The 56,681-nt window shown below is 59.5% G+C and carries 54 protein-coding genes and 1 pseudogene (2 of these 55 only partly in view); 30 read left to right on the plus strand and 25 right to left on the minus strand.

The window, feature by feature from the left end; translation table 11 throughout:
* Both ACA053_RS22810 and ACA053_RS22815 read right to left on the minus strand, forming a co-directional pair.
* On the minus strand, positions 1–695 hold the 5' end (the start) of the coding sequence (locus ACA053_RS22810) for an aldehyde dehydrogenase family protein (protein ID WP_497393764.1). Its footprint begins 754 nt before the window's first position; 695 of the gene's 1,449 nt are visible here — the first part of the coding sequence; the start codon lies at positions 693–695; its stop codon lies beyond the left edge, outside the window.
* An 8-nt stretch (positions 696–703) separates the two neighbouring features.
* The gene (locus ACA053_RS22815; RefSeq protein ID WP_497393765.1) at positions 704–2,341 is read right to left on the minus strand and encodes a 5-guanidino-2-oxopentanoate decarboxylase; all 1,638 of its coding nucleotides are present in this window, start codon (positions 2,339–2,341) and stop codon (positions 704–706) included.
* A 159-nt stretch (positions 2,342–2,500) separates the two neighbouring features.
* Here ACA053_RS22815 and ACA053_RS22820 point away from each other — a divergent pair, with 159 nt between their 5' ends.
* Complete coding sequence (locus tag ACA053_RS22820) at positions 2,501–3,382, plus strand: LysR substrate-binding domain-containing protein (RefSeq protein WP_497393766.1); 882 nt, start codon at positions 2,501–2,503, stop codon at positions 3,380–3,382.
* A 94-nt stretch (positions 3,383–3,476) separates the two neighbouring features.
* Here ACA053_RS22820 and ACA053_RS22825 read toward each other — a convergent pair whose 3' ends face one another.
* Positions 3,477–4,091 carry an NAD(P)-dependent oxidoreductase gene (locus tag ACA053_RS22825; RefSeq protein WP_497393767.1) on the minus strand — a complete coding sequence of 205 codons (615 nt, stop codon included), beginning with the start codon at positions 4,089–4,091 and terminating at the stop codon, positions 3,477–3,479.
* Positions 4,092–4,312: 221 nt separating this feature from the next.
* Positions 4,313–5,200, minus strand: coding sequence for an MBL fold metallo-hydrolase (locus ACA053_RS22830; RefSeq protein WP_497393768.1), 888 nt, complete (start codon positions 5,198–5,200; stop codon positions 4,313–4,315).
* A 115-nt stretch (positions 5,201–5,315) separates the two neighbouring features.
* Between ACA053_RS22830 and ACA053_RS22835 the strand changes: the two genes are divergently transcribed.
* Together ACA053_RS22835 and ACA053_RS22840 are read left to right on the plus strand one after the other, a co-directional pair.
* Entirely contained in the window at positions 5,316–6,221 is a 906-nt protein-coding gene (locus ACA053_RS22835; protein ID WP_497393769.1) for a LysR family transcriptional regulator, read from the plus strand.
* A gap of 218 nt (positions 6,222–6,439) precedes the next feature.
* Entirely contained in the window at positions 6,440–6,616 is a 177-nt protein-coding gene (locus ACA053_RS22840; protein ID WP_176457761.1) for a hypothetical protein, read from the plus strand.
* Positions 6,617–6,625: 9 nt separating this feature from the next.
* Here ACA053_RS22840 and ACA053_RS22845 read toward each other — a convergent pair whose 3' ends face one another.
* Positions 6,626–7,522, minus strand: coding sequence for a helix-turn-helix domain-containing protein (locus ACA053_RS22845; RefSeq protein WP_109634384.1), 897 nt, complete (start codon positions 7,520–7,522; stop codon positions 6,626–6,628).
* Positions 7,523–7,710: 188 nt separating this feature from the next.
* Between ACA053_RS22845 and pobA the strand changes: the two genes are divergently transcribed.
* Positions 7,711–8,895, plus strand: coding sequence for a 4-hydroxybenzoate 3-monooxygenase (gene pobA, locus ACA053_RS22850; protein ID WP_497396228.1), 1,185 nt, complete (start codon positions 7,711–7,713; stop codon positions 8,893–8,895).
* Between the two features lie 80 nt (positions 8,896–8,975).
* A complete protein-coding gene (locus ACA053_RS22855; protein WP_497393770.1) occupies positions 8,976–10,493 on the plus strand; it encodes an MDR family MFS transporter in 1,518 nt (505 codons plus the stop codon).
* Between the two features lie 136 nt (positions 10,494–10,629).
* On the opposite strand, the gene ACA053_RS22860 is transcribed toward ACA053_RS22855, so the two are convergent.
* From ACA053_RS22860 to ACA053_RS22875, 4 genes are all read right to left on the minus strand, one after another.
* Positions 10,630–11,478, minus strand: a complete 849-nt coding sequence (locus ACA053_RS22860; RefSeq protein WP_497313317.1) for a cache domain-containing protein — start codon at positions 11,476–11,478, stop codon at positions 10,630–10,632.
* Positions 11,479–11,745: 267 nt separating this feature from the next.
* Positions 11,746–12,618 carry an ATPase gene (locus ACA053_RS22865; RefSeq protein WP_497393771.1) on the minus strand — a complete coding sequence of 291 codons (873 nt, stop codon included), beginning with the start codon at positions 12,616–12,618 and terminating at the stop codon, positions 11,746–11,748.
* 120 nt (positions 12,619–12,738) lie between these two features.
* On the minus strand, positions 12,739–13,731 hold the full coding sequence (locus ACA053_RS22870) for an NAD-dependent epimerase/dehydratase family protein (protein WP_497393772.1): 993 nt from the start codon (positions 13,729–13,731) through the stop codon (positions 12,739–12,741).
* A 54-nt stretch (positions 13,732–13,785) separates the two neighbouring features.
* Positions 13,786–14,679, minus strand: a complete 894-nt coding sequence (locus ACA053_RS22875) for a LysR family transcriptional regulator ArgP (protein WP_403100334.1) — start codon at positions 14,677–14,679, stop codon at positions 13,786–13,788.
* A 96-nt stretch (positions 14,680–14,775) separates the two neighbouring features.
* Here ACA053_RS22875 and ACA053_RS22880 point away from each other — a divergent pair, with 96 nt between their 5' ends.
* The 3 genes from ACA053_RS22880 (at position 14,776) to ACA053_RS22890 (ending at position 16,559) form a co-directional block, all read left to right on the plus strand.
* Complete coding sequence (locus ACA053_RS22880; protein WP_109634396.1) at positions 14,776–15,177, plus strand: ACT domain-containing protein; 402 nt, start codon at positions 14,776–14,778, stop codon at positions 15,175–15,177.
* Between the two features lie 6 nt (positions 15,178–15,183).
* Positions 15,184–15,786, plus strand: a complete 603-nt coding sequence (locus ACA053_RS22885) for a LysE/ArgO family amino acid transporter (RefSeq protein ID WP_109634398.1) — start codon at positions 15,184–15,186, stop codon at positions 15,784–15,786.
* A 176-nt stretch (positions 15,787–15,962) separates the two neighbouring features.
* Positions 15,963–16,559, plus strand: a complete 597-nt coding sequence (locus ACA053_RS22890; protein ID WP_010457614.1) for a superoxide dismutase — start codon at positions 15,963–15,965, stop codon at positions 16,557–16,559.
* A gap of 57 nt (positions 16,560–16,616) precedes the next feature.
* Here the strand turns inward: ACA053_RS22890 and ACA053_RS22895 are convergent, their stop codons facing one another.
* Positions 16,617–16,988 (minus strand): DUF6124 family protein, encoded by a 372-nt coding sequence (locus tag ACA053_RS22895; RefSeq protein WP_497393773.1) that lies wholly within the window; start codon positions 16,986–16,988, stop codon positions 16,617–16,619.
* Positions 16,989–17,922: 934 nt separating this feature from the next.
* On the opposite strand from ACA053_RS22895, the gene ACA053_RS22900 reads away from it, so the two are divergent.
* From ACA053_RS22900 to ACA053_RS22935, 8 genes are all read left to right on the plus strand, one after another.
* Positions 17,923–18,282: a hypothetical protein gene (locus ACA053_RS22900; protein WP_497393775.1), complete on the plus strand. Its 360-nt coding sequence runs from the start codon at positions 17,923–17,925 to the stop codon at positions 18,280–18,282.
* A gap of 4 nt (positions 18,283–18,286) precedes the next feature.
* A complete protein-coding gene (locus ACA053_RS22905) occupies positions 18,287–20,338 on the plus strand; it encodes a putative bifunctional diguanylate cyclase/phosphodiesterase (RefSeq protein WP_497393776.1) in 2,052 nt (683 codons plus the stop codon).
* A gap of 234 nt (positions 20,339–20,572) precedes the next feature.
* Entirely contained in the window at positions 20,573–21,922 is a 1,350-nt protein-coding gene (locus ACA053_RS22910; protein ID WP_497393777.1) for an imelysin family protein, read from the plus strand.
* Positions 21,923–22,203: 281 nt separating this feature from the next.
* Positions 22,204–23,631, plus strand: coding sequence for a di-heme oxidoreductase family protein (locus ACA053_RS22915; RefSeq protein ID WP_497313333.1), 1,428 nt, complete (start codon positions 22,204–22,206; stop codon positions 23,629–23,631).
* Between the two features lie 26 nt (positions 23,632–23,657).
* Positions 23,658–24,722, plus strand: coding sequence for an imelysin family protein (locus tag ACA053_RS22920; RefSeq protein ID WP_497393778.1), 1,065 nt, complete (start codon positions 23,658–23,660; stop codon positions 24,720–24,722).
* 14 nt (positions 24,723–24,736) lie between these two features.
* Positions 24,737–25,834: a DUF1513 domain-containing protein gene (locus ACA053_RS22925; RefSeq protein WP_497313337.1), complete on the plus strand. Its 1,098-nt coding sequence runs from the start codon at positions 24,737–24,739 to the stop codon at positions 25,832–25,834.
* A 242-nt stretch (positions 25,835–26,076) separates the two neighbouring features.
* The gene (locus tag ACA053_RS22930) at positions 26,077–27,225 is read left to right on the plus strand and encodes an efflux RND transporter periplasmic adaptor subunit (RefSeq protein ID WP_109634409.1); all 1,149 of its coding nucleotides are present in this window, start codon (positions 26,077–26,079) and stop codon (positions 27,223–27,225) included.
* A gap of 13 nt (positions 27,226–27,238) precedes the next feature.
* Complete coding sequence (locus ACA053_RS22935) at positions 27,239–30,274, plus strand: multidrug efflux RND transporter permease subunit (RefSeq protein WP_109634411.1); 3,036 nt, start codon at positions 27,239–27,241, stop codon at positions 30,272–30,274.
* Positions 30,275–30,449: 175 nt separating this feature from the next.
* Here the strand turns inward: ACA053_RS22935 and ACA053_RS22940 are convergent, their stop codons facing one another.
* From ACA053_RS22940 to colR, 5 genes are all read right to left on the minus strand, one after another.
* Positions 30,450–30,677, minus strand: a complete 228-nt coding sequence (locus ACA053_RS22940) for a hypothetical protein (protein ID WP_109634413.1) — start codon at positions 30,675–30,677, stop codon at positions 30,450–30,452.
* Between the two features lie 2 nt (positions 30,678–30,679).
* Positions 30,680–31,393 carry a lipopolysaccharide kinase InaA family protein gene (locus tag ACA053_RS22945; RefSeq protein WP_497313341.1) on the minus strand — a complete coding sequence of 238 codons (714 nt, stop codon included), beginning with the start codon at positions 31,391–31,393 and terminating at the stop codon, positions 30,680–30,682.
* 4 nt (positions 31,394–31,397) lie between these two features.
* Complete coding sequence (locus ACA053_RS22950) at positions 31,398–32,066, minus strand: class I SAM-dependent methyltransferase (RefSeq protein WP_109636200.1); 669 nt, start codon at positions 32,064–32,066, stop codon at positions 31,398–31,400.
* Positions 32,067–32,214: 148 nt separating this feature from the next.
* A complete protein-coding gene (locus ACA053_RS22955; RefSeq protein WP_497313343.1) occupies positions 32,215–33,489 on the minus strand; it encodes a sensor histidine kinase in 1,275 nt (424 codons plus the stop codon).
* Positions 33,479–34,162 carry a two-component system response regulator ColR gene (gene colR / locus ACA053_RS22960; protein WP_054045155.1) on the minus strand — a complete coding sequence of 228 codons (684 nt, stop codon included), beginning with the start codon at positions 34,160–34,162 and terminating at the stop codon, positions 33,479–33,481. Before colR ends, ACA053_RS22955 begins: the two co-directional genes overlap by 11 nt.
* Positions 34,163–34,380: 218 nt before the next feature.
* On the opposite strand from colR, the gene ACA053_RS22965 reads away from it, so the two are divergent.
* Positions 34,381–35,124: a phosphatase PAP2 family protein gene (locus ACA053_RS22965; RefSeq protein ID WP_497313345.1), complete on the plus strand. Its 744-nt coding sequence runs from the start codon at positions 34,381–34,383 to the stop codon at positions 35,122–35,124.
* A gap of 391 nt (positions 35,125–35,515) precedes the next feature.
* Here the strand turns inward: ACA053_RS22965 and ACA053_RS22970 are convergent, their stop codons facing one another.
* The 5 genes from ACA053_RS22970 to ACA053_RS22990 form a co-directional block, all read right to left on the minus strand.
* On the minus strand, positions 35,516–36,538 hold the full coding sequence (locus ACA053_RS22970; protein ID WP_497393779.1) for an IS110 family RNA-guided transposase: 1,023 nt from the start codon (positions 36,536–36,538) through the stop codon (positions 35,516–35,518).
* A 133-nt stretch (positions 36,539–36,671) separates the two neighbouring features.
* Positions 36,672–38,315, minus strand: coding sequence for a chaperonin GroEL (groL, locus tag ACA053_RS22975; RefSeq protein ID WP_008155543.1), 1,644 nt, complete (start codon positions 38,313–38,315; stop codon positions 36,672–36,674).
* Positions 38,316–38,364: 49 nt separating this feature from the next.
* Entirely contained in the window at positions 38,365–38,658 is a 294-nt protein-coding gene (locus tag ACA053_RS22980; RefSeq protein ID WP_017340553.1) for a co-chaperone GroES, read from the minus strand.
* A 247-nt stretch (positions 38,659–38,905) separates the two neighbouring features.
* Positions 38,906–39,382 (minus strand): FxsA family protein, encoded by a 477-nt coding sequence (locus tag ACA053_RS22985; protein WP_497313348.1) that lies wholly within the window; start codon positions 39,380–39,382, stop codon positions 38,906–38,908.
* Between the two features lie 66 nt (positions 39,383–39,448).
* A complete protein-coding gene (locus ACA053_RS22990) occupies positions 39,449–40,180 on the minus strand; it encodes a HugZ family pyridoxamine 5'-phosphate oxidase (protein ID WP_109634420.1) in 732 nt (243 codons plus the stop codon).
* Positions 40,181–40,347: 167 nt separating this feature from the next.
* Between ACA053_RS22990 and ACA053_RS22995 the strand changes: the two genes are divergently transcribed.
* Positions 40,348–41,106, plus strand: coding sequence for an SDR family oxidoreductase (locus ACA053_RS22995; RefSeq protein ID WP_077749886.1), 759 nt, complete (start codon positions 40,348–40,350; stop codon positions 41,104–41,106).
* Between the two features lie 127 nt (positions 41,107–41,233).
* On the opposite strand, the gene apbC is transcribed toward ACA053_RS22995, so the two are convergent.
* Positions 41,234–42,328 (minus strand): iron-sulfur cluster carrier protein ApbC, encoded by a 1,095-nt coding sequence (gene apbC / locus ACA053_RS23000; RefSeq protein WP_497313352.1) that lies wholly within the window; start codon positions 42,326–42,328, stop codon positions 41,234–41,236.
* A 331-nt stretch (positions 42,329–42,659) separates the two neighbouring features.
* Between apbC and metG the strand changes: the two genes are divergently transcribed.
* The 8 genes and pseudogenes from metG to ACA053_RS23040 all read left to right on the plus strand — a co-directional run bounded on the left by metG (position 42,660) and on the right by ACA053_RS23040 (position 49,462).
* Entirely contained in the window at positions 42,660–44,711 is a 2,052-nt protein-coding gene (gene metG / locus ACA053_RS23005) for a methionine--tRNA ligase (protein WP_109634423.1), read from the plus strand.
* A gap of 143 nt (positions 44,712–44,854) precedes the next feature.
* Positions 44,855–45,424 carry an electron transport complex protein RnfA gene (locus ACA053_RS23010; RefSeq protein WP_497393780.1) on the plus strand — a complete coding sequence of 190 codons (570 nt, stop codon included), beginning with the start codon at positions 44,855–44,857 and terminating at the stop codon, positions 45,422–45,424.
* Between the two features lie 17 nt (positions 45,425–45,441).
* Positions 45,442–45,816 (plus strand): annotated as a pseudogene (gene rsxB / locus ACA053_RS23015) (electron transport complex subunit RsxB); the annotation flags it as partial.
* A 601-nt stretch (positions 45,817–46,417) separates the two neighbouring features.
* Complete coding sequence (locus ACA053_RS23020) at positions 46,418–47,401, plus strand: RnfABCDGE type electron transport complex subunit D (RefSeq protein WP_497393781.1); 984 nt, start codon at positions 46,418–46,420, stop codon at positions 47,399–47,401.
* The gene (locus ACA053_RS23025; protein ID WP_497393782.1) at positions 47,398–48,009 is read left to right on the plus strand and encodes an RnfABCDGE type electron transport complex subunit G; all 612 of its coding nucleotides are present in this window, start codon (positions 47,398–47,400) and stop codon (positions 48,007–48,009) included. Before ACA053_RS23020 ends, ACA053_RS23025 begins: the two co-directional genes overlap by 4 nt.
* Positions 48,002–48,511, plus strand: coding sequence for an Rnf-Nqr domain containing protein (locus ACA053_RS23030; protein WP_497393783.1), 510 nt, complete (start codon positions 48,002–48,004; stop codon positions 48,509–48,511). The genes ACA053_RS23025 and ACA053_RS23030 overlap by 8 nt, the downstream gene beginning before the upstream one ends.
* 25 nt (positions 48,512–48,536) lie before the next feature.
* Positions 48,537–49,175, plus strand: a complete 639-nt coding sequence (nth, locus tag ACA053_RS23035) for an endonuclease III (RefSeq protein WP_109634432.1) — start codon at positions 48,537–48,539, stop codon at positions 49,173–49,175.
* A 107-nt stretch (positions 49,176–49,282) separates the two neighbouring features.
* Positions 49,283–49,462, plus strand: a complete 180-nt coding sequence (locus tag ACA053_RS23040) for a PA3496 family putative envelope integrity protein (protein WP_007898493.1) — start codon at positions 49,283–49,285, stop codon at positions 49,460–49,462.
* Between the two features lie 64 nt (positions 49,463–49,526).
* Here ACA053_RS23040 and ACA053_RS23045 read toward each other — a convergent pair whose 3' ends face one another.
* Positions 49,527–50,153 carry a response regulator transcription factor gene (locus ACA053_RS23045; RefSeq protein WP_007943575.1) on the minus strand — a complete coding sequence of 209 codons (627 nt, stop codon included), beginning with the start codon at positions 50,151–50,153 and terminating at the stop codon, positions 49,527–49,529.
* Between the two features lie 579 nt (positions 50,154–50,732).
* Between ACA053_RS23045 and ACA053_RS23050 the strand changes: the two genes are divergently transcribed.
* Complete coding sequence (locus tag ACA053_RS23050; protein ID WP_109634434.1) at positions 50,733–51,302, plus strand: hypothetical protein; 570 nt, start codon at positions 50,733–50,735, stop codon at positions 51,300–51,302.
* A gap of 184 nt (positions 51,303–51,486) precedes the next feature.
* On the opposite strand, the gene ACA053_RS23055 is transcribed toward ACA053_RS23050, so the two are convergent.
* Complete coding sequence (locus ACA053_RS23055; protein WP_007898502.1) at positions 51,487–52,704, minus strand: argininosuccinate synthase; 1,218 nt, start codon at positions 52,702–52,704, stop codon at positions 51,487–51,489.
* Positions 52,705–52,833: 129 nt separating this feature from the next.
* Positions 52,834–53,742, minus strand: coding sequence for a flagellar protein MotY (locus ACA053_RS23060; protein ID WP_109634436.1), 909 nt, complete (start codon positions 53,740–53,742; stop codon positions 52,834–52,836).
* A gap of 157 nt (positions 53,743–53,899) precedes the next feature.
* On the opposite strand from ACA053_RS23060, the gene pyrC reads away from it, so the two are divergent.
* Both pyrC and rnt read left to right on the plus strand, forming a co-directional pair.
* A complete protein-coding gene (gene pyrC, locus ACA053_RS23065) occupies positions 53,900–54,946 on the plus strand; it encodes a dihydroorotase (protein WP_109634437.1) in 1,047 nt (348 codons plus the stop codon).
* Positions 54,943–55,620 (plus strand): ribonuclease T, encoded by a 678-nt coding sequence (rnt, locus tag ACA053_RS23070; protein WP_064679478.1) that lies wholly within the window; start codon positions 54,943–54,945, stop codon positions 55,618–55,620. The genes pyrC and rnt overlap by 4 nt, the downstream gene beginning before the upstream one ends.
* 75 nt (positions 55,621–55,695) lie before the next feature.
* Here rnt and ACA053_RS23075 read toward each other — a convergent pair whose 3' ends face one another.
* A complete protein-coding gene (locus ACA053_RS23075) occupies positions 55,696–56,298 on the minus strand; it encodes a peroxiredoxin (RefSeq protein WP_010457682.1) in 603 nt (200 codons plus the stop codon).
* 314 nt (positions 56,299–56,612) lie between these two features.
* On the opposite strand from ACA053_RS23075, the gene ACA053_RS23080 reads away from it, so the two are divergent.
* Positions 56,613–56,681, plus strand: the 5' portion of a protein-coding gene (locus tag ACA053_RS23080) for a bacterioferritin-associated ferredoxin (protein ID WP_007943567.1). Its footprint extends 150 nt past the window's final position; only the first 69 of its 219 coding nucleotides appear in the window; it begins with the start codon at positions 56,613–56,615; its stop codon lies off the right edge, out of view.

Raw genomic sequence — 56,681 nt, forward strand, 5'->3', positions numbered from 1 at the left:
CTGCCGGTGAAGGAGATCTTGGCGATACGCGGATCGGCCGACAGCGGCGCGCCAACGGCCAGACCGGTGCCACAGACCAGGTTGAACACACCAGCAGGCAAGCCTGCTTCAGCGATGATCGCGGCCAGTTCCAGCTCCGACAGCGGCGTGACTTCGGACGGTTTGAGCACCACGCAGCAGCCGGCAGCCAGCGCCGGAGCAAGTTTCCAGGCGGTGGTGACCATCGGGAAATTCCACGGCACGATCAGGCCTACCACGCCGCACGGTTCACGGCGCACACGCGCGCTGAAATCGTCGGTGGGCAGCTCGACGTTGCTGTCTTGCTGGGCATCGAGGCGTTCGGCCAGACCGGCGTAATACTCGAACGTCGCGATCACGTCATCGACGTCGATGGCGGCTTCGAACAGCGGCTTGCCGTTGTTGCTCGATTGCAACTTCATCAAGTGGTCACGCCCGGCCTGAACACCTGCGGCGATTCTGCGCAGGATTGCGCCGCGCTCAGTGCCGGTGGTTTTCGACCATTCGCCGAACGCCTGGGTGGCGGCAGTGACGGCTTGATCGACGGCTTTTTCATCGCCGCCATTCACGGTGGTCAACAAGGCTTCGGTGGCCGGGTTGATCACACGCAGATGTTCGTTGCCGGCCGACCATTGGCCGTTGATGTAGAGGCCGTCGAGTGCCGTTGGGAAAGTCATGCGGAAGCTCATTTCGACACCGCCTTCATCCACGACGTCTGATCGATTTCAATCAGGGTCGGGCCCTGACGGTCGGCGGCGGTACGCAGTGCGCTGCGCAGCTGCTCGACACCGTTCACCGCTTCAGCCGCACAGCCCAGCGCCTTGGCCACACCGATGAAGTCCGGGGTGTAGATGTCCACGCCGACCGGTTCGATGGCGCGGTTGACCATGTATTTCTTGATCTCTTCGTAGCCCTGGTTATTCCACAGCAGGACGATCACCGGGGTGCGCGCTTCAACGGCGCTGGCCAGTTCCGGCAGGGTGAATTGCAGGCCGCCGTCACCGATCAGGCACACCACCGGAGGACGCGTGCCGTTTTCAACGCTGCCACCGAGCCAGGCGCCGATTGCCGCCGGCAAGGCGTAACCGAGGGTGCCGTAACCGGTGGACGAGTTGAACCAGCGACGCGGGCGTTCCGGGTTGAAGGTCAGATTGCCGGTGTACACCGGCTGGGTCGAATCGCCGACGAACACAGCGTCCGGCAGTTCATGCAAAACGGTTTCGAGGAAGCGGGTCTGGGCCAGGGTCGGGGCGTCCCAAGTGGCGGCGAGGTCTTCGCGCAAACGCGCGGCACGGACCTGGCCCCAATCGTTGCGGCGCTCGGCCAGCGAGTGTTTGGACAGTTCACTGAGCAAGGCTTGCGCGGCGTTGCGCGAGTCAGCCACCAGGGCGACTTTCGGCGGGTAATTGCGCACGGTCTGGTCGGGATCGATATCGACACGCAGCAGCACGCCGGGGATCTCGAAACCGCCGGCGAAGGTGACGTCGTAATCGGTCTCGGCCAGTTCGGTGCCGATGGCCAACACCACGTCGGCCTCGGCCACCAAGGCACGGGTCGCGACCAGGCTTTGGGTCGAACCGATCAACAACGGGTGATTGGATTGGAGCATGCCTTTGGCATTGATGGTCAGGGCCACTGGCGCGTCCAGCAGTTCGGCCAGTTCCGTCAACTCGGTGGCGGCATCGATGGCACCGCCACCGGCCAGAATCAGTGGACGCTTGGCGCCGGCCAGCAGCGCGGTCATGCGGCTGATCGCACTCGGAGAAGCGCCGGCGCGGTCGATGTTCACTGGCAGACTGGCGAGCAGGTCATCGGCCTCTTCGACCAGCACGTCCAGTGGAATTTCGATATGCACAGGACGTGGACGGCCAGCCTGGAACAGTGCAAATGCACGGGCCAGCACGCCCGGCAATTCCGCTGCCGACATCAGGGTGTGGGAGAACGCCGCCACGCCGCCGACCAGCGCACTCTGGTTTGGCAGCTCGTGGAGCTTGCCACGACCGCCGCCCAACTGGCTGCGCGATTGCACGCTGGAGATCACCAGCATCGGGATCGAATCGGCGTAAGCCTGGCCCATGGCGGTGGTGATGTTGGTCATGCCCGGGCCGGTGATGATGAAGCACACACCCGGTTTGCCGCTGGTGCGCGCATAACCATCGGCCATGAAGCCGGCGCCCTGTTCGTGACGCGGCGTGACGTGGTTGATGCTCGAACGGGCCAGCCCGCGATACAGCTCCACGGTATGAACCCCGGGAATGCCGAACACCTGCTCGACCCCGTAATCTTCGAGTAACTTGACCAATACTTCGCCGCACGTCGCCATGTCTTTGCCCTTTTTGTTCGTTTGAGACGCCGGGCCTGCGCAGTGTTTATGATGCGTGGGCAGGTCCAGGGATGGCCTCATTGGAACGGGCGACACATAGCCGCAACAATGGATAAAAAGTCATACTAGCCATGTCCTCACGTCATACCTTGGATCCCAATGAAACGATTGCCTCCCCTGCCGGCGCTGCACACTTTTCTGATCACCGCGCAGTGCTGCAACTTCACCCGGGCCGCCGAACAGCTGTACATCACCCAAGGCGCGGTGAGTCGGCAGATCGCCGGGCTGGAAGAACATCTGGGTTATGAACTGTTTATCCGCCAGGCCCGCGGCCTCGACTTGACCGCCGAAGGACGGGAGTGGCTGCCACGGGTGCAGCAGATTTTCGGCTTGATCGACGAGGCGGTGGAGCAGATCGGCGAGAAGCGCGAAACCCTGCAACTCAAGGCCCCGACCTGCGTGATGCGCTGGCTTTTGCCGCGCCTGGTGCAGTGGCAAAGGGAGCGGCCGGATGTGCCGGTGGAATTGACCACCACGGTGAAACACGGTGTGGATTTTCATCGCGAGCAGTTCGATGCGGCGGTGATTTATGGCGTACCGCCGGAGACGTCACTGGAGTCCCATCGGCTGTTCGATGAGCAACTGACGCCCGTCTGCTCGCGGCCGTATCTCGAAGGACCGGTGCCGTTGCAGGCGCCAGAGGATCTGGAACAACACATGCTGTTGCACCCGACCCGCGATGAGCGCGACTGGAAAGCCTGGCTGGCCAGCGCGGAAATTCGCTTGAGCAATGTCAGTAAGGGCCAGCACTTCGAAACCCTGGACCTGGCGATGTCGATGGCGTCCCAGGGGACCGGTGTGGCGATTGGGGATTGGTCGTTGATTGGCGATGACCTGAGCGCCGGGCGGCTGGTCATGCCGTTTGAACTGAAGGTGAAGACCGGGTTGGCGTATTACCTGGTGTTCCCGGAAAAACCCGGGCCTTCGCCGAAATTACGCGAGTTGATGGGGTGGTTGGTGGAGCAGGCTCAGAGCCGCTGAAAAGCTGAAAAGCTTCGCGAGCAAGCCCGCTCCCACAGGGGAATGCATTTCAATGTGGGAGCGGGCTTGCTCGCGAATGGTTTCAGCCGCGCTATCAATAGCCGACAGTAAACCGCTGCCGCGAATGCTTCGGCGCTTCGACTTCATCAATCAGCGCAATCGCATAATCAGCAAAGGTGATCCAACTGCGCCCTGCACTGCTCACCAGCAAATCATCCTTGCCCACCCGAAACGCACCCGTGCGCTCACCTTCGACGAACTCCGCCGACGGTGACAGGAACGTCCAGTCCAAATCCTGTTCCTGGCGCAGGTTCCCAAGGAACTCAGCCCCGGCGCTCGCCTCAGCCTTGTACGCCTCAGGGAAGCCCTCGCTGTCGATGACGCGAGTGCCATCCGGCAGCAACAACGAACCCGCACCGCCCACCACCAGCAGGCGTTTCACCCCGGCCTTTTTCACCGGCCCGACCACGGCGCTGGCCGGCAGGGTCGCGAAGTGCGCCGCGCTGATCACCACGTCATGGCCTTCGACGGCGGCGTGCAACGCTTCGGCATCCAGGGCATCGACGTTTCTGGTGACCACCCCGGCACGCGGGCCGATCTTAGAAGTGTCCCGAGCAATGGCGGTGACGCTGTGACCACGACGCAGGGCTTCTTCCAGCAATTGGCTGCCGGCACGGCCGGTGGCACCGATGATTGCGATTTTGCTCATGACGTTCTCCAGTTGGCTTGAGTGAATCTGCGCAAAGTTGCGTGGCGAAAGGGCTTTTGTGGTGAGGGGATTTATCCCCGTTGGACTGCGCAGCAGTCCCCTGCAATTACTCAGTCAGGCTGCGTTTGTAGGTTTTGAGACTGCTTTGCAGCCGAACGGGGATAAATCCCCTCGCCACAGACAACCCCAACAGCCACAGTTAATCCCGTCACCACATAAACTCATTCACCCCACTTCATCTCGCCCTTGGCGACTTTCGCGCTCAGCTCCAGCGAGCTGTCCTCGCCCAGGGTCGGGAAGCGTTTTTTCATCGCGCCGATCAGCGCGGCGGAATCCTTGGCCTTGGCGGTTTCTTCATCGAAGGCATTGATGTAATCGGCGGTGAACTGCACGGCGGCCAGCGAACGGGCGCTCTCACCCAGGTAATGCCCCGGCACGATGGTTTTCGGTTTCAGGGTTTCGATGGCATGCAGCGTAGTCAGCCAATCGGCGTGGGACTGTGCGGTTTGTGTATCAGCCATCCACACATGAATGTTTTCGGCGACGACCACGCCACCGACCACGGCCTTGATCGACGGGATCCACACAAAGGTGCGGTCCGGCTGCTTGCCGTCCAGGCCCACCACCTGCAACTTCTGCCCCTCAAGCATCAGGCTGTCGCCCTTGAGTACACTGGGCACGATGGTTTTGGCCGGCACGTCGGCGCCCATTTTCGGGCCCCAGAACGCCAGTTTGCCGTCGACGGTGTGCTTGATGTGATCCACGGTGGGCTGCGAGGCCAGCACCTTGGCGTTCGGGAATGCCGCGGTCAGGGTGTCGAGGCCGAAGTAGTAATCAGGGTCGCCATGGCTGATGTAGATAGTGGTCAGTTGCTTGCCGCTGGCGCGGATCTTCTCGACCACCTGTTCGGCCTGGGATTTGCCGAATTGCGCGTCCACCAGAATCGCTTCTTTCTCGCCGCTGACCAGGACCGAGGTCACCGGGAAGATTGCCTTGTCACCCGGGTTGTACACGTCCAGGGTCAGGGTCGATGCCGCCGCAGCGTGGGCCGCGAAGCCGAGGGTGGCGGTGGCCAGCAAAATGCGCTTGAGAGAGGTGAAGCCGATCATCTGTTGCTCCGTAATCCAAATGCCGTGTCTGGCGATGGGGACAGAGCTTAGTTGCCTGACTCAGTACAAAAAATGCGATGCTTGAACATAGTTTGTTTCTGAAAGCGGGCAAATCATGGATCGTCTACAAGCAATGCGGGTGTTTGTGTCAGTGGTCGACCTCGGCAGCCAGTCGGCCGCCGCCGATCATCTGGACCTGTCACGGCCGGTGGTTTCGCGTTATCTGGCGGAGCTGGAAGACTGGGTCGGCGCACGTCTGATGCACCGCACCACGCGCAAATTGAGCCTGACCGCCGCTGGCAGTGAAATCCTGCCCCGTTGTCGGCAGATGCTCGACCTGTCCACCGACATGCAAGCCGCCGTCAGCGAACCGGACGAGGCGCCACGCGGCCTGCTGCGCATCAGCGTCAGCACTTCGTTCGGCCAGGCGCAGCTGGCGGATGCCATGGCCGCGTACGTCAAACGCTATCCTGGCGTGAGCATCGACATGCAGATGCTCGACCGCACGGTGAACCTGGTGGATGAACGCATCGACCTGGCGATCCGCACCAGCAACGACCTGGACCCAAACCTGATCGCCCGGCGACTGACGGTCTGCCGCTCGGTGATCTGCGCCTCCCCGGCTTACCTGAGCGAACACCCGACACCGCAACGGGTCGAGGACTTGAGCCAGCACAACTGCCTGACTCACTCCTACTTCGGCAAAAGCCTGTGGCATTTCGAAGAGGACGTCGAGCCGGTGTCGGTGCCGGTGCAGGGCAACATCAGCGCCAACGAAGCCAGCACGCTGCTGCGCGCCACCCTCGCCGGGGCGGGTGTGGCGATGCTGCCCAGTTATCAGGCGGGCGTGCATCTCCACAGTGGCGAGCTAGTTCGCCTGCTGCCCCACGCCGAGCCCCGGCAGATGAGCGTGTACGCGGTGTATGCCTCACGCAAGCACATGCCGTCGGCGCTGCGCAGCATGCTGGATTTTCTGGTGCTCAGATTCCCCGAAGAACCGGCATGGGATATCGGCCTGTAACCCGATCAAACTGTGGGAGCGAGCCTGCTCGCGATAGCGCTGGGTCATTCAACAATGATGGCGACTGATCCACCGCTATCGCGAGCAGGCTCGCTCCCACAGGGGGCATCAGTGTTCTGAATACCGGGGTAGATGCAAAAACACCATCACTGGCATCTCACCCGCGCTGACCTATGCTGAAAGTAATACCGAAGGGTATTCGTTCAGAGGTCAACGCCATGAACACCAAAACAAGAAGATACCTCGCCATTTTCATCACCTGCGCGGCGACGCTGGCGCTGTATGGCACCGCCGCCTGGCGTGTCGAGCAGTTGCGGCAACTGCCCCGCGATTACGCGAGTTGCAACTTCGAGCGCTGCATTCCCCACAACGCGACCCTCAACGCCCTTCGGTAACGAAGGCGATCAGGCCTCGTTGTCCTGATCGGCCTTCAAGCGGTCGCGGAACGCCTTGGGCGATATCCCCACTCGACGCCGGAACAGGCGTGTGAAGTTGGTCGGATCGGAAAACCCCAACACGTCAGACATTTCGTAAATGGTCATGCTGGTGTAGGTCAGCAAGCGCTTGGCCTCCAGCAACTGACGTTCGTGCATGATCTGCAACGCCGGTTGCCCCGCCAGCTCACGGCAGGTGCCGTTGAGGTGCGACACGGAAATCCCCAGCCGATGCGCCAGGTCCTCGACCTTGACGTGCTGGCGGTAAGTCTCTTCCACCAACTGGATAAAACCGTTGAGGTATTCCCGGGCCCGTTGTGGACGCTGGCTGGCAGCACGACGCGTTATCACCTGACGACTCACCCACACCATGATCACGCTGACCAGCGAATGCATGAGCATCTCGCGCGCAGGCTGATGGCCGGTATATTCGTCTTGCAGCGCCGAAAACAGGCTGTTGAGATACTCGCTTTCCTTGCCCGCCGGGTAACTTTCGGCCTGGGCCAACGCGTTCACCGAGTTGCCCAGCTGCGCCTGAAGATGGGCAACCAGCGGCGCGGCGAGGGTCACGACGAACCCTTCGACGTCCTCGGAAAACCGGTAGCCGTGCACCGATAACGGCGGCAGGATCAGGATGGCCGGTTCTGTCAGTTGCGTGTGTTTGCCTTCGATTTCAAGCTCTGCCTGACCTTTGAATACGAAGAGCAACTGGCACAAATCGGCGTGACGGTGGGGTTTGATTTCCCATTGGTGTTCGCGGCTGCGTTTGGAAATGGTTTCACAGTGCAGCAAGTCGGGGGTCGGCCAGTCCAGGCTTTCACCGTAGAGCTTGAACACTGGAATCGAAGGCAGGTCAGGCTTGTTCATCACTTCAATCCAGGCCTCAAAGGGTTACGGGCGATAATCGCACCGATTGGCAGAATGTACAGGTATCGGCTCAGTTTTCACCTTCAATTGACAGACCCGCAAGGGAAAAATGCAAGCACTCGATCCATAAAAATCATTCACCGGCCTTGGTCGCGTGAAGCTTGCGAGTCATAAGAACAATGAAAATACTGAAAACCCAAATAGCCATCATTGGCGCCGGCCCCTCCGGTTTGCTGCTCGGCCAGTTGCTGCATAATGCCGGAATCGACACCTTGATCCTCGAACGCCAGACCCCGGACTATGTGCTCGGCCGAATCCGCGCCGGTGTCCTCGAACAAGGCATGGTAGAGCTGTTGCGACAGGCCGGGGTGGGTCATCGCATGGACACCGAAGGGCTGGTCCATGGCGGCTTCGAACTGGCCCTCGACGGACGTCGGGTACACATCGATCTGCACGCCCTGACCGGTGGCAAAACCGTGATGATCTATGGCCAGACCGAGGTCACCCGGGACCTGATGGCCGCTCGTCGGGAGGCAGGCGCGCAGACGATTTACCAGGCCGACAACGTCGTACCCCACGGGATGAAAACCGCAGAACCGTTCGTGACGTTTGAGAAGAATGGCGAGACGTATCGCCTCGACTGCGACTACATCGCCGGGTGCGACGGTTTCCATGGCGTGGCGCGGCAGTCGATTCCTGCAGAGTGCGTGAAGGTTTTCGAGCGGGTCTATCCGTTTGGCTGGCTGGGGATTCTCGCCGATACGCCGCCGGTCCACGAGGAGTTGGTCTACGCCCGCCACGAGCGCGGTTTTGCCCTGTGCAGCATGCGCTCGGCAACTCGCACGCGTTATTACCTGCAGGTGCCGGTGGACGAGAAAGTCGAGGACTGGCCGGATCAGCGCTTCTGGGATGAGCTCAAATCGCGCCTGCCTGCTGCGTTGGCCGACTCCCTGGTGACCGGGCCGTCCATCGAAAAGAGCATCGCGCCGCTGCGCAGTTTTGTGGTCGAGCCGATGCAGTACGGGCGGATGTTCCTGGTCGGCGACGCCGCGCACATCGTCCCGCCCACCGGCGCCAAAGGCCTGAACCTGGCGGCCAGCGACGTCAGCACCTTGTTCACCATTTTGCAGAAGGTTTATAGCGAAGGGCGTGTGGATTTGCTGGAGAAATACTCTGAAATTTGCCTGCGTCGGGTCTGGAAAGCCGAACGGTTTTCCTGGTGGATGACCTCGATGCTGCACCGTTTCGACGACCACGACGCCTTCAGCCAGCGCATCAACGAGTCGGAACTGGACTACTTCGTGCACTCCGAGGCCGGTCGAAAAACCATTGCAGAAAATTACGTCGGGCTTCCTTATGAGGCTATCGAATAGCCTGCTATCGACTTACACTGGCGAGCATCCCCGCTCGCCTTGCCACTTGCGGGTCAATCACTGCCCGCAGGTTTCCAGCCGTGACCAATCTCAGCCAGCCTGAAACGCCCAAACCGGCCATTCGCAGCGTGTTGATCGCCCTGATGCTGGCGATCTTTCTTGGCGCGCTGGACCAGACCATCGTCGCCGTTTCAATGCCGGCCATCTCCGCGCAATTCAAGGACGTCAGCCTGCTGGCCTGGGTGATATCCGGCTACATGGTAGCGATGACCGTGGCAGTGCCGATCTACGGCAAACTCGGCGATCTGTACGGCCGACGCAAGTTGATGCTGTTCGGCATGGGGCTGTTCACCCTCGCCTCGTTGTTCTGCGGCATGGCCCAGAGCATGGAGCAACTGGTGCTGGCGCGGATCATCCAGGGCATCGGCGCGGGCGGGATGATTTCGGTCAGCCAGGCGATCATCGGCGACATCGTCCCGCCCCGGGAACGTGGTCGTTATCAGGGATATTTCAGCAGCATGTACGCGGTGGCCAGTGTTGCCGGCCCGGTGCTCGGCGGCTACATGACCGAATACCTGTCATGGCGCTGGGTGTTTCTGATCAACCTGCCGCTGGGCCTGGGTGCCTGGCTGGTGGCCAATCGCACGCTGGTGGGTTTGCCGGTGCCACAACGCCAACCGATCATCGATTACCTCGGTACGCTGCTGCTGATCATCGGTTTGACCGCTTTGCTGCTGGGCATCACTGAAGTCGGTCAGGGTCATTCGTGGCGCAGCGCCGAAGTGCTGGGCCTGCTCGGGTGTGCGGTGCTGGTGCTGGCGCTGTTCGTCTGGCATGAGCGCCGGGCGCGGGAGCCGTTGCTGCCGATGCACCTGTTTGCCAACCGCAACGCGATCCTGTGCTGGTGCACGATTTTCTTCACCAGTTTCCAGGCCATCTCGCTGATTGTGTTGATGCCGCTGCGCTTCCAGAGCGTCACCGGCGCCGGGGCCGACAGCGCCGCACTGCACTTGTTGCCGCTGGCCATGGGCTTGCCGATCGGGGCTTATTTCGCCGGGCGCCGGACCTCTGTGACCGGGCGCTACAAACCGATAATCCTGACGGGTGCGGTGCTGATGCCGATCTCGATTCTCGGCATGGCGTTAAGTCCGCCCCAGGCCTTCTTGTTCAGCAGTCTGTTTATGTTGCTCAGCGGAATCGCCAGTGGCATGCAATTTCCGACGTCCCTGGTCGGCACGCAGAATTCGGTGGAACAACGGGATATCGGCGTCGCCACCAGCACCACCAACCTGTTCCGCTCGCTGGGTGGCGCGGTGGGAGTGGCGTTGATGTCGGCGCTGTTGCTGGCGTTGTTGCAGGATTCGAGCTTCGCCCACCTGGCCGGTTCGTCCGTGATTGCCGAGGGCCGTTCGGGGAATGTGTTGCTGGATGGCTTGAACGCTGCGCCGGGGGAGGCACAGAACGCCCTGCGCGCCGAGTTGCTTCTGACCTTTCGGCATTTGCTGATGGTCAGTGCGGCGGTGTCGTTGCTGGGGTTGGCGGCGGCGGTTGCGATGCCGAATATGTTGTTGCGTGGACGGGAAGACAAGGTTCGGTAGAGGGACCGAGTCGCCTGCATTCGCGAGCAAGCCCGCTCCCACAATGGATCTTTGTCGTCCACAAATGCTGTGAACACTGGAGATCTACTGTGGGAGCGAGCCTGCTCGCGATGGCGTCCTCACAGACACCAAAGAATCAAGGGCTGTAATACCCCACCGCCACCAGAAAATGCCCGACCTTTTTCAGGTAGGCATGCTTGTCTTCCACCTTGCCGGTCACCGGGTTTTTCCAGCGGTATTCGTATTCGCCGTAATCCTGTTTGGCAATCAACGCCAGGATTGGCTCGCCCACCGGTTTGCCTTCCGGGTCCTTGATCTTGCCGAAGTCGGTGTTGATCAGCCGTAAGTTGGTGCCGTGGGCCACGTATCGCTGGGTGTCCAGGTCGACGACGAACACGTACAGGTCATCCTGCAAGTAGCCGCCCTTGAGGGAATTGATCGCGGTCAGCGTGCCCTTCTCGTCCTTGGCCAGGTCGGTCGCCGCTTTGTTCAACAAGGCCATTGCCTGCTCCGCCGATGCCCGCGGCAGGTAGTAACCCACGGCGAGAATCCGCTGGCCAACGCGCTGATAGAACACATGCTTGCGCTCGACCTTGCCGTCGGACCAGTTCTGCCAGCGATATTCGGCTTGCTGGATGCCATTGCCCTCCGGCACTTTCAAGGCGTCCTTGAAGGCTTTCTGCAAATCCGGCCCGAGCGTTTCAGACACATCACGCCCGATCAACGCCGAAGACGGTCCGCCGCTGGCGAGCATCACACCTTTGGTATCGACCACGAAGACGTAACGATCCTTGTCGACAAACTCGCCCTGACGGCTGAAGGCCGCGAAGGCCTTGTCGCCGTTGTCGTGGTAGTAAGCCAGGGCTTTTTCCAGCAAGGCCCTCGCGGCCTGGCTGTCGTCCTTTTCCGCCGTGGCGGCCTGAACCTGCCCCACGCACAGCAACAGCATCCCGCCCAGCACGGCCAACTTGTGCAGAACCCCCATAGCGCATCCCCTCGTTCTTGTCGGTGTTTCAAGAGCGTAGACGGGTTGGGGATATGTACGAGTATTCAGCAAAGCGCAGAACACGTAGCCGCTACCGAAGAACTCCTCCGGCTCCGTAGCAGCTGTCGAGCCTGCGAGGCTGCGTTCGGCGGCGAAGCCGTCGTAAACCCTGAGAACGCGGTTTACCTGAAAAAACACATCGCCTGATTTCACGACGGCTTCGCCGCCGAACGCAGCCTCGCAGGCTCGACAGCTGCTACACAGGACTTACTGCCTGGCGCGCAGTTGTTGCTGCAGATTCTGGATCTGCGCCTGAAGGGTGTTGATGTTGCGGGTGGTCTGGCCGCGGAAGGCGTCGAACTCGGCGGTATTGGTGACGCCTTGCGCAGCCGCCGGGCGGTTGTCCTGCTGGCTTTTGAGCACGATCATGTCTTGCTCCAGACGCTCGATGGCGGCGCTCGGGTTGCCTTGTTTCTTCAGCGCGACGATGTCGGCGCCGAGGCTTTTGAGCTGGGCGTCGAATTTGCTGGTGTCTTCCGGGGCATTTTTCAGCGCGGTCAACTCGGTGCTCAAGGCTTTGACCTGCGCCTGCAACTGCGTGCTGGCGGTCTGGTGTTCGGTGTTCTGGGCGGTCACTTGCGCCAGGCGTTTATCCAGATCGGAGGTTTGCGCGGTCATTTGGGCCAGACGCTTGTCCAGATCGCTGGTCTGGCCGACAACGCCTTGCTGCTGTTTGCTTTGATCCTGCAGCTGGTTTTCCAGCTGCTTGATCTGCAGCTTCAGCGCTTCGCTGTCGCTGGTGACGTTGGTCTGGCTGGCGACCACCTTGCCGGAAATGTCCTGCAAGCGCCCCGCCGCATCCTCACTGATACGCGCGAAACTTTCCTGGGTCGCCACCAGCTGCTGCTCCATCAGCGAAATCTGCTGAAAGCTCCACCAGGCAAGGCCGGCGAACGCAAAGAACAAGGCGCCGACCAAGGCCCACAGAGGCCCGGTGCTGGCGCTTTTGACCTTGACCACCGGCGCCGTCCGCGAATGCACGGAGGTGCGAGTCGTGGCCGGATAATCATCGTCATCGGGGACGTCTGCGCGCAGGCTCGGTAAATCGAAGTCGTCGTTGGCATCGTTACGCATGGACATTGAGTCAACCTTTGTGGAACGCGGTGATGGCTATAGGCGGCGAGTATAAACCCCACTGCCGCACCGATTGACCCTCAACGCCAAACTCGGTTCAGTGCTGGCAGGTTTGTCACCGTAAAGTCAGCGGATGTCCTGAGCCTTCCACCAGCCGCAGAATTCATCAAGGGCTGTCCAGAGACTGACTTTCGGATCGTAATCCAGATAATGCCGGGCGCGGCTGATGTCCAGGGTGAAATTTTTGTTCATCACCTGCATGCCCAGTCGCGATAGCGTCGGCTCGGGACGCCCCGGCCACAGCTTGCAAACCCCTTCGTTGAGTGCGGCAACGCTGTAGGCCAGACCGTAGGAACGGTAGCGCGTCACTTGTGGGACTTCCATCTTGCGCATGACGTAATTGACCACATCCCACAGCGGCACCGGCGTACCGTTACTGATGTTGTAGGCCTTGCCCAGTGCTGAACCGCTGGCCAGCAAGCTGCTCAGCAAGGCTTCATTGAGGTTTTGCACGCTGGTGAAATCGACTTTGTTCAGGCCGTTGCCAATGATCGACAGGCGGCCCTTGCGCTGCATGTTCAGCAGACGCGGGAAGATGCTCATGTCACCGGCCCCGGTCACGAAACGCGGGCGCAGGGCCAGGGTTTCGAGGCCGAATTCCTGTGCGCCAAAGACCTTTTGCTCGGCGAGGAACTTGGTGGCGGCGTAAGGATGCTTGAAACGTTTTGGCACTTGTTCTTCGGTCAGCCCCAGGTGATCACGGCCATCGAAGTAGATCGACGGCGACGACAAATGCACCAGGCGCCGAACGCGCTGCTTCAGGCAGGCCTCAACCACGTTTTCGGTGACCTGCACGTTGCCTTGATGAAAGTCCTGATAACGCCCCCACAAACCGACCGCACCTGCGCAATGCACCACCGCTTCGACATCGGAACACAGCTCGCGCGCCAGCTCCGGGTCGCTCAAGTCGCCCGGGATAAACTCGGCACCACGGCGCACCAGGTGTTCGACGCTTTCGGCCCGGCGACCATTGACCCGCACGTCCAGGCCCTGCTCCAGGGCAAAACGCGCGAAGCGTCCGCCAATGAAGCCGCTTGCGCCGGTGACCAGAATTTTCATGTAGAGCTCCGATGTCTTTCGTTTTGCGTAATGCGTGAGTCTTGACGCTGCCCGTCAGTCCAACGGCACCAGCCATTGCTTCGACGAACGCACCAATTGATCAGTCAGCAACCCCAACAACTGACCGCCATTGCGCCAATGATGCCAGTACAGCGGCACATCGATGGGCTTATCTGGCAAAAGCTCCTGCAACACACCCCGCTCCAGTTGCTCGCGCACCTGCAACTCAGGCACCAGGCCCCAGCCAAGTCCAGCCTCGGTCAGGCGAATGAAGCCTTCAGACGATGGGCATAAATGGTGTTCGAAACCGCCATCGACACCGAGGGACGCGAGGTAGCGATGCTGTAGGAAATCGTCCGGGCCAAACACCAGTGCCGGGGTTTTCGCCAGCAACTCAGCACGCACGCCTTCGGGAAAATGTCGGGCGATGAACGCCGGGCTGGCCAGCGCTCGATAACGCATGGCGCCCAATAACACGCTGCGCGCGCCCGCCACCGGACGCTCGCTGGCACAGATGCACGCAGCCACTTCGCCTGCGCGCATGCGTTTGAGGCCCACCGTCTGGTCTTCGACGACCAGATCCAGCAGCAAGTGTTGCTCGGCGCAGAAATCACTGACGGCTGCGGCCCACCAGGTGGCAAGGCTGTCGGCGTTCAGGGCGATGCGCAGGCGTTCCGGCAGACCTTCTTCGTCCAGCGCCGGGACCAGCGTCTGAAGATCCCGCTCAAGTAAACGCACTTGCTGGACATGGTTGAGCAGCCGCCGACCAATCTCGGTAGGCGCCGGCGGCGTGACCCGCACCAACACTGGCTGGCCGACCCGAGCCTCCAGCAGCTTTATGCGCTGGGAAATCGCCGATTGCGACAAGCCCAGCACCTGCGCGGCGCGTTCAAACCCGGCCTGCTCGACCACCGCGGCCAGTGCAGAAAGCAATTTATAGTCGAACATCAGTTTTCCTAATGAGCGATCAGCATGATTGGTTTTTCTTATACAGCGTTGCACCGGAGAATGGCCAGCAAGAACTCTTGAACAAGGATCACCAACATGGCTGGCGAAACTTCATTGGCAACGCTTCTTCGCAGCATGAGCCCGCAGCTCAACGACGGCGAATACGTGTTCTGCACCCTGCGCGACGGTAAGTTGCCCGCCGGCCTTGAGATCGTCGGCAGCTTTCGCGAGCAGGAAGGTCTGACCGTGATTCTGGAACGTTCCCACGCGGAACAGGCCGGTTTCACCTTCGACTATGTCGCGGCCTGGATCACCTTGAACGTGCACTCGGCCCTTGAAGCCGTCGGCCTGACCGCCGCGTTCGCCACGGCATTGGGCCAGGCCGGCATCAGCTGCAACGTGATCGCTGGTTACTACCACGACCATTTATTCGTCGGTCAGGCCGATGCCCAGCGCGCCCTTCAAGTGCTGCGGGACCTGGCGGCCAACGCGGAGTAAAACCTTATGTGGCAAAGTTATGTGAACGGCCTGTTGGTGGCCGCCGGGCTGATCATGGCGATCGGCACGCAAAATGCGTTTGTGCTGGCGCAAAGCCTTCGGCGCGAACATCACCTGCCGGTGGCGGCGCTGTGCGTGACCTGCGATGCCCTATTAGTCGCCGCCGGCGTCTTCGGCCTGGCGACGGTGCTGGCGCAAAACCCGACCCTGTTGGCGGTCGCCCGCTGGGGTGGCGCGGTATTTCTGATTTGGTATGGCAGTCAGGCGTTACGTCGGGCTTGCTCGAAACAAAGTCTGCAACAAGGTGAAAACCAGACCGTGCGCTCGCTGCGCGCGGTGATGCTCAGCGCCTTGGCCGTGACCCTGCTCAACCCGCACGTTTACCTGGATACGGTGTTGTTGATCGGCTCACTCGGAGCCCAACAAACCGAGCCCGGCGCGTATGTGGTGGGCGCCGCGAGCGCGTCGTTGTTGTGGTTTTTCACCCTGGCACTCGGTGCCGCATGGTTGGCGCCGTGGCTGGCACGGCCGAGCACCTGGCGGATTCTCGATCTGCTGGTGGCGGTGATGATGTTTGCCGTGGCGTTTCAATTAATCGTCGCACCCTGATTATTCCAAAAGGCTCTGGAACCTCTATTCCACACAGTTGTTGCGTGGTTATGCCGCACCCCCGGTGCTATGATCCGATCCGATGCGCCGCAAAGAGTACAAACTCCCCGGCGCTTGTCTGGCCGCCCGTGATCGGCCTTGCGCTCACCGCAACTGACCTGATTAGGAGAATCATCATGGCTTTCGAATTGCCGCCGCTGCCCTACGCACACGATGCCCTGCAGCCGCACATTTCCAAGGAAACCCTGGAATACCACCACGACAAGCACCACAACACCTACGTCGTGAACCTGAACAACCTGGTGCCAGGCACCGAGTTCGAAGGCAAGACCCTGGAAGAAATCGTCAAGTCTTCCTCGGGCGGCATCTTCAACAACGCCGCTCAGGTCTGGAACCACACTTTCTACTGGAACTGCCTGGCGCCAAACGCCGGCGGTCAACCAACCGGCGCGCTGGCTGAAGCCATCAACGCTTCCTTCGGTTCGTTCGACAAGTTCAAAGAAGAATTCAGCAAAACCTCCATCGGCACCTTCGGTTCCGGTTGGGGCTGGCTGGTGAAAAAGGCTGACGGTTCCCTGGCCCTGGCCAGCACCATCGGCGCCGGCAACCCGCTGACCAGCGGCGACACCCCGCTGCTGACCTGCGACGTCTGGGAACACGCTTACTACATCGACTACCGCAACGTTCGTCCAAAATACGTCGAAGCGTTCTGGAACCTGGTCAACTGGAAATTCGTGGCTGAGCAATTTGAAGGCAAAACCTTCAAGGCTTAAGCTCGATGCCAGACAGAAAACCCGGCTATATGCCGGGTTTTTTATGGCCTGGAGAAATCAGGCTGCTTGCGGATCGACGTTATCCAAGGCGCGGTTCACCGCCAACTCCGCCAGCATGATGATCTGCTGAATCGCCAACACCTTATTGCGCTGCGGGCCGATCAGGTTCGCGGCGAAATCGCTCGCCATGACGCTCGCCGAAGCCAGGGACTCGCAGGCTTGAGCCAGGAGGCTTTCGGTGTCCATGTTGGGGGTGATCATGAACATCGTGCTCGGGCGACGGGGTTTTTCGAGGTATTGGTCTGGTGGGTCAAGGTAGTAATCGAGGGCGCGTTTTATGGCTTCGTGGTCTTTGAGGAGGGTTTCGGCTTCAGTAGTTTCGGCGGCGGGTGCGATGTTGACGGGTGGGTCGGGGATCAATTTGTCCATTGAATTTCTCCAGCGTTGGAGCCTCCACTTGCCGCTTCTCACACGGCAAAGAGGTGGCAGCTATGTGCGAGGTGAGAAGACCGGTTATGGACACCCGGCCGGACCGAAGTCCGCCCGCACACAGCCGCCATAACGCAAATACTGGCAGCGAGTAAGCTGGCGGCGATTATGCGTGTACAGACACTGGATGACCATAAGTTGCCGGGCTCTCACACCCGGTCGCTGAGTTTTTCAGCGACAGCCAGAGGTTAGAGGCAGTGCTTCCTACCCGGCAACCTGAAAAATGCGTGGGAAATCGCTGTGTTTCTTACACATCTTTCAACACACAAAATGGAACGCGGAGCGTCCCGGGCGGCATTCCCACGCGGAGCATGGGAACAATCAATCGGGGGCAGGAGAAAGAGATTGGTCGGCTGTCAGGCCGCCATCGCTGGCAAGCCAGCTCCCACAGGGTTTGGTGTACATCGGCTAGAGACTGGTCGGCTGTCAGGCCGCCATCGCTGGCAGGCCAGCTCCCACAGGGTTTGGTGTACATCGGCTAGAGATTGGTCGGCTGTCAGGCCGCCATCGCTGGCAAGCCAGCTCCCACAGGAATCGGCGTGTACCGCTCGCTTCTCACCACTCATTAGGCCGAGCGTTAGCTCGCCTGCTTTTGATCTTGATCTGCCCGCCCCTTTCGGGAGGCTGAGTGGAGGTGTTCATCCGGGGAGTGGCGCGCAGCGCCGTTCGACGCAGTCGAACACGCTGCATGTAGGTCGTCGCGAAGCAGACCGGAGGGCAGTGTCCCCGGATGGATACCGGAGCGAAGGTACGCCGAGCCCAGGCGAGGGGCCGGACGCTTGGGGCGAGCCTTTTTGGGTACTTTTTTGGCGTTTGAAAAAAGTGCCTCGCCGTCAGGGCGAAACCGCCAGCTGCCGTTACCGCAGGAATGGATATGTACACCAGCAAGAGACTGGTCGGCTGTCAGGCCGCCATCGCGAGCAGGCTCACTCCCACATTTGAAACGTGTACACCAGCAGAAACCAAGCCAATCTCCGACAATGAAACGAGCATTCGGCCCCTTGCCCCCACGCCACAGCAGGCTAACATCAACAAATGGAAAAATAGTCCCAATCCCCCTCAAGTTGAAGGACCCAACTACCGACACAGTACTAATAGGGCAAATACTCAAAACAACAGCATTTCGGCCAAGCTGCTGGCAAAAAACCCTGAGGTTGATTGTCCCTTTGACTGCCTTCACGGGATTGCCAATACTCATGGCAACTTGATGCTACCCGCACGGAACAAGGAATAACCCTTTGAAGCTGGAACTCAAGAACAGCTTGTCGGTGAAGTTGCTCCGGGTCGTGCTCCTGTCGGCATTGATCGTCGGCGTAGTCTTGAGCTGCGCGCAGATCGTCTTCGATGCCTATAAAACACGCCAGGCCGTGGCCAATGATGCCGAGCGCATCCTCGACATGTTCCGCGACCCTTCGACCCAGGCCGTCTACAGCCTGGACCGGGAAATGGGCATGCAGGTGATTGAAGGCCTGTTCCAGGACGACGCCGTGCGCCAGGCCTCCATCGGCCATCCCAACGAAGCCATGCTCGCGCAAAAATCCCGTGAGTTGCAGCATTCAAACAGCCGCTGGCTGACCGACCTCATTCTTGGCAAGGAACGCACCTTCACCACCCAACTGGTCGGTCGAGGTCCGTATAGTGAATATTACGGCGACCTCAGCATCACCCTCGACACCGCCACCTACGGGCAAGGCTTCATCGTCAGTTCGGTGATCATCTTCATTTCCGGCGTGTTGCGCGCCCTGGCCATGGGCCTGGTGCTGTACCTGGTCTACCACTGGCTGCTGACCAAACCGCTGTCGCGCATCATCGAACACCTGACCGAAATCAATCCGGACCGCCCCAGCGAACACAAGATTCCGCAAATCAAGGGCCACGAAAAGAACGAACTGGGGATCTGGATCAACACCGCCAACCAGTTGCTCGAATCCATCGAACGCAACACCCACCTGCGCCACGAAGCGGAAAACAGCCTGCTGCGCATGGCCCAGTACGACTTCCTCACCGGCCTGCCGAACCGTCAGCAATTACAGCAACAACTGGACAAGATCCTGGTCGACGCCGGCAAATTGCAACGTCGGGTCGCAGTGTTGGTGGTGGGTCTGGACGACTTCAAAGGCATCAACGAACAGTTCAGCTATCAGACTGGCGACCAATTGCTGCTGGCCCTGGCCGATCGCCTGCGTGCTCACAGCGGTCGCCTCGGCGCCCTCGCCCGTCTCGGTGGCGATCAGTTCGCCCTGGTCCAGGCCGACATCGAACAACCTTACGAAGCCGCCGAACTGGCGCAAAGCATCCTCGATGACCTGGAAGCGGCGTTTGCCCTCGATCATCAGGAAATCCGCCTGCGCGCGACCATCGGCATCACCCTGTTTCCCGAGGACGGCGACAGCACCGAGAAACTGCTGCAAAAAGCCGAACAGACCATGACGCTGGCGAAAACCCGCTCGCGCAACCGCTATCAGTTCTACATCGCCAGCGTCGACACCGAGATGCGCCGCCGCCGGGAACTGGAAAAAGACCTGCGCGACGCCCTGCGCCGGGACCAGTTCTACCTCGTCTACCAACCGCAGATCAGCTACCGCGATCACCGGGTTGTGGGGGTCGAGGCGCTGATTCGCTGGCAGCATCCCGAACACGGCCTGGTGCCGCCCGACCTGTTCATCCCGCTGGCCGAGCAGAACGGCACCATCATTGCCATCGGCGAATGGGTGCTGGATCAGGCCTGCAAACAACTGCGCGAATGGCATGACCAGGGGTTCATCGACCTGCGCATGGCGGTGAACCTGTCCACGGTGCAACTGCACCACGCCGAGCTGCCGCGGGTGGTCAACAACCTGTTGCAGATGTACCGCCTGCCACCGCGCAGCCTGGAGCTGGAAGTCACTGAAACCGGCCTGATGGAAGACATCAGCACCGCCGCCCAGCATCTGTTGAGCCTGCGCCGCTCCGGCGCACTGATTGCGATCGACGATTTCGGCACCGGTTATTCGTCCTTGAGCTACCTGAAAAGCCTGCCGCTGGACAAGATCAAGATCGACAAGAGCTTTGTGCAGGACCTGCTCGATGACGACGACGATGCCACCATCGTTCGGGCGATCATCCAGCTGGGCAAGAGCCTGGGCATGCAGGTGATTGCCGAAGGCGTGGAAACCGCCGAGCAAGAGGCCTACATCATCTCCGAAGGCTGCCACGAAGGTCAGGGCTACCACTACAGCAAACCACTGCCGGCACGTGAATTGGGCGCTTACCTGAAACAGGCGCAGCGCAGCAACGCAGCTATTTTGTAGAGATCAAAAGATCGCAGCCTCGTTTCACTCGACAGCTGCTACGGGCCCATGTGCTTCTGTAGCAGCTGTCGAGTGAAACGAGGCTGCGTTCTCTTGATCTACGACACAAACCCCGCCTGAATAAGAAATATTTCCAGCCACAACCCTTTACAGATAATGCGAAAGATTTGCATTATGTCGCAGTTTTGCGCACTTGCTGCGCCATACCACCCCTCTCGAAGCAGGATGTTCGCCATGATTCGTATGCCTCTGGCTACCGCCAGTCTGTTGGCCATCGCTATTTCCCTCGCCGGTTGTGGCGAAGGCAAAGACAAAGCTGCAGCTCCAGCGCCTACACCGGCCGCCAGCACGACCGCGCCGGCGCCAGCCACCGCCCCTGCCGCTACCAGCAAAGTCGACGAAGCCGCTGCCAAAGCCGTTGTCGCGCATTACGCTGACATCGTCTACGCCGTTTACAGCGATGCCGAATCTACCGCGAAGACCCTGCAAACCGCCGTTGACGCTTTCCTCGCCAAGCCGAACGCCGACACCCTGAAAGCCGCCAAGACTGCCTGGGTTGCTGCCCGCGTTCCTTACCTGCAGAGCGAAGTGTTCCGCTTCGGCAACACCATCATCGACGACTGGGAAGGTCAGGTGAACGCCTGGCCACTGGACGAAGGCCTGATCGACTACGTCGACAAATCCTACGAACACGCACTGGGTAACCCGGGCGCCACGGCCAACATCATCGCCAACACCCAGGTTCAGGTCGGCGAAGACAAGATCGACGTCAAAGACATCACCCCGGAAAAACTCGCCAGCCTGAACGAGCTGGGCGGTTCCGAGGCCAACGTCGCCACCGGCTACCACGCCATCGAATTCCTGCTCTGGGGCCAGGACCTGAACGGCACCGGCCCTGGCGCCGGCAACCGTCCAGCCTCCGACTACCTGGAAGGCAAAGGCGCCACTGGCGGTCACAACGATCGTCGTCGCGCTTACCTGAAGTCCGTGACCCAGCTGCTGGTCAGCGACCTGGAAGAAATGGTCGGTAACTGGAAGCCGAACGTGGCCGACAACTACCGCGCCACCCTGGAAGCCGAACCGGTTGATTCCGGCCTGCGCAAAATGCTGTTCGGCATGGGCAGCCTGTCCCTGGGCGAACTGGCGGGCGAGCGCATGAAGGTTTCCCTGGAAGCCAACTCCCCTGAAGACGAACACGATTGCTTCAGCGACAACACCCACAACTCGCAGTTCTACGATGCCAAGGGTGTGCGCAACGTCTATCTGGGCGAATACACCCGCGTCGACGGCACCAAAATGACCGGCGCCAGCCTGTCGTCCCTGGTGGCCAAAGCCGACCCGGCTGCCGACACCGCGCTGAAAGCCGACCTGGCCGCAACCGAAGCCAAAATGCAGGTCATCGTCGATCACGCCAACAAGGGTGAGCACTACGACCAACTGATCGCCGCCGGCAACACCGCTGGCAACCAGATCGTGCGCGACGCCATCGCCGCGCTGGTCAAGCAAACCGGCTCGATCGAAGCCGCCGCTGGCAAACTGGGCATCACCGACCTGAACCCGGACAACGCTGATCACGAGTTCTGATCAACGCTGGCTGAATAAAAAGGCGACCTTCGGGTCGCCTTTTTCATGCCTGCCTAAACACAATCCCCTGTGGGAGCGAGCCTGCTCGCGATGAGGCAGTGTCAGTCAACATAGATGCTGAATGTAAGACCGTCATCGCGAGCAGGCTCGCTCCCACAGGGGGAATGCGGTTTTCCAGCCAAACCCTGCCCCACATCAACCAAACGATAATTCCTCTTATTCAATCTCCCCTGCCCTGTTAGACTTTGCGCCCTTGTTTTGCTCGTCTTGCAGGATGTCTGATGCCCTCGCTGCTTCTTCGCTTGTCCGCACTGTTTCTGGCCCTGGGCCTGAGTGCCTGCGATGACGCCCCGCGTTTTACCAAGGCCGAACCCGGTGAAGCCCGGTCCGGTGGCGCAGCGACCGTGCGCAAGACCGATCAGAACGCTTTCTCCCTGCCTTCCGCGAACCTGTCGCCATCACGGCGCGTGGATTTCAGCGTCGGCAACAGTTTCTTTCGCAACCCTTGGGTGATCGCTCCCTCGACCACCACCGCCCGGGACGGACTCGGTCCGCTGTTCAATACCAACGCCTGTCAGGGCTGCCACATCAAGGACGGTCGCGGTCATCCGCCGACGCCTGATGCGGCGAACGCGGTATCGATGCTGGTGCGCCTGTCGATCCCGGACGCGCCGGCGTATGCCAAAGTCATCGAGCAGCTCGGTGTGGTCCCGGAGCCGGTCTACGGCGGCCAGTTCCAGGACATGGCCGTGCCCGGCGTCACCCCGGAAGGCAAAGTGCGGGTCGATTACACCCCCGTTGCGGTCCGCTTCAAGGACGGCACCGAAATCGAGTTGCGCAAACCCAGCCTGAACATCACCCAGTTGGGTTACGGCCCGATGCACCCCGACACCCGATTCTCGGCCCGCGTTGCCCCGCCGATGATTGGCTTGGGCTTGCTCGAAGCCATCCCCGACGAGGCGATCCTCGCCAACGCCGAGGCGCAGGCCAAGGACAAAAACGGCATTGCCGGACGCCCGAACCGGGTCTGGGACGACGTGCAACAGAAAACCGTCCTGGGCCGATTCGGCTGGAAAGCCGGGCAACCGAACCTCAATCAGCAGAACGTCCACGCGTTTTCCGGCGACATGGGCCTGACCACCACTCTGCGTCCCTTCGACGACTGCACCGATGCGCAAACCGTCTGCAAACAGGCACCCAATGGCAACGGCCCGAATGGCGAGCCGGAAGTCAGCGATAACATTCTGCGCCTGGTGCTGTTCTACAGCCGCAACCTCGCTGTGCCGGCCCGTCGCGACGTCAACGCGCCCGAAGTGCTGGCCGGCAAGAACCTGTTTTTCCAGGCTGGGTGCCAGTCCTGTCACACACCGAAATACACCACCGCCGCCAACGCCGCTGAACCTGAACTGGCCAATCAAGTGATTCGCCCTTACAGCGATCTGCTGCTGCACGACATGGGCGACGGTCTGGCCGACAACCGTACCGAATTCCAGGCCAGCGGCCGCGACTGGCGCACCCCGCCGTTGTGGGGCATCGGCCTGACGCAGGCGGTCAGTGGCCACACCCAGTTCCTGCATGACGGCCGCGCCCGCAATCTGCTTGAAGCCGTGCTCTGGCATGGCGGCGAAGCGAAAGCGGCCCAGCAACAGGTTTTGTCTTTCAATGCCGAGCAGCGCGCTGCGTTGCTGGCGTTCTTGAATTCCCTTTAAACCGTATTCCATAACGGGAGCCCGACATGTTCCGTCCCAAATTGTTGTTCACCAGCCTTGCAGCACTCGCCCTCGGCGCTTGCTCGCCACAGGACCCGCAAGCCGTCACCTCGGCCGCCATCGCCAAATCGGTGATCCTGCCGACGTACACCCGCTGGGTTGAAGCCGATCGCCAATTGGCCGTCAGCGCCCTCGCCTATTGCGAAGGCAAAGAAAACCTCGACACCGCCCGCGCCGACTTCCTGCACGCGCAGAAAGCCTGGGCCGAGTTGCAACCGCTGCTGATCGGACCGCTGGCCGAAGGCAATCGCGCCTGGCAGGTGCAATTCTGGCCGGACAAGAAAAACCTGGTCGGCCGTCAGGTCGAGCAACTGGTCACCGCGCAGCCGCAGATCGATGCCGCCGCGTTGGCCAAGTCCAGCGTCGTGGTGCAAGGCCTCTCGGCTTACGAATACATTCTGTTCGACAGCAAGCCGGACGTGGCCAACGACGCACAGAAAGCCAAGTACTGCCCACTGCTGAAAGCGATTGGCGAGCGTCAGAAACTGCTGGCCGAAGAGATTCTGCAAAGCTGGAACAACACCGACGGCATGCTCGCGCAGATGAGCAAATTCCCGAACCAGCGCTACGCCGATTCCCACGAAGCCATCGCTGATTTGCTGCGTGTTCAGGTCACCGCCCTCGACACCCTGAAGAAAAAACTCGGCACGCCGATGGGCCGCCAGAGCAAAGGCGTGCCGCAACCGTTCCAGGCCGATGCCTGGCGCAGCCAGTCGTCCTTGGCCGGCCTTGAAGCCAGCCTCGCCGCAGCCAAAACCGTGTGGGAAGGCGTCGACAACAAAGGCCTGCGCGGCCTGTTGCCGAGCGAGCAGAAACCGTTGGCCGACAAGATCGATGCCGCTTACGCCGCGTCCCTGAAACTGTTCGCCAGCAATCAGCGTCCGTTGGCCGACATGCTCAACGACGATGCCGGCCGCCAGCAACTCAACGATATCTACGACAGCCTCAACGTTGTCCATCGCCTGCACGAAAGCGAACTGGCCAAGGCGCTGGGCATCCAACTGGGCTTCAACGCCAACGACGGTGACTGATGAGGGCGAGTGCCATGCTGCGACGTCAGGCTCTGACTTTAGGTAGTTTGCTGCTGGGAGCAGTGACACTGGGCGGCTGGACGCTGTTCAAGCAAAAGGACAAGAGCCCGCTGCTGCTCTCGGCGCGGGACGATGGCGACGGCAAGCATTACGCCGTCGGTTATCGGCTGGACGGCACCCGGGTGTTCGCCACCCAGGTCGGCCAGCGTTGCCACGACATCATCAATCACCCGACGCTGCCGATCGCGCTGTTCGTCGCCCGGCGTCCGGGCACCGAGAGTTACCTGATCGACCTGCGTGACGGCACGCTGCTGCAAACCGTGGCCTCGCTGCCGCACCGGCATTTCTACGGTCACGCGGTGATTCACAAGAGTGGCGACTGGCTGTACGCCACCGAGAACGACACCTCCGATCCGGGTCGCGGATTGTTGGGTGTGTATAAGTTCGAAGGTGAGCGGCTGGTGCACAGCGGCGAGATTTCCACCCATGGCATCGGCCCGCATCAGGTGTCGTGGATGCCGGATGGCGAGACCCTGGTGGTGGCCAACGGCGGCATTCGCACGGAGGCTGAAAGCCGGGTCGAGATGAACCTCAACGCCATGGAACCGAGCCTGGTATTGATGCAACGCGACGGCACCCTGCTGAGCAAGGAAACCCTCGCCCAGCCGATGAACAGCGTGCGTCATCTGGGGATCGCCAGCGACGGCACCATCGTCGCCGGTCAGCAGTTCATGGGGCCGTCTCACGAGTCTTCAGAGTTGCTGGCGATCAAGCGTCCCGGCCAACCGTTCGTGGCGTTCCCGGTGCCTGAGCATCAGCTGCAGGCGATGGGGCATTACACCGCCAGCGTGGCGGTCCATAGCGACTTGCGGCTGATCGCGTTGACGGCACCACGGGGCAACCGATTTTTTATCTGGGACATGGACAGCGGTGAAGTGCGCCTGGATGCGCCGCTTCCCGATTGCGCCGGGGTGGGTGCCGTGGCCGATGGCTTTGTCGTGACCTCGGGTCAGGGCCGCTGCCGTTACTACGATTGCCGCCAGACAAATCTGGTAGCAAAACCGCTGGAGCTGCCGGCGGGGCTCTGGGATAACCACCTGCACCTCATCTGAGCCCGTTTCCTGTGGCGAGGGAGCTTGCTCCCGCTGGGCTGCGAAGCGGCCCCAAAATGGGACTGCTGCGCAGTCCAGCGGGAGCAAGCTCCCTCGCCACAGGTTATTCATCGTTCGTTCGTCCCCTTTGAGTGACAGGCGCTCGAAGGCCTTGCCTGTAATTTCTACCAGTTGGAATCACCCTGCGACTCAGAGTAATGTGCCCCACTGTCTCACCTGATTTTCTCCAAGGAAGTGGAAATATGCTGCGTCGCCGCATGCTGATCATGTTGGGTATCGTTCTGCTGATCGTGCTGGTCCTGGCCGGTTACAAAGCCTTCTCCATCTACACGATGATCCAAGGCTTCTCCGCGCCGAAACCGCCGATCAGTGTCGCCGCGACCACTGCCACCGAACGCCCGTGGCAAGCACGCCTGCCAAGTGTCGGCACCCTCAAGGCGCTGCAAGGCGTGGACCTGAGCCTGGAGACCGACGGCACCGTCATCGACTTGCAGTTCGAATCTGGCCAGAAGGTCAAGGCCGGCCAACCACTCCTGCGACTCGACAGCGCCGTGGAAAGTGCCTTGCTGGAAACGGCTCAGGCCGACCTCGGACTGGCCCAACTCGATTACGGTCGCGGCAGCCAACTGGTCGGCAGCCAGGCCATTTCCAAAGGCGAATTCGACCGATTGTCGGCGGTGCAGAAAAAGAGCAAGGCCACGGTCAATCAACTCAAGGCTGCGCTCGGCAAAAAAAGCATCGTTGCGCCCTTCAGCGGGACGATCGGCATTCGTCAGGTGGACATTGGTGACTATGTCGCCACCGGCACCATGATCGCCACCCTGCAAGATCTCAGCAGCCTGTATGTCGACTTCTTCGTGCCCGAACAGTCGATACCGAAGATCGGCATCGGCCAGTCGGTGCAAATCATTGTCTCGGCCTACCCGACAGAGACCTTCCCCGGCACCATCAGCGCAATCAACCCGAAAGTCGAAAACAGCACCCGCAACGTGCAGGTCCGCGCGACCCTGGCCAACCCCGACGGCAAACTGCTGCCGGGCATGTTCGCCAGCCTGCAGGTGATGCTGCCCGACCCGCAACCGCGCATCGTCGTGCCGGAAAGCGCGATCACGTACACGCTGTACGGCAACTCGCTCTACGTCGTCGCGCAGAAAAAAGCCGAAGACGGCAGCGTCGAAAAAGACGACAAGGGCCAGCCGATCCTGATCGCTGAACGGCGTTTCATCGAAACCGGCGAGCGCCGCGACGGGTTGGTGATGATTACCAAAGGCGTGCAGAACGGCGAAAAAGTGGTCACGGCCGGTCAGATCAAACTGGACAACGGCGCACACATTGCCATCAGCGACGACAAGACCCTGACCGATAAGAACAGTCAGCCACGTACTGACTGATCAAGGAATCCTCATGGCTTTTACTGACCCGTTCATCCGCCGCCCGGTGCTCGCCACTGTGGTCAGCCTGTTGATTGTGCTGCTGGGCTTCCAGGCCTGGAGCAAGCTGCCGCTGCGCCAATACCCGCAAATGGAAAACGCCCTGATCACGGTGACCACGGCCTACCCCGGGGCCAACGCCGAAACCATCCAGGGTTACATCACCCAACCGATGCAGCAAAGCCTGGCCAGCGCCGAGGGCATCGACTACATGACCTCGGTCAGTCGCCAGAACTTCTCGGTGATCTCGATCTACGCGCGCATCGGCTCCAACAGCGACCGCTTGTTCACCGAGCTGCTGGCCAAGGCCAACGAGGTGAAAAACCAGCTGCCGCAGGACGCCGAAGACCCGGTTCTGAGCAAGGAAGCCGCCGACGCCTCGGCACTCATGTACATCAGTTTCTTCAGCAAGGAACTGAGCAACCCGCAAATCACCGACTACCTGTCGCGGGTCATCCAGCCAAAACTGGCGACCCTGCCGGGCATGGCCGAAGCCGAGATTCTCGGCAACCAGGTGTTCGCCATGCGCCTGTGGCTGGACCCGGTGAAGCTGGCCGGTTTCGGCCTGAGCGCCAGCGACGTGACCAACGCGGTGCGCCAGTACAACTTCCTCTCCGCCGCCGGTGAAGTGAAAGGCGAGTACGTCGTCACCAGCATCAACGCCAACACCGAGCTCAAATCCGCTGAAGCATTCGCCGCGATTCCGCTGAAGGTCGAAGGTGACAGTCGCGTGCTGCTCAGCGATGTGGCGCGGGTCGAGATGGGTGCGGAAAACTACGACTCGATCAGTTCGTTCGGTGGCACTCCTTCGGTGTACATCGGCATCAAGGCCACGCCGGGCGCCAACCCGCTGGACGTGATCAAGGAAGTGCGCAAGATCATGCCGGAGCTGGAAGCCCAGCTGCCACCGAATCTCAAGGGTGAAATCGCCTACGACGCCACGCTGTTCATCCAGGCCTCGATCGATGAAGTGGTGAAAACCCTCTTCGAAGCGGTGTTGATCGTGATCGTGGTGGTGTTCCTGTTTCTCGGGGCGCTGCGTTCGGTGGTGATCCCGGTGGTGACCATTCCGCTGTCGATGATCGGCGTGATGTTCTTCATGCAGATGATGGGCTACTCGATCAACCTGCTGACCCTGCTGGCGATGGTGCTGGCGATCGGTCTGGTGGTGGACGATGCCATTGTGGTGGTGGAAAACATTCACCGGCACATCGAGGAAGGCAAGACGCCGCTGGATGCGGCCATCGAGGGCGCCAGGGAGATCGCGATGCCGGTGGTCTCGATGACCATCACCCTGGCGGCGGTCTATGCGCCGATCGGTTTCCTGACCGGGCTCACGGGGGCGCTGTTCAAGGAGTTCGCCCTGACGCTGGCAGGGGCGGTGGTGATCTCTGGCGTGGTCGCGCTGACCCTGTCGCCGATGATGTGCGCGCTGCTCCTGCGCCACGATGAAAACCCCAGCGGCCTGGCCCATCGCCTGGACCTGATTTTCGAAGGCCTCAAGCGCCGATACCAAAGCATGCTCCACGGCACCCTGAACACACGGCCGGTGGTGCTGGTGTTCGCGGTGATCGTGCTGTGCCTGATTCCGGTGCTGCTCAAGTTCACCAAGTCGGAACTGGCCCCCGACGAGGATCAGGGCATCATTTTCATGCTGGCCAACGCCCCGCAACCGGCCAACCTCGACTACCTGAACACCTACACCGACGAATTCATCACGATCTTCAAGGAGTTTCCCGAGTACTACTCATCGTTCCAGATCAATGGATTCAACGGCGTGCAGTCGGGGATTGGTGGTTTCCTGCTCAAACCGTGGAACGAACGCGATCGTACGCAAATGGCAATCCTGCCCGAGGTCCAGCGCAAACTGGAGAGCATTTCGGGGTTGCAGATCTTTGGCTTCAACCTGCCCTCCCTGCCCGGCACGGGCGAAGGGTTGCCGTTTCAGTTCGTCATCAACACGGCCAACGATTACGAAGCGCTGCTGCAAGTGATGGACCGGGTGAAAAAACGCGCGATGGAGTCCGGCAAGTTCGCCTTCGTGGACGTAGACCTGGCCTTCGACAAACCCGAAGTGGTCGTGGATATCGATCGTGCCAAGGCTGCGCAAATGGGCGTGTCCATGCAGGACCTTGGCGGAACACTGGCGACGCTGCTGGGTCAGGCGGAGATCAACCGTTTCACCATTGAAGGTCGCAGCTACAAAGTCATCGCTCAGGTCGAACGACCTTTCCGGGACAACCCGGACTGGTTGAACAACTACTACGTGAAGAACACCCAAGGCGAACTGCTGGCCCTGTCGACCCTGATCACCGTCACCGACCGCGCCCGTCCACGGCAGTTGAACCAGTTCCAGCAACTCAACTCGGCGATCCTGTCGGGGGTGCCGCTGGTGAGCATGGGTGAAGCCATCGACACCGTGCGCCAGATCACGCAGGAAGAGGCGCCGGCCGGATTTGCCATGGATTACGCCGGCGCATCGCGCCAATACGTGCAGGAAGGCAGCGCGCTGTGGGTGACCTTCGCCCTGGCGCTGGCGATCATCTTCCTGGTGCTGGCGGCCCAGTTCGAAAGCTTCCGCGATCCGTTGGTGATCCTGGTGACCGTGCCGCTATCGATCTGCGGCGCCTTGATTCCGCTGTTCCTGGGGTGGTCGAGCATGAACATCTACACCCAGGTCGGGTTGGTGACCTTGATCGGGTTGATCAGCAAGCACGGCATTCTGATCGTCGAGTTTGCCAACCAGCTGCGCAAGGAGAAAGGCCTGACACCTCGTGAGGCTGTGGAGGAAGCGGCGGCTATTCGATTGCGCCCGGTGTTGATGACCACGGCGGCGATGGTATTCGGCATGGTGCCGTTGATCATCGCCACGGGCGCGGGCGCGGTCAGTCGGTTTGATATTGGCATGGTGATCGCAACGGGGATGTCGATCGGCACGTTGTTCACGCTGTTCGTGCTGCCATGCATCTACACCCTGCTGGCCAAACCCGACGCCAAAGAACACCCATAAACCCTGTGGGAGCCAGCCTGCTGGCGATGGCGGTCCGCCATTCAGCATTGTGTTGAATGACACACCGCCATCGCCAGCAGGCTGGCTCCCACACTGGTCTGGTGCAAGGCTTTAAGTTCGGGCACAAAAAAAGGCCTCGCATTTGGCGAGGCCTTTTATTTTGGCTTCAATCTGTTCAACTCTGCGGCCTCATTCCTTGAGAAAGTCCGAACATGAACAGCAATAAATCATGATCGGGTCGGGATGCCTCGGATGCCTTCGCTACCCGAGGCAACGGACAGTGAGCATCGGCGCTCACTGAACTGAGGACTTGCGTGCGGGGCTGCTCCCACGCCGCCACCGCCAATGAAGCAACTGCCAAGGCTCCTATCAGAAACACACCTCGTGCAATTTCTAGTTTCATTGCTATAAACCTTTGATAGCGCTGCCAAACGCCGTCTCATAAAAATAGACGAGTTTGCGCCAGTCTGCCGTGCTGAACGACGAGTGGCGGCGCAGCTGCTTCATGTCATGAGCAGCCGCGCGATAGGCAGTCAAACGCTGTCGGCATTTCTCCAGATCGATCAAGGCAATCTCGACCTTGGCCGAGTCATCTTCACCCGTGACCCGCACAAATACGTGCTTGATGTAGATGCAGCTGTGCTGCCATCGACCCTTGTGCATGCGGGCAAGATTGTCGGCCAGATCCTTCAGGACGCGATCATGAACCACTTCGCCGTGGCGCTCGCGACCACCGCCGGCGTACCAGTGTTCGATTTCCTCGAAGCCATCCAGCGACTTGGTCACCAGCAAGGCGCGCCATTTGTGCACAGGGTCGCGCTGTGCGCCGCAGAAAACGATTTCCGGAACGCGCACGTCAAGCGCGCGAAGGCCAATGAGCGCGTCGCGCTCGCGCAACACGGTCGGGCGACCGAACGGGTGCAGCCAGCTGCGATAGATATGCCCGGTCTGCCGCTTGGCGTAGAGCAGCTGTCCATCACTGCCCATGACACGCTGCACGCCACTTTCTCCGCCGCGACGGACGTTGGGTTCTTCTACCCACTCACCGCGCTGATTCCAGAAATAGTCGAAGCGGTCCTGAGAAGCGACGTCCGTTTCTGCTGCACATTGCACTGCCATCCTGTTACCTCTTGCGTAATACGTAAACTCGCCACATGGCATAGAGCGGTAAAAAGTCCAGTTGTTCCTGAATACGGAACCCTGCCTGTTCGAACTCCTTTTCTACCGTGGCCGCCGGTAACACAAATCGGTTTTGGTAACCTTCCTGCCCACGCCGTTTCTCTGAGCGCTTGCGTTTCCAGGCCTTGAAATTGCCGTCCACCCACAACGAAAGGATCACGCTGTCACGCGTGACTCGTTCAAATTCGCGCAGGATGGCCAGTCGATGCTCGGATTCACCGATGTGATGGAGCAAACGCATGCAGAAAATGCTGTCGACTGCATTGTCAGGCAAGGCAATGTCGAATGCGGAAGTGTGCAAGGGTTGTACCCGTTTCACCACGTCGGCCGGTTGCGCCTGGGTGGCAATCTTCAACATCGACTCGGAGTTGTCGGCCCCGATGATCGCGCGATTGGCTTTTTCCGCCAGCAAGGGCCAGAAACGCCCCGCCCCACAGGGTAAATCGAGGACCAGCCCGGGCTCGCCGACCAGCGCCAGCGCCTTTCGCGCCAACTGCTCGTCACGCCAGTGGGATAGCTTACGACCGAGGCCATCCTGGTGCTTCTGCAAATACCTTTGAGCGTGTTGATCGTCGTACTTTTCGGAAAAATCGAGTTTGATCGGGCCGTCCATCATTAAGGTCTCCTGAACTTCTGATGACACCTACCATAGGTAGCGTAGTGTCAGTGTCAGGTCATGCCTTTGTGAAAAAATTGTTATGTAAACGCGCAATCATTTCAAGGTTTTTCAGGATGCTCGGAGCCGCGATTCTTGAGCGTCGCTATTGGTGGCCCAACTCCACCTGAAAACGACAGCCATTAGGTTCCATATTGGTCAGGCTGACGTTCCAGCCCTGGTTCTCGCAGATCCGCTGTACCAGCGACAGGCCAAGCCCCAGGCCCTCGCCGCGCTTTTCGCTGCCACGCACAAAAGGCTCGAACATGGCCTCGCGTTTTTCCTCGGGAATACCTACGCCACTGTCCTCGACCATGAACCCCGTGGCCGTGAGGGTCAGGCGAATGAATCCCTGTTCGGTGTAATGCAGTGCGTTACGCAACAGGTTGCCCATGACGGCGTGCAAGAGGGTTGCGTTGTAGCAGGTGCCGAGCGGATTGCCCGGTTCGAAGATCAGCTTCAGCCCCTTGGCTTCAATCGGTTCGCGCCACTGGTTGAGCAGGCCGTCGGCGACCTGCCCCAGGGTCTGCTGCGGCGCGATGCTGGCGTCTTCGCGCTGGGCCCGGGCCAGCATCAGGAACGTTTGAACCAACTCGCGCATCTCCGCGCAGGCGCGGGCAATCCGCTCGACCTGAGCCCGACCACGCTGGTCGATACCGGGGTTTTCCAACAGCAACTCACAGGAACTGGCCAGCACCATCAATGGCGTGCGCAGTTCGTGGCTGACGTCGCTGGTAAACAATCGCTCGCGGGTCAGCGCCTGGCGCAAACGCCCAAGGGTGGCGTCGAAAGCAACAGCCAGCTCGCCCACTTCGTCGGCGGCATAATCCGGCGCCAAGGGAGGGGCCAGCCCCAGCAGTTGATCGCGGTGACGCACCTGGCGGGCAAGGCGCACCACCGGCGCCATCACTTTTCGCGCCAACACCCAGCCGAGAAAGACCGCCAGCGCCAGGCTCAGCACGAAGCCCACCAGCACCACGGCAAACAGTACCCGCTCACGCTCTTCGAAATCGCTCTGGTCCTGAAGCAAGACGTAACGCCGGCCATCGACGATTTCGACCATCGCGTGATACGACAGCTGTTCGCGAAAGACCTCGTGGAAACCGGAATCCAGATGCCGCAAATCCTTGGGCAGCTCGAAGTCCCCCGGTCCACCGCTGAAATAGAACAGCTGGTCCGGCTCGGGACGATGGCTCCAGTCCGAGACGCTGTCCATCAGCAGCAGCCGTTGCAAATCGCCGCCCAGCCCGGCCGAAATCAGCTTTTCTTCCACCAGGTGCACGGTCGCCACAATGCCCATGGCGAAGGCGCCCGCCACCAGCGCACTCATCAACGCAAAGGCAATGATGATCCGTTGAGCAAGGCTCTGCTTAAACTCCATCACGGCCCTCGGCCAAGCGATAACCCACACCGTGCACGGTTTGCAGCAAAGGCTTGGCGAACGGCTTGTCGATCACCTGACGCAGTTGATGGACGTGGCTGCGCAGGCTGTCGCTGTCTGGGCAGTCATCGCCCCACAGGGCTTCTTCGAGAATCTCGCGGCGCAGTACATGCGGGCTTTTCTGCATCAGCACGGCCAGCAACTTCAGGCCAACCGGGTTGAGTTTCAGCAGGCGACCTTCGCGGGTCACCTCCAGGGTGTCGAGGTCGTAGCTCAAATCGCCGACCTGCAAGGCGCGCCGACCGCCACCCTGTGCACGCCGCATGACCGCTTCGATACGCGCAGCCAGTTCAGACAGGGCGAACGGTTTGATCAGGTAGTCATCGGCACCGGATTTGAAGCCTTGCAACCGGTCGTCAAGCTGATCGCGCGCGGTGAGCATGATCACCGGCGTGTCGCGGCGGGCGTCTTCGCGCAGGCGTTTGCACAAGGTATAGCCGTCGATGCCGGGCAACATGATGTCGAGCACGATCAGGTCATAGTGCTCGGTGGCCGCCAGGTGCAGACCCGACAAACCGTCCTGCGCGCAATCCACGGTGTAGCCTTTGAGCCCCAGGTAATCGGCCAGATTGGCCAGGATATCGCGGTTGTCTTCAACCAATAGAATTCGCATGGGCACCTCCTCCGTACACAGTAACGGCCGTCATGGCCCGCGCAGCTTAAGGCCAAGTGTGGCTCAGGGCTAGGATTGCGTGCAGTTGCCAATCCAATAGAAATGCAGAGAACGGCTTAACAAGTTTTTCACTATCGATTCACACACCGACGACAGTGCGGGGCTCAGACTCCGCGCGGATGCGCTTTTCAGAACCCTTCACCAACCAAGGAAATGCCATGGCTTCGACCGCTGCCCGCCCCGCTTCCAGGCCCCTCAATTTTTGGGTATGCCTGGGGGTGCCCGCTATCACGGCGATCATTTTGGTGCTGCTTGAACTGACGTCCCTGGACATGGACCTGGCCAAACTGTTCTACGACCCGGTTGCCGGGGAGTTCATCGGGCGCCACAGTTACTTCCTTGAGAACATTCTGCATGACCGCGCCAAGCAGGTGGTCATCGCGTTTTCGGTGTTTGCGATTATCGGCTTTATTGGCTCGTTTTTTATCGTCAGGCTCAAGCCGTTCAAACGCGAACTGGGCTGCCTGGTGTTGTCGCTGGCGCTGGCGACCTCATTCGTGACGCCGGTCAAAGCGGTGACGGCTGTGCAGTGCCCTTGGAGCCTGGAGCAATTCGGCGGCCATGAAACCTACAGCGAACTGCTCAGCCCGCGTCCGCAAACCGACAAACCTGGACGTTGCTGGCCCGGAGGCCATGCGGCGACCGGGTTTACGTTGTTTGCGCTGTTTTTTGTACTGCGTGACCGTCGTCCGCGGCTGGCGCGCCAGGCGTTTGTGTTTGCGTTTGCACTGGGGACGGTGTTTTCGGTGAGCCGGATGATGCAGGGGGCGCACTTCTTTTCGCATAACGTGTGGACGGCGGTTTTTTGCTGGCTGATTTGTTTGGGGTCTTACTACTACATCCTGTATCGACCGGCGGGCAAGGCTGAGCGAGTGGCCAAAGCACAACAAGCTACAGCCTGAAACACAGATCCAAATGTGGGAGCGGGCTTGCTCGCGAAGGCGATGTGTCAGACAACATTGATGTCGACTGACACTCCCTCTTCGCGAGCAAGCCCGCTTGTGTCTTGCGCAGGGATTAGGATGAGGATGAGAGCAATAAAATGTATGGTCAGCCCATCTCCTGCAACCTCATGGGCTGTTTTCGGTAAAGCTGGCTTGCGCTAATGTATCCGGGCTCATTGTGAGCGTTGCTGCAACAACGCTCGGCCCTCGATGAGTAGCCGCTCCCGACTGTCCTGAAAAAACCCTCAGCCTCTAAAGCTGATTTTATTGCCAGGTTCTCAGTCGGGCCGTTTGCCGTTTACTGTCATCAGTCAGTGACGTCGCAAAAGCCGGTAGTAAAGCTGTACGTTCAAGCGTTCGGATGTGGGTCGTACTGGCCGCCTTTGGCCAGTACCGCCCACACTATGCGCGCCAGTTTGTTCGCCAGCGCGCACGCGACAACATTGGAGTGGCGACGCGTCAGCAGCTCTCGAACCCAGGGCCCCAAGGCGTCTTCCCGCTTATCGATATGCTGCATGATGGATCGCGCGCCCTGCACCAGCAGTTGGCGGATGTGCTTGTCGCCTCGCTTGCTGATCCCCAGAAGCACTGTCTTTCCGCCCGTCGAATATTGCCTCGGCACCAGCCCTAGCGAAGCGGCAAAATCGCGTCCACTTCGATAGTTCGACGCATCGCCTACATCGGCCAATACCGCACTGGCGGTGATGGGACCGATGCCAGGAATACTCTGCAAACGACTTCCGGCATCGTCTTCTTTCAACTGTTGCTTTAGATCGGACTCGATGTCCTTGATTTCATCATTCAGCAGTTGAATTTGATAATGGAGGCGCATCACCACGCCCTTCAGACGCAATGGAACCGGGTGTTGTGGATCGTCCAGCAGCGCCGGCACGCGGTGCAATGCAGTTGCGCCAATGGGTAGGCTGATGCCGAATTCCAGTAAAAAGCCATGAATCTGGTTGGTCGCGACGGTGCGATGGCCAATCAAGGAATCTCGGACACGATGCAGGGCTGAAAGCGTTTGCTGCTCTGCGGTTTTGATCGAGCAGAAGCGCATCGCGGGGCGGCTCGCCGCCTCGCAAATCGCTTCGGCATCAATGAAGTCGTTTTTGTTGCCTTTGACGAACGGTTTGACGTGCTGCGGGGCGATCAGCTTCACCTCGTGGCCCAATGCACCGATCTGTCGAGCCAGCCAGTGGGCGCCACCGCACGACTCCATCACCACCGTGCACGCCGGTAACTGGGCCAATGTGCTGAGCAATTGGCCGCGGTTGGTTTTCTTGCGCAATACCTGATGACCTTTGGCGTCCTGGCCATGTAGGTGGAAACTGTGTTTGCCAATGTCGATACCGAGAAGCGTCATCGTGTTCATGAGAGATCCTCCGCCGAAAACGAGAAAAGCCCTGCAAGCGTAAACCTGCAGGGCTTCTCGGTCAGGCTGACCGTCTCATTAAACCCCGCCGGCTCATCGCCGGCGGGGTTTTTATGTACGGGGTAAGGCTGGCTTACATCATGCCGCCCATGCCGCCCATACCGCCCATGTCTGGCATACCGCCGCCAGCTGGACCGTCTTCCTTGATCTCGGCGATCATGGCTTCGGTGGTGATCATCAGGCTGGCAATCGACGACGCCGCTTGCAGAGCCGAACGGGTCACTTTAGCCGGGTCCAGGATGCCCATTTCGATCATGTCGCCGTATTCACCGGTGGCAGCGTTGTAACCGTAGTTACCCGAACCCTGCTTGACCTTGTCGACAACTACGCTTGGCTCGTCACCGGAGTTGGCAACGATCTGGCGCAGTGGCGCTTCAACAGCGCGACGCAGCAACTGGATGCCAACGTTCTGGTCATCGTTGTCGCCTTTCAGCTCGGAGATAGCCTGCAGAGCGCGAACCAGTGCCACGCCGCCGCCAGGTACCACGCCTTCTTCAACGGCTGCACGGGTAGCGTGCAGGGCGTCTTCAACGCGGGCTTTCTTCTCTTTCATTTCAACTTCGGAACCGGCGCCAACCTTGATCACTGCAACGCCGCCGGACAGCTTGGCCAGACGCTCTTGCAGTTTTTCACGGTCGTAGTCGGACGAAGTGTCAGCCACTTGCTGACGGATCTGCAGAACGCGAGCCTGGATATCAGCTTCAACGCCGGCGCCGTCGATCACGGTGGTGTTTTCTTTGGACAGGATCACGCGCTTGGCATTACCCAGGTGTTCCAGGGTAGTGCTTTCCAGGCTCAGACCGATCTCTTCGGAGATAACGGTACCGCCAGTCAGAACAGCGATGTCCTGCAGCATGGCCTTGCGACGGTCGCCGAAGCCTGGAGCCTTGACGGCTGCGACTTTAACGATGCCACGCATGTTGTTCACAACCAGAGTCGCCAGGGCTTCGCCTTCAACGTCTTCGGCCACGATCAGCAGTGGACGGCCGGCTTTGGCAACGGCTTCCAGTACTGGCAGCATTTCGCGGATGTTCGAGATCTTTTTGTCGACCAGCAGGATCAGCGGACCGTCGAGCTCGGCAGTCATGGTCTCTGGCTTGTTGACGAAGTACGGGGACAGGTAGCCACGGTCGAACTGCATGCCTTCAACAACCGACAGTTCGTTTTCCAGGCCCGAGCCTTCTTCAACGGTGATCACGCCTTCTTTACCGACTTTTTCCATGGCTTCGGCAATGATGTCGCCGATGGAGCTGTCGGAGTTGGCCGAGATAGTGCCGACCTGAGCGATGGCCTTGGTGTCAGCGCAAGGCTTGGACAGGGCTTTCAGCTCTTTGACGATAGCGATGGTCGCTTTGTCGATGCCGCGCTTCAGGTCCATCGGGTTCATGCCGGCAGCGACGGCTTTCAGGCCTTCGTTGACGATCGATTGAGCCAGAACGGTAGCGGTGGTGGTGCCGTCGCCTGCGTCATCGTTGGCACGGGAGGCAACGTCTTTGACCAGCTGCGCGCCCATGTTTTCGAAGCGATCTTTCAGCTCGATTTCTTTGGCAACGGACACGCCGTCCTTGGTGATGGTCGGAGCGCCGAAGCTCTTCTCGATGATCACGTTACGGCCTTTAGGGCCCAGGGTCGCTTTTACTGCGTCAGCCAGGACGTTGACACCGGCGAGCATTTTCTTGCGGGCGGAATCGCCGAATTTAACTTCTTTAGCAGCCATGATCGATATTCCTTAAATACTTTGTAGTAGCGGGAAAATGGGCGGGGAATCAGCCTTCGACAACAGCGAGGATTTCGCTCTCGCCGATGACCAGCAGGTCTTCGCCGTCAACTTTCACAGTGTTGCTGCCGGAGTAAGGGCCGAACACAACCTTGTCACCCACTTTCACGGACAGCGCACGCACTTCACCGTTTTCCAGGACTTTGCCCGGGCCTACAGCGAGGACTTCGCCCTGGTTTGGCTTTTCAGCAGCCGAACCTGGCAGGACGATACCGCCAGCGGTTTTCTTTTCTTCTTCGCTGCGACGGACGACGACGCGGTCATGCAGAGGACGAAGCTTCATTGTCGATCTCTCCTAATTGTGGTTTTCATCGGCCGGTGTATTCCCGGCGGGTTTAACAAATCCGGCGGTGCCGGGTGCGGTTCGTCAAGCGAACCGCGGAAGTCTGTCTGGCGTGATCGCCAGAAACCTTGCGGTGACCGTTACATAAGGGCGCATAAGCTTATTACAAGGGCGGGGATCGAAATTTTTTGCATCAATGCCCCGAAAACGAACACGGCACCCGAAGGTGCCGTGCAGCTGAAACGCTTTACTTGGAATCGCGGTGTTCGAACTCGCCTTCGATCACGTTGGGCTCGCGACCCAGCGGCTGCTGGGGAGCAGGACCGCCACGTGGTTGAAGATCGTCGGCGAACGCACGCTGACGGATCGCGGCCTCTTCGGCGCGCTGGCGCATTTTATTGGCCAGCAGTCGGCGGGAGATCGGCAGCAGCATGATCAGACCCAGCACGTCCGAGACGAAGCCAGGCAGGATCAACAGACCGCCCGCCAGGGCCAGCATCAAGCCTTCGAGCATGGTCTGGGCTGGCAACTCGCCGCGGTTCAGGCTTTCACGAGCACGCAACGCGGTGGCCAGACCGGCGATACGCAGCACGAACACGCCGAGCATCGAGCCGAGAATGATCAGCAGCAGGGCCGGGAAAAACCCGATAGCCCCGCTGACCTTGACGAATACGAACAGCTCCAACACCGGAAACAGTACAAAGAGCAATAAAAAAGGGCGCATCAAATGGTTCCTCAACGCAAGAATGCCTTGCCAGTCTTCCCTAGATGACGTCGCCGTTTCGTGAATTCAAGCGTCGGCCACTTCATTTTTCGGCCAATGCTCGGCGTGAGCCAGGAAAACCAAGGCTTCGCGCACTTGTGTCGGCGTATTACAAGTTGCCTGGAACGGCAGCCAGTACAGGGCCTGACCAATGCGCAGGTGCATGCCTTCGCTGTCGATACCGGCCAGTTGCGCCGGTTCGGTTTTCGGCAGCCCCGCCAAATCGACGTAGTGGGCGATTGCTTTGGCGTGATCGGCATTCATGTGCTCGACCATGCTCAGTTCGGCTTTGCCGGCGAACGGGTTGGCCAAGGTCAGATGATCAACCCAGTGAATCGCGCCGAAACCGCCGATGTAACGGTGACGCACAGGCTTGAGCACCCAGAAATCGAAATCGTGGGCCTTGTGGTAGCTCTGTGAATCCGGGAAATAGCGGTAGTAACGCTCGGCCGCCGCTTCGATCGCGACCTCGTCTTCGAGTTTTTCTGCTTCAGCCAGGTAAGTCAGGCGACCAACGGCTTGCACGTCGTCAGCCTCACGCTCGCCCACAAACAGCGAGCATTTCGGATCTTTCTGCAGGTTATGAGTGTGCTGGGCGATGCGACTGATAAGGATCAGCGGCCGTCCTTGCTCGTCCAGGCAGTAAGGAACGACGGAGCCAAACGGGAAGCCGGGCATCGACTTGGAGTGCGTCGACAGCACTCCGCGGTATTCCTTGAGAAGCAATTCTCGGGCATTCTTGGCCGCTTCAACGCTCAATTTATGACTCCTTATATAGAATCCGTCGAAAAAACGGACAGGCGCCTGGGGATAAGTTCCAGTACGTCATCGGGGCAGTTCTCATGTGCAACCAGGCCACATCAGGTGCAGATCGAGAGGCCCTCTAGGAAGGAAAACCACTCTGAACCTGCTATTGGGGCATGCGAATGCAACTCACTGACAAAGTAATCATTATCACTGGCGGTTGCCAGGGTTTAGGCCGTTCCATGGCCGAGTATTTCGCGGGCAAAGGCGCAAAGCTGGCGCTAGTGGATTTGAACCAGGAAAAGCTCGACGACACCGTCGCGGCGTGCAAAGCCAAGGGCGTAGAAGCCCGTGCTTACCTGTGCAACGTTGCCAATGAAGAGCAAGTGACGCATATGGTTGCCCAGGTGGCCGAAGATTTCGGCGCGATTCATGGCCTGATCAACAACGCCGGCATCCTGCGCGACGGCTTGCTGCTGAAGGTCAAGGATGGCGAAATGACCAAGATGAGCCTGGCCCAATGGCAGGCGGTCATCGACGTCAACCTGACCGGCGTGTTCCTGTGCACCCGTGAAGTCGCGGCAAAAATGGTCGAACTGAACAACAGCGGCGCGATCATCAATATCTCCTCGATCTCCCGCGCCGGCAACGTCGGCCAGACCAACTACTCCGCCGCCAAGGCTGGCGTGGCCGCGGCGACCGTGACCTGGGCCAAGGAACTGGCGCGTTATGGCATTCGCGTGGCGGGCATTGCCCCGGGCTTTATCGAAACCGAGATGACCTTGGGCATGAAGCCTGAAGCCCTAGAGAAGATGACAGCGGGGATCCCGCTCAAGCGCATGGGCAAACCAGAAGAGATCGCGCATTCGGCGGCGTACATCTTCGAGAACGACTACTACACCGGCCGGATTCTGGAAATGGATGGCGGGCTGCGGATCTAAAGCCCCGATTGATCAATGTGGGAGCTAGCCTGCTAGCGACTGCGGTGGTTCAGCCAACATATTTGTTGAATGTGAATCCGCTATCGCTAGCAGGGCTAGCTCCCACAGTTGATTGTGTTTCAGTTCATCAATCGTCGCTGATGGTGATGTTCGGCATCGCCGGCGTTGCCGCTTCCTGCAACACAATCCGCGCGCCGACGTGGCGGGCGAGTTCCTGGTACACCAGCGCAATCGGGCTGTCCGGCTCGGCGATCACCGTTGGCTTGCCGCCATCGGCCTGCTCGCGGATAGCCATTGCCAGCGGCAACGACGCCAGCAGTTCGACGCCATACTGATTGGCCAGCTTCACCCCGCCACCTTCACCGAACAAATGCTCGGCGTGCCCGCAGTTGGAGCAGATGTGCACGGCCATGTTTTCCACCACGCCCAGTACCGGAATGTTGACCTTGCGGAACATCTCCACGCCTTTGCGCGCGTCCAGCAGCGCCAGGTCTTGCGGGGTAGTGACGATGACGGCACCGGCCACCGGGACTTTCTGCGCCAGGGTCAGCTGGATGTCACCGGTGCCCGGCGGCATGTCGATGACCAGGTAATCCAGATCGCCCCAGGCGGTTTGCGTGACCAGTTGCAGCAGCGCGCCGGAGACCATCGGCCCGCGCCAGACCATCGGGGTGTTGTCGTCGGTCAGGAAGGCCATGGACATCACTTCCACGCCATGGGATTCGATCGGCACGAACCATTTCTGATCCTTGACCTTCGGTCGGGTGCCTTCCGGGATACCGAACATGATGCCCTGGCTCGGGCCGTAGATATCCGCGTCGAGAATCCCGACCTTGGCGCCTTCACGGGCCAGTGCCAGTGCGAGGTTGGCGGCGGTGGTGGATTTGCCCACGCCCCCCTTGCCGGACGCCACGGCCACCACGTTCTTGACGTTGGCCAGGCCCGGAATCTGCGCCTGGGCCTTGTGTGCGGCGATCACGCTGGTGATGTCAACGCGAGCGCTCGTCACGCCGTCGAGACCTTCGATCGCCATTTGCAGCATCTGCGACCAGCCACTTTTGAACAGGCCGGCGGCGTAACCCAGCTCCAGCTGAACGCTGACGCGATCGCCCTGGATGTCGACGCTGCGCACGCACCCGGCGCTGACCGGGTCCTGGTTCAGGTAAGGGTCGGTGTATTGGCGAAGGACGGCTTCCACCGCTGCGCGATTGACGACGCTCATGGGCAACTCCGATAGCAAGACTGGAAAATCAGGCGGGTATCGTACCTGTTCTCACGCACGGACGGCATGCTTTCAGGATATGCCAAATAAGCCATGGTCGAATGCGACCTGTAGCAGCTGGCGAAGCCTGCGTTCGGCGGCGCAGCCGTCGTAAAACCAGACACTGCGGTGTTTCAGGTAGTCCGAGTTGCCCGGATTCACGACGGCTGCGCCGCCGAACGCAGGCTTCGCCAGCTGCTACAAAGGTCCGCAGTGACCGGTCGCGGGGGTGAAAAATATGCGCCGGCGCTTTATAGTGGCCGACCTCCGTTTCATCAAGTAGCCGAGCCCCATGTCCGAGCCACGCAAGATCCTCGTCACCAGCGCCCTGCCCTATGCCAATGGTTCGATCCATCTTGGCCACATGCTGGAATACATCCAGACCGATATGTGGGTGCGCTTCCAGAAGCACCGCGGCAACCAATGCATTTATGTCTGCGCCGACGACGCTCACGGTTCGGCCATCATGCTGCGCGCGGAAAAGGAAGGCATCACCCCGGAACAACTGATCGCCAACGTCCAGGCTGAGCACAGCGCCGACTTTGCCGAGTTCCTGGTGGACTTCGACAACTTTCACTCCACTCACGCCGAAGAAAACCGTGAGCTGTCGAGCCAGATCTACCTGAAGTTGCGAGACGCCGGGCACATCGCCCAGCGCTCGATCACCCAGTATTTCGATCCGGAAAAGAAAATGTTCCTGGCCGACCGCTTCATCAAGGGCACCTGCCCGAAGTGCGGCACTGAAGACCAGTACGGCGACAACTGCGAAAAATGCGGTGCGACCTACGCACCGACCGACCTGAAGGATCCGAAGTCGGCAATCTCTGGCGCCACCCCGGTGCTCAAGGATTCCCAGCACTTCTTCTTCAAACTGCCGGACTTCCAGGAAATGCTGCAGGCCTGGACCCGCAGCGGCACCCTGCAAGAAGCAGTCGCCAACAAGATCGCCGAATGGCTGGATGCCGGCCTGCAACAGTGGGACATCTCCCGCGATGCGCCGTACTTCGGTTTCGAAATCCCTGACGAGCCAGGCAAGTACTTCTACGTCTGGCTGGACGCGCCGATCGGCTACATGGCCAGCTTCAAGAACCTCTGCGATCGCCGTCCGGAACTGGATTTCGACGCGTTCTGGGGCAAGGACTCCACCGCCGAGCTGTACCATTTCATCGGCAAGGACATCGTCAACTTCCACGCCCTGTTCTGGCCAGCGATGCTCGAAGGCGCCGGTTTCCGCAAGCCGACCGGCATCAACGTGCACGGTTACCTGACCGTCAACGGTCAGAAAATGTCCAAATCCCGCGGCACCTTCATCAAGGCCCGGACCTATCTCGACCACCTGTCGCCGGAATACCTGCGCTACTACTACGCGGCCAAGCTGAGCCGTGGCGTCGATGACCTGGACCTGAACCTCGAAGACTTCGTGCAGAAGGTCAACTCCGACCTGGTCGGCAAAGTCGTCAACATCGCCAGCCGTTGCGCCGGTTTCATCCACAAAGGCAACGCCGGTGTGCTGGTGGCCGGCAACGCCGCGCCGGAGCTGACCGAAGCGTTCCTCGCCGCAGCCCCGAGTATCGCCGAAGCCTACGAGGCACGCGACTTCGCCCGTGCCATGCGCGAGATCATGGGCCTGGCCGACCGCGCCAACGCCTGGATCGCCGACAAGGCGCCGTGGTCGCTGAACAAACAGGAAGGCAAGCAGGATGAAGTCCAGGCCATCTGCGCACTGGGCGTCAACCTGTTCCGCCAGTTGGTGATTTTCCTCAAACCGGTACTGCCGTTGCTGGCCGCCGATGCCGAGGCATTCCTCAACGTCGCGCCGCTGACCTGGAACGACCACGCCACCTTGCTCAGCAACCATCAGTTGAACGAGTTCAAGCCGTTGATGACCCGTATCGACCCGGTAAAAGTGCAAGCCATGAGCGACGCCTCGAAAGAAGACCTGACCGCCAGCGCAACCGACACCGGTGATGCTGCGCCGGCCGGTAACGGTGAACTGGCCAAGGATCCGCTGTCGCCGGAAATCGACTTCGACGCCTTCGCCGCTATCGACCTGCGCGTGGCCCTGATCCTCAAGGCCGAACACGTAGAAGGTGCCGACAAACTGCTGCGCCTGACCCTCGACATCGGTGACGAGCAACGCAACGTGTTCTCCGGGATCAAGAGCGCTTATCCGGATCCGTCCAAGCTCAATGGTCGCCTGACCATGATGATCGCCAACCTCAAGCCACGGAAAATGAAGTTCGGCATCTCCGAAGGCATGGTGATGGCGGCCGGCCCTGGCGGTGAAGAAATCTACCTGCTCAGCCCCGACAGCGGCGCCAAGCCGGGTCAGCGCATCAAGTAAGGTTCTGCGGTAAATCGATCCCACAGTCGTGCCTGTCGCGACTGTGGGATTTTCATATCTGGCCCCACCCTCCGTCCTTGCCGGATAATGCCTAAGCTTTTTAGACCGCTCTGTTAGAAAGCCCTATTTCAACCGGCACGATCATGACCGAGATTCTGCTTACGCTTATCAGCACTGCCCTGATCAACAACCTCGTGTTGCACTGGCCGCTGGGCGTCGATCCGCTGATCGGCAGCGAGCGCGATCAGGTTCATGCGCTGGGCATTGCGACGACATGCCTGATGCTGGTTGTCGGCCTTTTGAGCTACTCGGCCTATCACTGGCTGCTGGTGCCGCTGGAACTCACGTCGCTGCGCCTCTTCGTGTTCCTGCCCTTGAGCGTTTTGCTGATCGGCCCACTGTTGAAGCTGCTTTCCCGTTTACTGCCCAGGCTTGCGTTCAATGGCCTCTGGCCGTTGCTGCTGGGCAACGCGGGTGTGCTGGGGCTGACCTTGCTCAACGCCCAGAACGACAAAGGATTCTTCCACGCCACAGCCCTGTGCCTCGGTGCAGGGCTGGGGTTCTGGCTGGTGCTGAGCCTGTTCAGCGACTTGCGCCAGCGCACAATCAATAATGATATTCCCCTGCCCTTTCGTGGCCTGCCGATCGAGTTGATCGGCGCCGGACTGATCGCAGTGGCTTTTCTCGGATTCAGCGGGCTGATCAAAACATGAGTCTGATTCAACGCATCGACGCCCTATTGCCGCAGACCCAATGCGGCAAGTGCGGCCACCCCGGATGCAAGCCGTACGCCGAAGGCATTGCCAGCGGCGAGCCGATCAACAAGTGCCCGCCGGGCGGCAGCGAAACCATCGCAGCGCTGGCTGACTTGCTGAAGGTGCCGGTGCTGGAACTGGACGTCAGTCGCGGTCCGGCCCCGGCGCAGATCGCCTATATTCGTGAAGCGGAGTGTATTGGCTGCACCAAGTGCATTCAGGCTTGCCCGGTGGATGCAATCGTCGGCGCGGCAAAATTGATGCACACGGTGATCGTCGACGAATGCACCGGTTGCGACCTGTGTGTCGCACCCTGCCCGGTGGACTGCATCGAGATGCGACCACTGCCCTTGGCCACGGTGCTGCCGATTGTCGGTGGCCTGGCGTTCAGCCTTGAGGAACAACAGGCGCGCACCGCCAAACGCAATCATGCGCGTCGGCGCTTCGAACAGCGCAACGCCCGCTTGCGTCGTGAGGAAGAACAGAAGCTCGCCGAACGTCAGGCCCGTGCCCAACGCACCGTGCCGCACAACGAAGTGATGACACTCGACCCGGTTCAGGCTGCGCTTGAGCGGGTGCGTGCGCAGAAAGCGGCCAACGCCGATGCGGCGCTGAAAAAAGCCAAGATCGATGTGGCGATGAGTCGCGCGCAACTGAACAAGTCGCTCAAGGCCTTCGGGCATCCGCCGACCTTCGAGCAGCAGTCGCAGCTGATCGTGCTGCAACAGCAATTCGAAGCGGCGGAGCAAGCCTTGGCGAAGCTGGAAAGCAGCGCGCCGCCCACCCCGGCGCCGGCCGCGCCAGCGAAGGATGCCGAACTGAAACGGGCGAAGATCCAGCTGGCCATGCGTCGCGCCGAACTTAACAAAGCGCGAACCAACGAAGCAGCGGCTGAACAGATTGCAGCGCTGGAACTCGCGGTGAAGGACGCCGAGCGCCAGGTGGATACCCATGCCGCCCCTTGAACCGGTGGACGAACGCCTTCAGCAGGCCATGAAACTGGTATTGCTGGCCACTGTGCCGGGGATGCTGGTGTTTTTCTGGTTGTATGGCTGGGGCGTTTTGATCAACCTGATTCTGACGGCCGTTACCGCATTGGCCGTTGAGGCAGCGGTGTTGCAACTGCGCAGGCAACTCATCAAACCAACCCTGAGCGATGGCAGCGCCCTGGTCAGCGCAACGTTGCTGGCACTGGCCTTGCCGCCTTATTGCCCATGGTGGTTGACGGTCAGTGCGGCGGCGCTCGCGCTGCTCGGCAAACACCTCTACGGCGGAGTCGGCAAGAATCCGTTCAATCCGGCAATGCTCGGTTTTGCCTTCGTGCTGGTGGCCTTTCCCCAACAGATGACTCTCTGGCCGTCATCCCACGGCATGAATTTGCTCGAAGGTTTGCAGCAGGTCTTCGGCTTCGGACAGGCACCAGATGCCTGGGTGCAGGCCACGGCGCTGGACAGCCTGCGAATCAACAAAAGCCTGACCATGGATGAACTCTTCGCGGGCAATCTTGCGTTCGGCCATTTCGGTGGACGCGGCGTGGAATGGGTCAACCTGGCTTTTCTCGCCGGTGGCGCATTCCTGCTACAACGGCGGGTGTTCACTTGGCACGCCCCGGTCGGCATGCTCGCCAGCCTGTTCGTTCTCAGCCTGCTGTGCTGGAACGGCTCGGGCTCCGACTCCCATGGCTCGCCACTGTTTCATCTGCTCACCGGCGCGACCATGCTGGGTGCATTCTTTATTGCCACCGAACCGGTGTCCGGCGCGAAAAGTCCCGGTGCCCGACTGCTGTTCGGTGCTGGCGTGGGATTACTCACCTACCTGATTCGAACCTGGGGGGGTTATCCGGACGGCGTGGCGTTCGCCGTGCTGCTGATGAACCTTTGTGTCCCGGCGCTGGAGCGGTTTGTCGCGTCCAGACAGGCGCAGGTGGCCCCATGAACCGAGCGACGAGCGTTGGGATTCTGGTGCTGTTGGCCGGGCTGGGGGTTGGCGCGACGTACTTCGTGCAACACGCCAGCGAACCGCGCATCAGTGCGCAACAACGCTTGATCGACAGCCGCAACCTGCTGGACTTGCTACCGCCGGGCAGCTACGACAATCAACCGCTGGAGCAGCCGCTCGCCCTTGAAAACATCCCCTTGGCTAACAGCACACTGCTGGGTGGCTATCTGGCTAACCAGGCCAGCCAACCTCGCGCGGTGTTGCTGCGAAGCCAGACCCTGGGCTACGAGGGCTCCATCGAGCTGCTGATTGCCATCGGCGCAAACGGCAAGTTGTTGGGGGTTAAAACCCTCAAGCAATCGGAAACCCCTGCGCTGGGTGGCAAGATCGCTGACTGGCCCAATGCCTGGCTTCAGGTGTTTACCGGCAAGTCTCGCACTGAGCCCGGCGATATGGGCTGGGCCTTGAAAAAAGATCAGGGCCAATTCGACCAGATAGCGGGCGCGACCATCACTTCAAGAGCGGTGATCAGCGCTGTCCATGACGCGTTGCGCTACTTTGATGAACACCCGCAACAGTTGATCGGGAGCGAGGTTCATGAATAAGTCATCGACGCTGCGCAACTCACTGATGCTTGCGCCGCTGATCGGCGCTACGGACGCTTGGCAGACGGCGTTGGGCCTCTGGCTGATGTTCTTCGTGGTGATCAATGCGTATGGCGCCAGCATGGCCGCCTTGCGATCACGGCTGATCCCGTCCACCCGATTGCTTGCCAGCCTCCTGCTGGCGGCCACGTTGACCAGTTGTGCGGAACTTGCCGCACAGGTCTTGTCACTTCAATGGCATCAGCACGTGGGGATCTATGCAGGATTGATCGCCGTGCAATGCCTGGTGCTGGAACACAATGGTTTTTTCCAGGAATCCTGGCTCGATCGCCTGCGCTTGTGTGGCCTGTTTGGCGCGTTGATGGTGGGCCTTGGCTTGCTGCGCGAGTTCATCGGCAACGGCGGCCTGCACCTGGCCACGCTGGTTCCCGGCGGATTCATTCTTCTGGGACTGTTGATCGCCGCCTGGCAGGCCTGGCACCGCCCGGCTCCCTCACACTGACCGATTTCGAGGAAACGCACTGTCCATGAATGCCGCAAAACGCCTGGAAATTTTCCGCAGGTTTCACGAAGACAACCCGGAACCGAAGACCGAACTGGCCTATTCCTCGCCGTTCGAATTGCTGATTGCCGTCATTCTTTCCGCCCAGTCGACGGATGTCGGCGTGAACAAGGCCACCGCCAAACTCTACCCGGTGGCCAATACGCCGGCGGCGATTTATGCCTTGGGCGTTGAAGGGCTGTCGGAATACATCAAGACCATCGGCCTGTTCAACAGCAAAGCGAAAAACGTGATCGAAACCTGTCGTTTGCTGGTGGAGCGCCATGGCGGCGAGGTTCCGCAAACTCGAGAGGAACTGGAAGCGCTGCCCGGCGTCGGCCGCAAGACCGCCAACGTGGTGCTCAACACCGCTTTTCGGCAACTGACCATGGCCGTGGATACCCACATTTTCCGGGTCAGCAACCGCACGGGCATAGCTCCGGGCAAGAACGTGGTCGAGGTGGAGATGAAGCTGATGAAGTTTGTCCCCAAGCAATACCTGCTCGATTCCCACCATTGGCTGATCTTGCATGGGCGCTACGTTTGCCTGGCCCGCAAGCCCCGTTGCGGCAGCTGCCGGATCGAAGACCTGTGCGAATACAAGCTGAAGACCTCGGACGATTGAGGCGCTATTAGATTTATTGATCCATCGATTGAAAAAATCTTTTTTACCCGCCGGGAGTTTGTCGATATAAGGAGCGCCAAAGGCAGTCTTAGCCTGGAGTTAACCTTATGAGCACTGGCAAAGAGCAATTGGACGTAGAAGACGACTTCACACCCGTTGAGGCCGATGACGCTGAACCGGTGGTTGAAGTGGCGAAGACCAACCTGAGCAAACGCCGCACCATCGACAATCTGCTGGAGGAGCGCCGACTGCAAAAGCAATTGGCCGATTACGACTTTGACTTGTGACACCTAAAAGCCTCCCGAAACGGAGGCTTTTTACCAAGTGCCAATCCCTCAGTCGCCAGTGCACTCATACCAGCCCATTGCGTTGAGCCAGTTCAATCAGGTCGACCAAGGACCGAGCATTGAGCTTCAACAACAGGCGAGTCTTGTAGGTGCTGACGGTTTTATTGCTGAGGAACATGCCATCGGCAATCTCCTTGTTTGTCTTTCCTCTAGCCAACTGTTGCAGCACCATCATTTCGCGCCCGGACAAACGATCCACCATATCGGCTTCACTGGCATTCCCGAGACTGGAGCGAACGGTATGCAGCGCTTGATTCGGAAAGTAGCTGTAGCCAGAGAGTACGGCTTTTATCGCACTGAGCAATTCAGTGAGGTCCTGTTGTTTGCAGACATATCCGGCGGCACCCGACTGCATGCAACGCATGGAAAAATGTCCGGGTGCCTGAGAGGTCAATATCAACACTTTAAGAGGCATTGCCGTAGAGGTCAGACGCGCGATGACTTCCAACCCGTCCAGCTTCGGTATTCCAATATCCAGAATGACAATATCCGGCATAAGTTCGCGGGCAAGTTGTAACGCATCCACGCCGTTATCTGTTTCTGCAATGACTTCGTAGCCATGACGCTCCATCAGCATACGTACCGCAAGACGAATGACGGGGTGATCATCCACGATCAGCACTTTATTCATGGGCAAGTCCAATTTCGCTGTTCGAATTTTTAGAGCCCGCACAATAGCCTAGTCGTTTCATCCGTGGCACGCCGCCCCCCTCGCCCACCCGCAGCGAAAGACATTCCCTACAAACAAGCAGGATATGTCTTACAAAAATCAGACAAATACTGTGTGTCTTAAATTTTATCGCCCTGCCAGCGCTGTGCTTTCAAAACTGTTTTTGTATCGATTTACATCAAGAAATCAAAGAAACCAGAAGCTGACAGAGAGATCCGGCAAGCGCTGACGATTGAGCTACGCTTAAAAAGTAACCGATATTGTCAAGCCGACACTCACACCGGACAGTTAAACCCTTAATAGACCCATTACAACAAGCCTTACATCAGGCAACACTTGAGAAACAGCAACACCATAGACTTATAAAAACAAAAATACCCGACTCACAAACAATACAGTTACTATGACCCCTACTAACAAATCAACTAAGAGGACACCACCAAAACAGTAGACAGCTTTCTCCGCCACACCTTTAACTTACCAGCACTCTTAACTTCCACGAACCCATCGAGAAAAGACAATCTTTCATGAGCAAAAAACATGAACAAATTAAAAACAAGAATCTCCAACCCCATGACAATCATCGCGATATTTGCAACCCTGTCTGAAACATCGGCCGCTATTTCTCTTCCCTTTCTCGGCGACGAGGAGAGAGAGATCTATATCTGGTTCCTTATCAGCTTCCCTTTTTATTTGCTCTTCCTGTTCTTCGCCACACTAAACTTCAACTATAGATCGCTTTACGCGCCCTCTGATTTTGAAAAAGGAAAGCATTTCATAAAGGCCATGAGCGATGCCGATCAACCACAAGGAGGCACACCTGAGCCGTTGATTGAGCATCACGTACGCTCAACGGTGCTATTAAAGGATCTGCACATCGTCGACGCACGATGGATGAGCAGCAAAATGGATTTCAACACCTTGATGGAAAAGGTCCAGCAACCACAGGAAAACCCTGCGCGCGTTATCGTGTTTCTCACGTGTACTGATTCAGAGGCATTGCTGAAGGAAGGCGCACACAAGCATGCGAAACAAACAAAGAAGCGCAACAGCACTGCGTTCTGGGTTGCCTACAATTTGAGCTCGCATGGCATGACGATGATGGCTTGAATACCGGTAGCAGAAGACAGCGCTCGAAGGGCAATCGGAGCGCAAAAGCAGACGAAAGCGTATTTGTAACAACAATAAGAAAGTTGAAACATGATGCACGGCAGGAAACATCCCTCTTTCAGAAATGTGGCCTTGTCACCGACAAGGCCACATTTCCATTACCGTCGTTGCAGCTTCAAAGGTCTCAGAAAAGCTTCCGGCCTTTGTTTGCAGCAATGCGCATGCGCAAGGCGTTGAGCTTGATAAAGCCCGCCGCGTCGGCCTGGTTGTAAGCACCACCGTCTTCTTCGAAGGTCGCGATGTTGGCATCGAACAACGATTCGTCGGACTTGCGACCAGTGACGATCACGTTGCCCTTGTACAGCTTCAGGCGCACAACGCCGTTCACGTGCGCCTGGGACGCATCGATCATCTGTTGCAGCATCAGACGCTCAGGGCTCCACCAGTAACCGGTGTAGATCAGGCTGGCGTATTTAGGCATCAACTCGTCTTTGAGATGAGCCACTTCGCGGTCCAGGGTGATCGATTCGATCGCACGGTGAGCGCGCAGCATGATAGTGCCGCCTGGGGTTTCGTAGCAGCCACGGGACTTCATGCCCACGTAACGGTTCTCGACGATGTCGAGACGGCCGATGCCGTGTTCGCCACCGATACGGTTCAGGGTCGCCAGCACGGTGGCTGGGGTCATTTCGACGCCGTCCAGTGCCACGATGTCGCCGTTGCGGTAGGTCAGCTCCAGGTATTGCGCCTTGTCTGGAGCCTTCTCCGGGGAGACGGTCCATTTCCACATGTCTTCTTCGTGCTCGGTCCAGGTGTCTTCCAGCACGCCGCCTTCATAGGAGATGTGCAGCAGGTTGGCATCCATCGAGTACGGGGATTTTTTCTTGCCGTGGCGCTCGATCGGGATGTTGTGCTTTTCAGCATAATCCATCAGCTTTTCACGGGAGAGCAGGTCCCACTCGCGCCAAGGGGCGATCACTTTCACGCCTGGCTTGAGTGCGTAGGCGCCCAGTTCGAAACGAACCTGGTCGTTGCCCTTGCCGGTGGCGCCGTGGGAAATGGCGTCAGCGCCGGTTTCGTTGGCGATTTCGATCAGGCGTTTGGCGATCAACGGACGAGCGATGGAAGTACCCAGCAGGTACTCGCCTTCGTAAACGGTGTTGGCGCGGAACATCGGGAAAACGAAATCACGCACGAATTCTTCGCGCAGATCGTCGATATAGATCTCTTTCACGCCCATGGCCTGAGCCTTGGCGCGTGCAGGTTCGACCTCTTCGCCCTGACCCAGGTCAGCGGTGAAGGTCACGACTTCACAGTTATAAGTATCCTGCAGCCACTTGAGGATCACCGAAGTGTCCAGGCCGCCGGAATACGCCAGAACGACCTTGTTTACGTCCGCCATGCCATCACTCCACGGGGTTCTACGGAAAGCCGTGAAGTCTACCGGTCATACGGAATAATTTACAGAGGCGCGACAGCTTATGACGACGAAGCGACAGATTCTGTCGAGCGAGCGACGAATTCAGCTGGCTCAGGAGGTCGCCGAGGAGCTTCCCGGCGTGGTGGTTTGAGGGGCGACTTTCTCGGTCGGTGCCACCCGTTCCAGGCGCACGGCTACCCGGCGATTCTTCGCGCGGTTGGTGGCATTGGTGTTTGGCACCACAGGATAGCGTTCACCGTGGAAACGCATTGTGATCTGCGATTCCTGGATGCCATTGGCCTTGAAATACTCCATTACCGCCAGCGCCCGGCGGCGTGACAGCTCGCGGTTGGTCAGGCGATTGCCGCTGTTGTCGGAGTGCCCGTCGAGTTCGATGTGATTGACCGTCGGATCCGCCTTCATGAACTCCAGCATCACCTGCAACTGCGCCTTGGCTTGCGGATTGAGATCGACGCCTTCACCCGGGAAGCCGATCTCGGACTGTTTGACCTGCTCGAAATTCTTCGGCAGCAGCTTCGCGACGCAACCCTGATAGTCGTTGAAAGCCTTGCTGAACTTGACCGGCAACAGGCGCACCTCAGACACGCGACCATCGCCAGAGGAATGGCGGATGACCGGGCTGCGGCCGTCCATCAACCCGCTGATCAGGCGCCCGGCCTGAACCTGCGAACTGTTGAACAACACATTGCCGCTGCCGATTCTCACCGAGCCCAGGTTGATGTCGCCACGTCCCGGTTGCCACGGCGCAGCGGCCGCCAGCAGCGTCGCGGAACCGCCGCCGATCATCGCGTTGTAGGCTTTGAGACGAAACGTCGCCTGCTCGCCGGCACGGCGCACGAATTCACCCGAACCGAAATCGGTGATCGGTTGAGTCAGGCGGCATTCGAACTTGTCACCTTCGACCGTCCACTCGATGCTCTCCAGACGCGTCTGGAAAGTGAGCGCCATCGCAGGGAGGCTGGCAAACACACTGAGCAAGGCTAAATAACGCTGGCGCACGGGAGGCTCCACTGGCTTCTACAACAAAAAGACCGATACACATATTTACGGCATACCTGTTGGATATCGGAAGCTTCCTGCAAAACTTGATAGCGAGTGCCTGAGAGAGTCTTTTCCGGTAGCATTCCCCAGAGTTTGACCCGCCTGGAATCCCCTCATGTCCGACCGCCTGACCCTGCTGCGTCCCGACGACTGGCATATTCATCTTCGCGATGGTGCTGTGTTGACCAATACCGTTGCGGATGTCGCGCGCACCTTTGGTCGCGCAATCATCATGCCCAACCTGGTACCTCCGGTGCGTAACGCCGCTGAAGCCGACGGCTATCGCCAGCGGATTCTCGCTGCACGCCCGGCCGGCAGTCGTTTCGAACCGTTGATGGTGCTGTACCTGACCGACCGCACCCAGCCCGACGAAATTCGCGAGGCCAAGGCCAGCGGCTTCGTCTACGCCGCCAAGCTGTACCCGGCCGGCGCGACCACCAACTCGGATTCTGGTGTCACCAGTATCGACAAGATCTTCCCTGCACTTGAGGCCATGGCCGACGTCGGGATGCCCTTGCTGATTCATGGTGAAGTGACCCGTGGCGATGTCGATGTGTTCGACCGCGAAAAACTCTTCATCGATGAGCACATGCGTCGTGTGGTCGAGCGTTTCCCGACGCTCAAAGTGGTGTTCGAACACATCACCACCGCAGACGCCGTGCAGTTCGTCAACGAGGCTTCGGCCAACGTTGGCGCGACCATCACCGCGCATCACCTGCTGTACAACCGCAACCACATGCTGGTGGGCGGGATTCGGCCGCACTTCTATTGCCTGCCGATCCTCAAGCGCAATACCCATCAGGAAGCCCTGCTCGACGCCGCTACCAGCGGCAGCGACAAGTTCTTCCTCGGCACCGATTCGGCGCCGCACGCCCAGCACGCCAAGGAAGCCGCTTGCGGCTGTGCCGGTTGCTATACCGCTTATGCAGCGATCGAGATGTATGCCGAAGCCTTCGAACAGCGCAACGCGCTGGACAAGCTCGAAGCCTTCGCCAGCCTCAACGGCCCGCGCTTCTATGGCCTGCCGGCGAACACCGATCGCATCACCCTGGTCCGCGATGAGTGGACCGCCCCGACCAGCCTGCCATTTGGCGAGCTGACCGTAATCCCGCTGCGCGCCGGTGAAAAACTGCGCTGGCGCCTGCTGGAGGAACACGCGTGAGTGAAGACCATTTCGACGACGAACAGGACGGTCAAGGCGGCGGAGGTGGTTCACGCCACCCGATGGCTGAGCGCTTCCGTGGATACCTGCCCGTTGTTGTCGACGTTGAAACCGGTGGTTTCAACTCTGCCACTGACGCCTTGCTGGAAATCGCCGCGACCACGATCGCCATGGATGAAAAAGGGTTTGTGTACCCCGATCACACCTATTTCTTCCGTGTCGAGCCTTTTGAAGGCGCGAATATTGAAGCAGCCGCACTGGAATTCACCGGAATCAAGCTCGATCACCCGCTGCGTATGGCGGTAAGCGAAGAAGCAGCCCTGACCGATATTTTCCGCGGCATCCGCAAGGCCCTGAAAGCCAACGGTTGCAAACGGGCGATTCTGGTCGGGCACAACAGCAGCTTCGACCTGGGCTTCCTCAACGCCGCTGTCGCGCGTCTGGACATGAAACGTAACCCGTTTCATCCGTTCTCCAGTTTCGATACCGCGACCCTCGCCGGTCTGGCTTACGGTCAAACCGTACTGGCCAAGGCTTGCCAGGCGGCGGACATCGACTTTGACGGTCGCGAGGCTCACTCGGCGCGCTACGATACCGAGAAGACGGCCGAGCTGTTCTGCGGCATCGTCAATCGCTGGAAACAAATGGGCGGCTGGGAAGACTTCAACGACTGATCCTGGTAGCTGGATTTATCCCGCCCATAAAAAAACCGGCCTCAACGGCCGGTTTTTTTGTGCCTCAAACGTGCCTTACAGCGCAGCAGCGTTCTCGGTCAGGTAAGCCGCGACGCCTTCGGTCGAAGCGGTCATGCCTTTGTCGCCTTTCTTCCAGTTGGCAGGGCAGACTTCGCCGTGCTCTTCGTGGAATTGCAGAGCGTCGACCAGACGGATCAGCTCTTCCATGTTACGGCCCAGCGGCAGGTCGTTGATGATCTGCGAACGGACAACGCCTTTGTCGTCGATCAGGAACGCGCCACGGAAAGCCACGCCGCCTTCGGACTCAACGTCGTAGGCCTTGGCGATTTCGTGTTTCATGTCGGCAGCCATGGTGTAGCGAACCTGGCCGATACCGCCATTGTTCACCGGGGTGTTGCGCCATGCGTTGTGGGTGAAGTGCGAATCGATCGAAACCGCGACCACTTCAACGTTACGTGCCTTGAAGTCAGCCATGCGGTTGTCCAGAGCGATCAGCTCGGATGGGCAAACGAAGGTGAAGTCCAGTGGGTAGAAGAACACCAGGCCGTATTTGCCTTTGATGGCCGAGGACAGGGTGTAGCTATCCACGATTTCGCCATTGCCGAGGACGGCAGGTACGGTGAAGTCCGGGGCTTGTTTGCCTACGAGTACGCTCATTGAATATCTCCTGGTCTATTAACGTGAAGAACTGGGTTCGCGTCAGCCTGCCACCCTCAGGCGACAGCCCTGTGACACGACCCCCTTCGCAAGGACCGACCATCATACACGGCGTTTTTGAGCTGTCCTCAACGGTTTTTCACCGATGCACCAAATAGGTTGTCTCGGCAGGTAATGGCAGATCGCTAGATGAAAACCGTTCGTCAGTCATACGCGCTTATAACGCGAAGCTTTCAGAAAGCACTTTGACAATCATTCTCGTTAACATTAAGATCCATCGCAACTGAGTCACCACCAGCGACGGTTCTTAGCTTATGTATGTCTGCCTCTGCACTGGCGTCACCGACGGTCAAATCCGCGATGCAATCTACGAAGGTTGCTGC

It is taken from the genome of Pseudomonas sp. LBUM1672 (assembly GCF_059695655.1).

Excerpts from the sequence above, each read along its gene's own strand:
- ACA053_RS22920 (WP_497393778.1), top strand. The coding sequence starts at position 23,658 with ATGTTCCGTCCCAAATTGTTGTTCACCAGCCTTGCAGCACTCGCCCTC.
- ACA053_RS22830 (WP_497393768.1), bottom strand. The coding sequence starts at position 5,200 with ATGATCGGCTTCACCTCTCTCAAGCGCATTTTGCTGGCCACCGCCACC.
- groL (WP_008155543.1), bottom strand. The coding sequence starts at position 38,315 with ATGGCTGCTAAAGAAGTTAAATTCGGCGATTCCGCCCGCAAGAAAATG.
- ACA053_RS22825 (WP_497393767.1), bottom strand. The coding sequence starts at position 4,091 with ATGAGCAAAATCGCAATCATCGGTGCCACCGGCCGTGCCGGCAGCCAA.
- nth (WP_109634432.1), top strand. The coding sequence starts at position 48,537 with ATGAATGCCGCAAAACGCCTGGAAATTTTCCGCAGGTTTCACGAAGAC.
- colR (WP_054045155.1), bottom strand. The coding sequence starts at position 34,162 with ATGCGAATTCTATTGGTTGAAGACAACCGCGATATCCTGGCCAATCTG.
- ACA053_RS22985 (WP_497313348.1), bottom strand. The coding sequence starts at position 39,382 with ATGCGCCCTTTTTTATTGCTCTTTGTACTGTTTCCGGTGTTGGAGCTG.
- ACA053_RS22930 (WP_109634409.1), top strand. The coding sequence starts at position 26,077 with ATGCTGCGTCGCCGCATGCTGATCATGTTGGGTATCGTTCTGCTGATC.
- ACA053_RS22875 (WP_403100334.1), bottom strand. The coding sequence starts at position 14,679 with ATGTTCGACTATAAATTGCTTTCTGCACTGGCCGCGGTGGTCGAGCAG.
- ACA053_RS22945 (WP_497313341.1), bottom strand. The coding sequence starts at position 31,393 with ATGGCAGTGCAATGTGCAGCAGAAACGGACGTCGCTTCTCAGGACCGC.
- ACA053_RS22840 (WP_176457761.1), top strand. The coding sequence starts at position 6,440 with ATGAACACCAAAACAAGAAGATACCTCGCCATTTTCATCACCTGCGCG.
- ACA053_RS22950 (WP_109636200.1), bottom strand. The coding sequence starts at position 32,066 with ATGGACGGCCCGATCAAACTCGATTTTTCCGAAAAGTACGACGATCAA.
- ACA053_RS23040 (WP_007898493.1), top strand. The coding sequence starts at position 49,283 with ATGAGCACTGGCAAAGAGCAATTGGACGTAGAAGACGACTTCACACCC.
- ACA053_RS22815 (WP_497393765.1), bottom strand. The coding sequence starts at position 2,341 with ATGGCGACGTGCGGCGAAGTATTGGTCAAGTTACTCGAAGATTACGGG.
- ACA053_RS22845 (WP_109634384.1), bottom strand. The coding sequence starts at position 7,522 with ATGAACAAGCCTGACCTGCCTTCGATTCCAGTGTTCAAGCTCTACGGT.
- pyrC (WP_109634437.1), top strand. The coding sequence starts at position 53,900 with ATGTCCGACCGCCTGACCCTGCTGCGTCCCGACGACTGGCATATTCAT.
- ACA053_RS22915 (WP_497313333.1), top strand. The coding sequence starts at position 22,204 with ATGCCCTCGCTGCTTCTTCGCTTGTCCGCACTGTTTCTGGCCCTGGGC.
- ACA053_RS23055 (WP_007898502.1), bottom strand. The coding sequence starts at position 52,704 with ATGGCGGACGTAAACAAGGTCGTTCTGGCGTATTCCGGCGGCCTGGAC.
- ACA053_RS22955 (WP_497313343.1), bottom strand. The coding sequence starts at position 33,489 with ATGGAGTTTAAGCAGAGCCTTGCTCAACGGATCATCATTGCCTTTGCG.
- ACA053_RS22890 (WP_010457614.1), top strand. The coding sequence starts at position 15,963 with ATGGCTTTCGAATTGCCGCCGCTGCCCTACGCACACGATGCCCTGCAG.
- ACA053_RS22820 (WP_497393766.1), top strand. The coding sequence starts at position 2,501 with ATGAAACGATTGCCTCCCCTGCCGGCGCTGCACACTTTTCTGATCACC.
- ACA053_RS22880 (WP_109634396.1), top strand. The coding sequence starts at position 14,776 with ATGGCTGGCGAAACTTCATTGGCAACGCTTCTTCGCAGCATGAGCCCG.
- ACA053_RS23030 (WP_497393783.1), top strand. The coding sequence starts at position 48,002 with ATGAATAAGTCATCGACGCTGCGCAACTCACTGATGCTTGCGCCGCTG.
- ACA053_RS22900 (WP_497393775.1), top strand. The coding sequence starts at position 17,923 with ATGTACACCAGCAAGAGACTGGTCGGCTGTCAGGCCGCCATCGCGAGC.
- ACA053_RS22940 (WP_109634413.1), bottom strand. The coding sequence starts at position 30,677 with ATGAAACTAGAAATTGCACGAGGTGTGTTTCTGATAGGAGCCTTGGCA.
- ACA053_RS23075 (WP_010457682.1), bottom strand. The coding sequence starts at position 56,298 with ATGAGCGTACTCGTAGGCAAACAAGCCCCGGACTTCACCGTACCTGCC.
- ACA053_RS22995 (WP_077749886.1), top strand. The coding sequence starts at position 40,348 with ATGCAACTCACTGACAAAGTAATCATTATCACTGGCGGTTGCCAGGGT.
- ACA053_RS22870 (WP_497393772.1), bottom strand. The coding sequence starts at position 13,731 with ATGAAAATTCTGGTCACCGGCGCAAGCGGCTTCATTGGCGGACGCTTC.
- apbC (WP_497313352.1), bottom strand. The coding sequence starts at position 42,328 with ATGAGCGTCGTCAATCGCGCAGCGGTGGAAGCCGTCCTTCGCCAATAC.
- ACA053_RS22980 (WP_017340553.1), bottom strand. The coding sequence starts at position 38,658 with ATGAAGCTTCGTCCTCTGCATGACCGCGTCGTCGTCCGTCGCAGCGAA.
- ACA053_RS23020 (WP_497393781.1), top strand. The coding sequence starts at position 46,418 with ATGCCGCCCCTTGAACCGGTGGACGAACGCCTTCAGCAGGCCATGAAA.
- metG (WP_109634423.1), top strand. The coding sequence starts at position 42,660 with ATGTCCGAGCCACGCAAGATCCTCGTCACCAGCGCCCTGCCCTATGCC.
- ACA053_RS22925 (WP_497313337.1), top strand. The coding sequence starts at position 24,737 with ATGCTGCGACGTCAGGCTCTGACTTTAGGTAGTTTGCTGCTGGGAGCA.
- ACA053_RS23050 (WP_109634434.1), top strand. The coding sequence starts at position 50,733 with ATGAACAAATTAAAAACAAGAATCTCCAACCCCATGACAATCATCGCG.
- ACA053_RS22885 (WP_109634398.1), top strand. The coding sequence starts at position 15,184 with ATGTGGCAAAGTTATGTGAACGGCCTGTTGGTGGCCGCCGGGCTGATC.
- ACA053_RS22970 (WP_497393779.1), bottom strand. The coding sequence starts at position 36,538 with ATGAACACGATGACGCTTCTCGGTATCGACATTGGCAAACACAGTTTC.
- ACA053_RS23025 (WP_497393782.1), top strand. The coding sequence starts at position 47,398 with ATGAACCGAGCGACGAGCGTTGGGATTCTGGTGCTGTTGGCCGGGCTG.
- ACA053_RS22935 (WP_109634411.1), top strand. The coding sequence starts at position 27,239 with ATGGCTTTTACTGACCCGTTCATCCGCCGCCCGGTGCTCGCCACTGTG.
- ACA053_RS22895 (WP_497393773.1), bottom strand. The coding sequence starts at position 16,988 with ATGGACAAATTGATCCCCGACCCACCCGTCAACATCGCACCCGCCGCC.
- ACA053_RS22860 (WP_497313317.1), bottom strand. The coding sequence starts at position 11,478 with ATGGGGGTTCTGCACAAGTTGGCCGTGCTGGGCGGGATGCTGTTGCTG.
- ACA053_RS23045 (WP_007943575.1), bottom strand. The coding sequence starts at position 50,153 with ATGAATAAAGTGCTGATCGTGGATGATCACCCCGTCATTCGTCTTGCG.
- ACA053_RS22965 (WP_497313345.1), top strand. The coding sequence starts at position 34,381 with ATGGCTTCGACCGCTGCCCGCCCCGCTTCCAGGCCCCTCAATTTTTGG.
- ACA053_RS22865 (WP_497393771.1), bottom strand. The coding sequence starts at position 12,618 with ATGTCCATGCGTAACGATGCCAACGACGACTTCGATTTACCGAGCCTG.
- ACA053_RS23010 (WP_497393780.1), top strand. The coding sequence starts at position 44,855 with ATGACCGAGATTCTGCTTACGCTTATCAGCACTGCCCTGATCAACAAC.
- ACA053_RS22910 (WP_497393777.1), top strand. The coding sequence starts at position 20,573 with ATGATTCGTATGCCTCTGGCTACCGCCAGTCTGTTGGCCATCGCTATT.
- ACA053_RS22835 (WP_497393769.1), top strand. The coding sequence starts at position 5,316 with ATGGATCGTCTACAAGCAATGCGGGTGTTTGTGTCAGTGGTCGACCTC.